The sequence below is a fragment of the Streptomyces sp. CAI-85 genome, assembly GCF_013363615.1.
Classification (GTDB): domain Bacteria; phylum Actinomycetota; class Actinomycetes; order Streptomycetales; family Streptomycetaceae; genus Streptomyces; species Streptomyces antibioticus_B.
On record NZ_JAANNX010000024.1, the window covers coordinates 1 to 56,881 of the forward strand.

Here is a 56,881-nt window from a genome sequence, read left to right on the forward strand (position 1 = left end):
CGAAGTTGACCGAGCCGTCGCGCCAGTTGGTCATGACGACGTCACGGCGCTCCCAGGCGACCTCGTCGTACGGATGCACGCCGGGGGTCGTGTGAATGCGCTCGATACGCAGTCCCTTGGTGGCCTTGGTGCCCTTCGCTCGGGACCCTCGTGCCGGACCGCTCGCCGTCTCTGTCATGCCGCCTCCCTCTACGGGCGAAAACGCCCTGAAATGCCACGCTGTTCCCGTGACACGTTGTTCTGTCGTGTGCTGCGGGCGTCCACGCGCCACCGCCCGCAACAGGTCTGGATCCGCCGCTCCCGGGCCGGCCCCGGACACCCTGGTCCGGTTCCGGCCTGTCGGTCAGTCGGCGGCGTGGGCGGGCACGGGGACCTCGACGGCCCCGCTTCCGCCGTCGTCTTCCCGGCTCCCCGCGACAGCGCCCGCGGCGCCTCCCGCGTGCTCACGGTCGTCATCGTCCGCGGCGGAGCGTCCCGTCTGTTCCCTGAGTTCCGCGATGGCGGACTCGAAGTCCTCCAGCGAGTCGAAGGCCCGGTACACGGAGGCGAACCTCAGGTAGGCGACGAGGTCCAGCTCCTGCAACGGCCCGAGTATGGCCAGGCCCACGTCATGGGTGGTCAACTCGGCGCTCCCGGTGGCCCGCACCGCCTCCTCGACCCGCTGGCCGAGCTGGGCGAGGGCGTCCTCGGTGACAGGCCGTCCCTGACACGCCTTGCGCACACCGTTGATGACCTTGGTGCGGCTGAACGGCTCGGTGACTCCCGACCGCTTCACCACCATGAGCGAACACGTCTCCACGGTCGTGAAACGACGTGAGCAGTCCGGACACTGGCGGCGCCGGCGGATGGACGTGCCGTCGTCCGTCGTACGGCTGTCGACGACACGGCTGTCGGGGTGCCTGCAGAAGGGGCAGTGCATGAACTCCCAACCCTCCTCACAGCAGACTCGATGGCCTCGCCGGACCTCATGGGCCCCTCGAAGCAGCCCCAAGCATAGGCGATCCGCGGGCGTCCAAAGACACGGGGGACACAACTTCTGGGCTGCTGTTGCCATCCAACCACTACATGTAGGGATTGGCCCATGCACGCACCCCTTGCGCGCGTGTCGCGTCCGCGCGGTCACACACCGTACGCCCCGGGCGGCGCGACGCCCCCTCGGAACACCGCATGCGACACCGCACACGCGCGTGCACACCCGTGTTCACGCGAGGGTTACGGCGATACGGTGGGGCCGCACGCGGAGGAGCACGGCTCCCGCGCGGAAGCGGGGCGGCGGTGAAGGCTACAGCAAAAGGCCCTTTTGTCCGCGAGACTCCGCGTCAGCCATACACCCAGAAACATGATCAAGTCACGCTCTCCGCGCTTTTTCACTCGAACGTGTGTTTGGCGCAACCTTTCGAAAGCAACTACCGTTGTCCAGCAGGGAGACAATCGAGAGGGGCCGACGTGACCACCACCGCAGACAGTGCCACCATCACCGCCCAGGACCGCTCCCAGGGCCGACTCGAGCCGGTGCATGCGATGAACGAATCCGTGAACCCGGAGGGGCACAAGCGCTCCCTGCCGGGGCGACCTCCAGGCATCCGGGCGGACAGCTCGGGGCTCACCGACCGCCAGCGCCGGGTGATCGAGGTCATCAGGGACTCGGTCCAGCGGCGCGGCTACCCGCCGTCCATGCGGGAGATCGGCCAGGCGGTCGGCCTGTCCAGCACCTCCTCGGTCGCGCACCAGCTCATGGCCCTGGAGCGCAAGGGCTTCCTGCGCCGCGACCCGCACCGCCCGCGCGCGTACGAGGTCCGCGGCTCCGACCAGGCGGCCAGCGTGCAGCCCACGGACACCGCGGGCAAGCCCGCCGCCTCGTACGTCCCGCTGGTCGGCCGGATCGCCGCCGGCGGCCCGATCCTCGCGGAGGAGTCCGTCGAGGACGTCTTCCCGCTCCCCCGCCAGCTCGTCGGTGACGGCGAACTGTTCGTGCTGAAGGTCGTCGGCGACTCGATGATCGAGGCCGCGATCTGCGACGGCGACTGGGTCACCGTCCGCCGCCAGCCCGTCGCCGAGAACGGCGACATCGTCGCCGCCATGCTGGACGGCGAGGCCACCGTCAAGCGCTTCAAGCGCGAGGACGGCCATGTCTGGCTCCTCCCGCACAACGCCGCCTACGAGCCCATCCCGGGTGACGACGCGACCATCCTCGGCAAGGTGGTGGCCGTACTGCGCCGCGTCTGAGACCGGCGGGCGGACTCACCTCCTCCGCCCCCTCGACTGGGCCCCGGGATCCCTGCGCCGGTTCCGGGGCCCTGTGCTGTGCGGACACGCCCCGCGCGGTTCCTCATGAACGGGTGCCGTGGCTCGACCGCGCGCGGGTGGCTGCCCTCGCCCGACGACGGGGACGACGGGACAGGCCACCCGGCCGACTTCACTCCGTTTCGGTCTGCTTGGCCGCCGCGTCGATCGCCGCGAGCGACCTCCGCACCTGGTTCCGGTCCGTGGTGTACCAGAAGTCCGGCAGGGACGCCTTCAGATAGCTCCCGTAGCGGGCCGTCGCCAACCGCTGGTCCAGTACGGCGACCACGCCCCGGTCCCCCGACGCGCGCACGAGCCGGCCCGCGCCCTGCGCCATCAGCAGCGCCGCGTGCGTGGCGGCGACGGCCATGAAGCCGTTGCCGCCCGCATCCTCCACTGCCTTCTGGCGGGCGCTCATCAAGGGGTCGTCCGGGCGCGGGAACGGGATCTTGTCCATGACGACGAGCTGGCAACTGGCCCCCGGGACGTCCACGCCCTGCCACAGGGACAGCGTGCCGAACAGACACGTCGCCGGGTCCGCCGCGAAGTTCTTGATCAGCTCGCCGAGTGTCTCCTCGCCCTGGAGGAGGATCGGGAACTCGGGGATACGGCCGCGCAGCTCCTCGGCGGCGAGCTGGGCGGCCCGCATGGAGGAGAAGAGGCCGAGGGTCCGGCCGCCGGCCGCCTGGATCAGCTCCGTCAGCTCGTCCAGCATGTCGGTGCGGTCGCCGTCGCGCGCGGGGCGCGCCAGATGTTTGGCGACATAGAGGATGCCCTGCTTGCGGTAGTCGAAGGGCGAGCCGACGTCGATGCCCTTCCACTGCGGCAGGTCGTCCCCCTCCGTGCCCTCGGGGGCGAGCCCCATCGAGGCACCGACGCCGTTGAAGTCACCGCCGAGCTTCAGCGTCGCCGAGGCCAGGGTGACCGAACGGTCGGCGAACAGCTTCTCCCGCAGCAGGCCCGACACCGACATCGGGGCTACCCGAAGGGATGCGCCGAAGCGGTCGTGCCGCTCGTACCAGACGACGTCCCACTCGGAGCCGTTCGTGATCCGCTCCGCCACGTCGTGCACGGACTCCACCGAGGCGAGGGCCTGCTTGCGGACCGCGTCCTCGTCCTGCACGGACTTGTCGCGGGTCGCCCCGATCCCGGAGATCACGGTCCGGGCGGCGTCCCGCAACGCCATCAGCGTGTAGCCGAGATCCTCCGGGATTTCCTCCAGACGGCCGGGCAGCGCCAGCTCCATCAGCCGCTCGAAGCCCTCGGCGGCGGTCTGGAGCTGGTCGGCGGCCTTCTCGTTGACGAGTTTCGCGGCCCGGCGCACCGCACGGTTGACCTGGCCCGGGGTGAGTTCGCCGGTGGCGACGCCGGTGACCCGTGAGACCAGTTCATGGGCCTCGTCGACGATCAGCACCTCGTGCTGCGGCAGGACGGGGGCGCCCTCGATGGCGTCGATGGCCAGCAGGGCGTGGTTGGTGACGACCACCTCGGCCAGCTTGGCGCGCTCGCGGGCCATCTCCGCGAAGCACTCGGCGCCGTACGCGCACTTCGACGCGCCGAGGCACTCCCGTGAGGACACCGACACCTGGGCCCAGGCCCGGTCCGAGACACCGGGGGTGAGGTCGTCCCGGTCGCCGGTCTCGGTCTCGTCCGACCAGTCGCGCAGGCGCAGCAGGTCCTGGCCCATCTTGCTGGTGGGCGCGGCCGCCTCGAACTGGTCGAAGAGGCCCTCCTCCTCGTCCTGCGGGACTCCTTCGTGCAGGCGGTGCAGGCAGAGGTAGTTCGATCTGCCCTTGAGCATCGCGAACTCCGGGCGGCGGCGCAGCAGCGGATGCAGTGCGTCGACCGTACGCGGCAGATCCCGCTCCACGAGCTGGCGCTGGAGGGCCAGGGTGGCCGTAGCCACCACCACCTTCTCCCCGTGCGCGAGCGCGGGCACGAGGTAGCCCAGCGACTTACCGGTGCCGGTGCCGGCCTGGACGAGCAGATGCGATCCGCCGTCGATGGCCTCCGCGACGGCTTCGGCCATGGCCACCTGGCCGGGACGCTCCGCCCCGCCGACAGCGGCGACGGCGGCGTGCAGGAGTTCGGGGAGAGAGGGCTTCGTCATAGCGCGACCACCCTACGGCTCGGCACTGACAATCGGGGGATCGCGCAGGTGGTCGGGGAGGTGGAGGGGGCTGGAGAGGAGACGGAGGGAGGCGGTGGCTGTGACTGTGGCGGAGTCAAGGTGTGGGGTTCTCGGGTTCGGGAGCGGTGGGGTTCGGGAGTGACGGGGCTCGGCGCGACGGGGTTCGGAGAAGTCGGAGGAACAGGGGAAGAGAAGTCGGAGGAAATGGAGGAGCCGGCGGGAACCGATGCGATTCCCGAGGCGTTCCATCTGTGACGGCCCGATTTCGGAGCGTCACGAGACATCACACAGCTTCCGGTCCCTGACCATGAGGGCGGCCCGTTTGGCGGGAAGGTCGACCTCGGCGGAGAACCGGAAGCCCGCACTCAGGAAAGCGGCGACGGAGGGGGTGTTGCGAAGGTCTGGTTCAGCGATGACACGAGTACATGCGAGCCACTCGTTCAGTACGAGATCGACGACGGCTCGGAGCAGCAGACTGCCGAGTCCTCGTCCCCGGTCGGTCTTCGCGCCGACGAGGAGATGGATCCCGATGTCGTGGGGCCGCGCCGGATAGTGGCGGGCCAGCGGATCGAGGTCCGCCCGGTAGATCTCCCAGTAACTCATCGGCGTGTCCGCCAGCACGCCCAGGCACGGAACGCTGTGCCCGCCGTCGGCGAACTGCCGGCGCAGATGCCCCTCGGTCACGGACCTGGGCCCCGCCAGTTCCCAGAACTCCGCGACCTCGGGGTCGTTCATCCAACGCTCGACGCGGGCGAGGTCCCGCTCGATGCGCACGGGCACCAGACGGAACACGCCGGCGGGCGTGACCGCCGAGCGCCAGTCACCGGCAGGGAAGGGGGCTGACGCGGACACGGGCCGGGCTCCTCTCGGCGGTGGTGGGGCAGGGCGGGGGTCGGTTCAGGGCTTGCGGTCGGCTCTGCGATGGGTTCTGCGGTCGGCTCTGCGGTGGGTTCAGGAATGCAGACGATGAAGGGGGTTGGTGATGGTGATGTAGACGGACTGGGTGTCCACGGGGCCGACGAGTTCGTCCAGACCGTGCAGCCGGGTCAGCAGATTGGCCTTGCAGCGCAGTGTGGGTGAGTCGAGCAGTCGGGCGGGCAGGGTGCTGCGCAGCCGGTCGGGGCCGGAGGCGGCGTCCGTGAGGAAGCGGCGGAACGCAGCGAGCAGAAGGCGCTCGTCGGCGAGCTTCTGGGAGCCGAAGGCGCCGATGAGTCCGAGCACGTTGTTGATGCCGAGGTAGTAGGCGAAGCGTTCGTCGGTCACCTCGTCGGAGACGAAGGTGTCGCTGCGCTCGCCGATGCCGGGCAGCCGGGCGTCGAGTTCCGCACGGCGGGATTCGCGGAAGTAGTAGCCCTGGTTGTCGCGGTAGCGGCCGCCCGCCGGCCAGCCGTCGGCGTCCAGCAGAAGCAGCGTGTTCTGCTGGTGCGCCTCCAGGGCGACGCCGGCTTCGCCGTCCAGCCACAGCACCGGGCGGACGACCTGCTCCAGGTACCGCAGGAACCACTCGGCGGCGACCGCCGCGCGCGGACGACCGGTCTTCTCGGCGAGGCGTGCGACAAGCGCGACCAGTCGGGAACTGTGGACTGGCAGGCGGTCCGCGGCCGGCCGCGGGTACGGACGGGGTGCGACGAGTCCGGCGACGCAGGTGACGTCGTCGGTCGGGGCGAACGGGTTGTGGCGGATGACGACGTCCAGGCCCGGCACCGGCTGGCCGTCCGGACCGTCGACCGCGAGCCAGGCCGGGTCACGGACGATGTCGAAGCCGGGGTGGGCCGACTGCCACTGCCTGACCAGGCCGGCGCGGAGCAGTCGGTGGACCTCGACGCCGCGGTGGAGTTCCTTGCGGAGGTTCTCACGACGGGAGTTGGTGATGCGCAGGCCCAGCGACAGCTTGAGCATCGCCGGGGCGCCGGAGCGATGGACGGTCCGGACCGAGGAGGTGGGGTGCCAGGGCGAACCGTGGGCACCGAGGTCGCGGAGCAGGCCGGCGTCGAGGAGGGCGGCGACGTCCGGCCGGTGCCGGGCTTCGCGGAGTTGCCAGGGGTGCATGGGCAGCGCCGCGTAGCCGTCGGGGAGCGGCAGTGCGGCATCGGCCAGCCGCGCCGTCACCCGGGCAGCGGGGATCGTACGGCCGCGGGCCGTCCACGCGGAGTCGGTGGCGAGTACGGAAGGAGCGACAGCGAGCCAATGGAGGAGGAAGGAGCCACGCGACTCGGGTGAGTAGAGACGCGCTTCGGCGTCGGAGAGGCCCTCTCGGCTCTTCGGGGTCGGGTGCAGGGGGTGGCCGAGGACCAGTGCCTGCTCTGCGGAGAGGAACAGGTCGGATCCGTCGGCCGGGTGTTCCCGGCGCTCGCTGATGAAAGCGGCGGTGCGGCGGACGGAGTCGGCGACGCGGGCCACGAGGTCGGGCGCTTCTTGGGCCAGCGCCTTGTGGGCGGGCTCGGTGCCCGGGGTCTCTCGGGACAGCAGGGCCGCGAGTGTGATCGCGTCCACGGGTGGGGCCTGGTCGGGGGTGTCGGCGAGACGCGGGGGGCCGAAGCGGTGGCAGCCGGTCGGGGACCAGTGGAGGACGGGGGTGAGCAGTGCGGTTCCGCTGGCGGGGAGCGGAATGCGCAGGGTCCCGTCAGCGGGTGCGGGGAGGTCCGTCTCGCGGACCCAGCAGCGCAGCAGGTTCTCGACGGCCGCGGCCTGGGCGGCCGTGTGCGGGTCGGGGTGGTCAAGGACGTCGGGGAGGTCGTTCGAGGTGGGTGTCGAAGCCGAGGGCGAGGCGGGACTTGGAGGGCTTGTCGAAAGGGCGGTGGTGGGCAGCGATGTTTCGATGTGCAGGGTCTCGGCCTGGCGGCGCGGGGCCGGGAAGGAGGCAGGCGGTGTGGAGGTGGGGACCGCGGGCTGTGGGGAGGTGGTCAAGGTCGCTCCTCGTGACGTGGGGCCGGGGCCGGCCGGCTCTGCCGGATGAGGGGGTGATCCGTGGGGGCGGCGCCGACGGCGTGGGCGTGGGCCACCGCAGTCATCGCGTCGGCCAGGCGGTCGAGCACGGCCGCCGCCTGTTCGTCGGTGATCGTCAGCGGCGGGAGCAGCCGGACGACGCTGGCGTGGCGGCCGCCGAGTTCGACGATCAGACCGCGGCGCAGACACTCCTGCTGAAGGGCGGCGGCGAGGCCGGGGGCCGCCGGGTGCGGGCCCTGAGCAGGGGGCGAGATGGGGTCCATGCGGAGGGCGTCCGTCATGCTCGCGCGTTCCCCCGCCGGGTCGACCAGTTCGAGGCCGATCATGAGGCCGCGTCCGCGGACGTCACCGATGCAGGGGAAGTCCGCGGCCAGGCCGCAGAGTTGGTCGAGGAGGCGGGAGCCCAGGGTGGCCGCGCGGTGGGCGAGGTCGTTCTCGCGCACGTAGGCGAGGGTGGCCGTGCCGGCGGCCATGGCGAGTTGGTTGCCGCGGAAGGTGCCGGCGTGGGAGCCCGGTTCCCAGACGTCGAGGTCGTCGCGGTAGACGACGACGGCCAGGGGCAGGCTGCCGCCGATGGCCTTGGAGAGGACCATGACGTCGGGGGTGACCCCGCTGTGTTCCACCGCCCAGAAGGCGCCGGTGCGGCCGACGCCCGTCTGGACCTCGTCGGCGATGAGCGGGATCGAGCGGTCGGCGGTGAGCTGCCGCATGCGGCGCATCCAGGCGTCGGGGGCGGGGATGACGCCGCCCTCGCCCTGGACGGGTTCGAGGATCATCCCGGCGGGTGGGCGGACCCCGGACTTGGGGTCGTCGAGGAGGGATTCGGTCCAGCGGGCGGCGAGTTCGGCACCGGTCTCGCCGCCGACGCCGAACGGGCAGCGGTAGTCCTGGGGATAGGGCAGGCGTGTCACCCGCACGTCGGAGGCGCCTCCGGAGGCTTCGAGGGATCCGGCGGTCATGCCGTGGTAGGCGCCGGTGAAGGCCAGGACGCCGGTACGGCCGGTGGCGGCGCGGACCAGTTTGAGCGCGGCCTCGACGGCGTCCGTGCCGGCCGGGCCGCAGAACTGCACGCGCGCGTGATCGGCAAGCCCGGGCGGCAGGGTGCGGAACAGCTCGGTGATGAACGCGTCCTTGACGGGGGTAGCGAGGTCGAGGACGTGCAGGGGCGCGCCCGAGTCGAGGACCTTGCGGATGGCCTCCAGCACAACGGGGTGGTTGTGGCCGAGCGCGAGAGTTCCGGCGCCGGACAGGCAGTCGAGGTAGCGGCGGCCGTCGGCACCCTCGATGGTCAGTCCGCGGGCACGGACGGGCACGATCGGCAGGGCACGTGCGTAGGTGCGCGCCGCGGACTCGCGCGCCGACTGGCGCCGCAGGATCCCCTCGTGCGCGCGGCGTGCGCCCCCCAATCCGGACACCGGTCCCGACACCGGTCCCGATACGGGCCCCGACACAGGTCCAGATACAAGTCCCGACACCAGGCCCGACGCGACACCGCCCCCGCCGGCATCCGCCTCACCGAGGGTCCCCGCTCCCGCTGGATCCCTCTCCGCGGTGTCTCCACCTGCCAGGGCTCTGCCTGCCGTGTCCCTCCCCGCCGCATCTCCCTCCGCCAAAGATTCGGTCACCGTCAAGGCTTCCCCGCCCTCCCCGTCGTCCAGAGGCACGTCGGTGCGTCACGCAGAAGGCCGGGATGCCGAGACATCGAGAGGTCGAGATGCCGGAATCGCGAACGTGAGGCCGGGCACCGACGGCCGGCCTCATCGCTACCAACCGCGGAGTGCGCAACGGGTTACGGGTTGCTTCAAGATCCTTGCCGTGACGGAACCGTTGCCGTTCCGTGGGGAGTACCGCACAGCGAACGCATATCGTGTGGTGCCGTCGCACCTGGCCGTGAGCCCGCGCGAACTCGCCCTGAGCCGAGGACGAGTTCACGCGAGGAATCGGACCGGCGGCTCCAAGTTCGTTGACAGCAGGGGGAGTTAAGACCATGCGATCCATACGGCCGTCGTTCACCGTTCGCCGAGGGGGGACCGCGCGCCGCAGGACCTCCCCCGTGCTGGGCGCCCTCGCCCTCGTCTCGGTGCTCGCGCTCACCGCGACCGCCTGTGATTCGGGCGACACCGACGTCGACGGTCAGGCCGGTGCCACGGCCACGGCCGGCGGCACCGGAGAGCTCAAGATCCCGGACGACATCAAGGACCGGCTCAAGGAACACGGGATCGATCTCGACAAGTGGAAGAACGGCGCCTGGAAGAAGTGGGACAAGGACGACTGGCTGCGTGAGGCGCAGGACTACATCAACCCCATCATCGAGGGGCTGTGGGACCCGGACCGGATGCGGGACGCCGAGGACCCGGACCGCGGGGTCGACGACAACGACCTCACCGGTGACCAGGGCGTGACCGACCCGACGCCGCAGCCGGTGGACGCGCGCGCGGTGGCGACGAAGTACCATGCCAACGCCCCCGAGGCGGGCAAGGTGTTCTTCGACTCCCCCGAGGGCACGATGGTGTGCTCGGCGACGGTCGTGCAGGACCCGGCCCACCCCGGCAAGTCCAACATGGTGTGGACGGCGGGCCACTGTGTGCACGCGGGCAAGAGCGGCGGCTGGTACCGCAACATCGCCTTCGTGCCGTCGTACAACGACTCCGGCCTGTCGGACCAGGAGCTCCAGACGGCGACCAAGGAGCAGGTGGCTCCGTACGGTGTCTGGTGGGGCGACTGGGCGCGGACCTCGGACCAGTGGATCGCGCAGGGCGGGCAGACCGGCGGTGACGGTGCCTCGTACGACTTCGCGGTCATCCATGTGACGCCGGAGGACGGCTCCGGCAAGTCCCTGGAGGAGACGGTCGGTTCCGCGCTGCCGGTGGACTTCAACGCGCCCGCGGTGCCGAAGGTGAACAGCATCACCGCGACGGGATACCCGGCGGCGAAGCCGTTCGACGGGCAGAAGCTGTACCAGTGCCAGGACAAGCCGGGACGGCTGTCGATCAACGCCTCGGACCCGACGATGTACCGGATCGGCTGCACGATGACCGGTGGTTCCTCCGGCGGCGGCTGGGTGGCCGCGGGAGCGGACGGCAAGCCCGCGCTGGTGTCCAACACCTCGATCGGCCCGGTGACGTCGGGCTGGCTCGCGGGGCCGCGACTGGGTGAGGTGGCCAAGGGTGTGTTCGACTCGGTGAGCGACAAGTTCGCCGGCCAGTAGCAGCAAGGCAGACAGCCCGGAGCCCCGCGCCCTGTGACAGGGTGCGGGGCTCCGGGCTGTCGTACTCGCCTCAGGCGCTCGCCCTCGGGCGCTCGCCGTCGGGCGCTCGCCGTCGGGCCGTCGGTCAGACCGCCGAGGCGGCCGACGCGGCCGAGGCCGCGGACGGCACGTACGGTGCGAGGTCCGCCGCGAGTTCCTCGTGGACCCGGACCTTGAGCAGGGTGCCCTCCGCCGTGTGCTCCTCGGAGATCACCTCGCCCTCGGTGTGGGCGCGGGCGACCAGCTTGCCGTGGGTGTACGGCACGAGGGCCTCGATCTCGACCGAGGGCCGCGGCAGCTCGTTGTCGATGAGCGCGAGCAGCTCCTCGATGCCCTGGCCGGTACGGGCCGAGACCGCGATGGAGCGCTTCTCGATCCGCATCAGCCGCTGGAGGGTCAGCGGGTCCGCCGCGTCCGCCTTGTTGATCACGACGATCTCGGGCACGCCGGTGGCGCCGACGTCCCGGACGACCTCGCGCACGGCGGCGAGCTGTTCCTCCGGGTTGGGGTGCGAGCCGTCCACCACGTGCAGGATGAGATCGGCCTCGCCGACCTCCTCCATGGTGGAGCGGAACGCCTCGACCAGGTGGTGCGGCAGATGCCGGACGAATCCGACCGTGTCCACCAGCGTGTAGAGCCGGCCGCTCGGTGTCTCGGCCCGGCGCACGGTCGGGTCGAGGGTCGCGAACAGGGCGTTCTCGACGAGGACGCCCGCGCCGGTGAGACGGTTGAGCAGGGACGACTTGCCGGCGTTGGTGTAGCCCGCGATGGCGACCGAGGGCACCTTGTGGCGCTTGCGCTCCTGGCGCTTGATCTCGCGGCCGGTCTTCATCTCCGCGATCTCCCGGCGCATCTTCGCCATCTTCTCGCGGATCCGCCGCCGGTCCGTCTCGATCTTGGTCTCACCGGGACCACGGGTGGCCAGGCCGCCGCCCTTGCCGCCGCCCATCTGACGGGACAGGGACTGACCCCAGCCTCGCAGCCGCGGCAGCATGTACTGCATCTGCGCGAGCGCGACCTGCGCCTTGCCCTCTCGGGACTTGGCGTGCTGGGCGAAGATGTCGAGGATCAGGGCCGTACGGTCGATGACCTTGACCTTGACGACGTCTTCGAGGTGGATGAGCTGGCCGGGGCTCAGCTCACCGTCACAGATGACGGTGTCCGCGCCCGTCTCGATCACGATGTCGCGCAGTTCGTCGGCCTTGCCGGAGCCGATGTAGGTGGCCGCGTCGGGCTTGTCGCGGCGCTGGATGACGCCGTCGAGCACCAGCGCGCCCGCGGTCTCCGCGAGGGCGGCCAGCTCCGCGAGGGAGTTGTCCGCGTCCTGCGCGGTCCCCGTGGTCCAGACACCGACGAGGACGACCCGCTCCAGACGGAGCTGGCGGTACTCGACCTCGGTGACGTCCTCGAGTTCGGTGGAGAGGCCCGCTACGCGGCGCAGGGCCGCGCGCTCGGAGCGGTCGAACTGCTCGCCGTCCCGCTCTCCGTCGATCTCGTGGCTCCAGGCGACGTCCTCTTCCATCAGGGCATCGGCCCGAAGACCTTCGGGGTAGGCGTGCGCCAAGCGCTTGGCGTCCTGGGAAGGGGAAGAAGAGGAGGTCATTGGATCCTTACGTCGTTGGGGATGCCGATACGGCGGTCCTTCACGTGGAACAACGCACGAGCGCTCCGGGAGATTCCCGTGACCCGTGCCGCGCCGACCGGACGATGGTCGCACGGGACGCCCCGTCTCGTCACCGTGTTATTCCGGGGCCGGTGCACGGGCCTACTTGGCAGCCGGTGCGGCGGTCTCCCAGTCGGCGTGGCCGGGCATCGGCGGGGTCTTCTCGCCGTACAGCCATGCCTGGAAGAAGGCGTCGAGGTCGCGTCCGGAGATCTTCTCGGCGAGGCGCCTGAAGTCGTCCGTGGTGGCGGTGGAGTCCCGGTGTTCCTGGACCCAGGCGCGTTCGAGCTGCTCGAAGGAGCGGGTGCCGATCTCCTCACGCAGCGCGAACAGGACGAGGGCCGCGCCGTCGTAGATGTTGGGGCGGAAGATGCCGATCTTCTGGCCTGCCTGCGGCGGCTTGGGGAGCGCGGGAGGTCCGCCGGCGGCGCGCCAGCGGTCGGACGCGCCGTACGCCGCCTTCATGCGCGCCTCCAGGGTGCGGCCCGCCTTCTCCTCCGCGTAGAGGGCCTCGTACCAGGTGGCGTGGCCCTCGTTGAGCCAGACGTCGGACCAGGTGCGCGGGCTGACGCTGTCGCCGAACCACTGGTGGGACAGCTCGTGGACCATGATCGACTCGATGTACCACGCGGGGTAGCCGGGCTCGGTGAACAGGTGCTTCTCGAAGAGGGAGAGGGTCTGTGTCTCCAGTTCGAAGCCGGTGGTCGCCTCGGCCATGAGGACGCCGTAGGTCTCGAAGGGGTAGGGGCCGACCTTGCTCTCCATCCAGGCGATCTGGTCGGGGGTCTTCTTCAGCCAGGGTTCGAGCAGCTCGCGGTCCTTGGTGGGGACCACGTCACGGATGGGCAGCGCGTGCGGGCCCTCGCGGTGGACGACGCTGGAGCGGCCGATGGACACCTGGGTGAGTTCGGTGGCCATGGGGTGCTGTGTGCGGTACGTCCAGGTGGTCGAGCCGCCCTCCCGGTCGACACCGGCCGGTAGCCCGTTGGCGACGGCGGTGTAGCCGTCGGGCGCGGTCACCCTGATCGTGAAGAGCGCCTTGTCGGAGGGGTGGTCGTTGCAGGGGAAGACCAGGTGGGCGGCGTCGGCCTGGTTGGCCATGGCGAGGCCGTCCGCGGTGCGCACCCAGCCGCCGTCCCTGCCGTCGGCGCCGACCGGATCGCTGGTGTGCCGCACGGTCACACGCGTCCAACTGCCGGTCGCCAGCGGGTCGCGCGGGGTGACGACGAGGTCGTCGCCGGCGCTGGTGAAGGCGGCGGGTTCGCCGTCGACCTCGACCGATTCCACCGTGCCGTGGGCGAAGTCGAGGTTGATCCGCTCCAGGGCGGTCGTCGTCCAGGCGTCGATGGTGGTGACGGCCTGGAGGGGCTCGGTGTTGCTGCCGGGATAGGTGAAGGAGAGGTCGTACGACGCCACGTCGTACCCGGGGTTGCCCAGGTACGGGTAGAGGCGGTCGCCGACGCCCAGCGGGGCCGCCGGGGCACTCGCGGCGACGAGACAGACGGAGACGGCCGAGGCGAGCAGCGCGGACTTCAGCCGACGGGAGGTCGCCGGACGAGGGCGGACACGGGGACCGTCAAAAGCCCGGGGACCGGCAGAGGAACGGAGACCGGCGAAGGAACGGAGACCGGCGAAGGACAAGGACAGAGGGCGGCGGGACGCGTGGCGGAGGGTGAGCGGCATGCACCACCGCTACCAGCGCGTCCGTACCCCACGGCGGCGGCGCGCGCCCGGCCCACCCGAACGGGTTGCGCACGCGCGTGTGCGGTGACACGGGCGACGGGGCGTGGGCGCCCGACCCGTACGCCGGCGGGGAAGACCGGCTCAGGCCGTTGGCGCGTGGTGCCGGGCGCGGTCGACGTCGTACACGCCGGGGACGTTGCGCATGGCGCGCATCAGGGTGGGGAGGTGGGCCGCGTCGGGGAGTTGGACGGTGTACGTGTGGCGGACGCGTTGCTGGGTCGGCGGTTCGACGGTCGCGGAGACGATCTCGGCGCCCTCCAGGGCCATCGCCTCGGTGAGGTCGGCGAGCAGATGGGGGCGGCCGAACGATTCAGCGACCAGGGTGACCCGGCATCCGGTGGTGTCTCCCCAGCTCACGTCGACCGCCGCGCGCCCCGCGTCCGCCATGCGCGCCACGGCGGCGCACTCGGCGCGGTGCACGGTCACCACGCCGCCGCGCACCGCGAAGCCGGTGACCTCGTCGGGCGGTACGGGGGTGCAGCACCCGGCGAGCCGTACGCTCGCGTCGGGCCGGTCCACGACGGTGATCGCGGCCGCCGGCCGGGACGCCTGGCCCCCGGGGGCGGCGGGGGCGACGGCATCCGGAGCCTGCGCGTCCGTGCCGGACGGCTCGGACACGGCCCCCGCGAGAGCCTCGCCGCCCGCGGAGTCGTCGGCGGGGTCGTCGGCGCGGTCGGTCTCGGCCGGCGCCGGGTGGGTCGCGAGCCAGCGCTGGATGGCGATGCGCGCGGCGGGGGTGTGGGCGTGGTCCAGCCACTCCCGGGAGGGCTCGGAGGCCGGGTCCTGGCCCATCAGGAGCTGCACGGTGTCGCCGTCCCGCAGCACGGTGCTCAGGGTGGCGAGCCGGCCGTTCACACGGGCGCCCATGCACGCGTGCGCGTCCTCGCCGTACTGCGCGTACGCGGCGTCCACGCAGGTGGCGCCGTCGGGCAGGCCGAGGGTGCCGCCGTCGGGGCGGAAGACGGTGATCTCGCGGTCCTGGGCGAGGTCCTCGCGCAGGGTGGACCAGAAGGTGTCGGGGTCGGGCGCGGCCTCCTGCCAGTCGAGGAGGCGGGAGAGCCAGCCGGGCCGGGTGGGGTCGACGCGCTCGTCGACACGCTCCTCGTCGGCCGGGACCGCCTCGCGGGGCTGGTCCTCGGGGGAGGCGACGTAGGGGTTGCCGAGCGCGACGACTCCGGCCTCGGCGACCTTGTGCATCTGGTGGGTGCGGATGAGGACTTCGGCGACCTGGCCGTCCTCGCGGGCGACGGCGGTGTGCAGCGACTGGTAGAGGTTGAACTTGGGGACGGCGATGAAGTCCTTGAACTCCGAGACGACGGGCGTCATACAGGTGTGGAGTTCGCCGAGGACGCCGTAACAGTCCGCGTCCTCGTTGACCAGGACGAGCAGCCGGCCGAAGTCGCAGCCGCGCAGCCGTCCGCGCTTGCGGGAGACGCGGTGGACGGAGACGAAGTGCCGTGGCCGGATGAGGACTTCGGCCGGGATGTCGGCGTCGCGCAGGACCGTGCGCATGGCGTCGGCGAACTCGGCGAGCGGGTCGTCGGCCTGGGAGGCGTTGCCGGCGATGAGTTCGCGGGTGTGCTCGTACTCCTCGGGGTGCAGGATCGCGAAGACGAGGTCTTCCAGTTCCGTCTTGAGGGCCTGGACGCCGAGGCGTTCGGCGAGCGGGATGAGGACGTCACGGGTGACCTTGGCGATGCGGGCCTGCTTCTCGGGGCGCATCACGCCGAGAGTGCGCATGTTGTGCAGCCGGTCGGCGAGTTTGATCGACATCACGCGCACGTCGTTGCCGGTGGCGACGAGCATCTTGCGGAAGGTCTCTGGCTCGGCGGCGGCGCCGTAGTCGACCTTCTCCAGTTTGGTGACGCCGTCGACGATGAACCGCACCTCGGCGCCGAACTGTTCGCCGACCTGATCGAGTGTCACATCGGTGTCCTCGACGGTGTCGTGCAGCAGTGAGGCCGTCAACGTCGTGGTCTCCGCGCCGAGTTCGGCGAGGATCAGGGTCACGGCGAGCGGGTGCGTGATGTAGGGCTCGCCGCTCTTGCGCATCTGGCCGCGGTGCGAGGACTCGGCGAGCACATAGGCGCGGCGCAGGGGTTCGAGGTCGGCGTCGGGGTGGTGGGCGCGGTGGGCCTCGACGACATGGCCGATCGCGTCGGGCAGCCGGCCGCGGGAGGCGGTGCCGAGCAGGGCGGCCCGGCCCAGGCGGCGCAGGTCGATCCTGGGCAGGCTGCGCCTGCGGGACACGGCGGGTACGACCGGGCCTGGGGTCGCAGGGTTCGTGGCCTCCGCACTCATGGGCACCTCCGGCTGCGTGGACCGGCGGACGGGGTGTCCCAGGGCGGACACGGCTCAGGGGACAGGTGATGTCCCCCGTCCGGGCCGGTGCTTGATGCTACCGACCCCATCACGCGCGACAGACCGCCTCTCGCCCAGCGTGAAACGGATCACCCATTCGAGCGACGATCCAGGGGTTTACTGTTTTGCGCCACTCGAACGGGGACGGTCGGCCATTTCGAACCCTTGCCCGAGACCCGAGGATGCCATCCGTGCACCTCGGGACCGCGGGGCCTCCGATGCGAAGCCGAGCCGCCGTCAGCGGACGGCGCTTTCCAGCCACTCCGGGTCGATCTCCCCTGTGGCGACGATCACGGCGGGGCCGGTCATCTCGACCTCGCCGTCCGGCCGTTCGGTGATGACGAGCCGTCCGCCGGGGACGTCCACGGTGTAGGTGACCGGGGTGCCGGTGACGGCCGGGTCGGCGCCGTCCCGCCGGGCGGTGGCGACGGCGACGGCGCACGCGCCGGTGCCGCAGGAGCGGGTCTCGCCGGAGCCGCGCTCGTGCACGCGCAGGGCGACGTGCCGGGGGCCGCGGTCGACGACGAACTCGACGTTGACCCCGTCCGGGTACGCGGCGGCGGGGCTGAACGGCGGCGGGGAGTGCAGGTCGCCCGCGTGCGCGAGGTCGTCGACGAAGGCCACGGCGTGCGGGTTGCCCATGTTCACGTTGCGCGCGGGCCAGCTCCGCTCGCCGACACTGACCGTGACCTCGCCCTCGGGGAGACGGGCGCGGCCCATCCCGACGGTCACGTCCCCGTCCTTGGCGAGGTGGACGCTCTTGATGCCCCCGCGCGTGGCGACGGTGAGATCACCCTCGGTGGCCAGCCCGGCGTGCTGGAGGTAGCGGGCGAAGACGCGTACGCCGTTGCCGCACATCTCGGCGATCGAGCCGTCGCTGTTGCGGTAGTCCATGAACCACTCGGCCTCGGCGGCCATCTCCCGGGCCTCCGGGTGGGCCGCGGACCGCACGACGTGCAGCAGGCCGTCCCCGCCGATGCCGGCGCGGCGGTCGCACAGGGCGGCGACGGCGGCCGGGGGCAGGTCGACGGTGTTCTCGGGGTCCGGGACGATCACGAAGTCGTTCTCGGTGCCGTGCCCCTTGAGGAAGGCGATCCGCGTGCTCATTCCTCGATCGTACGGGCTGCCACCGACAGCCAGGTCACGGGCGGGACGGCGGTCCGGTCACGGGGTGGGACGGCGGCCCGGTCCGGGGCGGGACGCCGGCCGGCGCGCGGGACAGCCCCCGGCGCAGGCCAGGCGGCCCGCACGCGCGCGTGCCGCTCAGCGGAGCCGGGCGACCCGCCAGACGGCGAGCACGGCCACGACGACGACCAGGAGGACGTAGGCCAGCACGACCCGCCAGTCCGGGCGGCGGCCGGAGCCGCGCGGGGGCAGCCCGGGCCACGTGTAACCCACGCGGCGCGCGGCCATCATTCCCCAGCCGGCCGCGCAGGAGCAGATCAGCAGCCCCAGCATGGCGATCACGGCCCCGCTGTCGCCGAAGTCGAAGGCGAGCGGGAAGGCGAACATCAGGGACCCGGTCGCGGAGAGCGCCACGATGGGCGCGAGCTGCCAGATCCGCAGCCGGCCGCGCGGGCGCAGCTCGACCTCGACCTCGGGCCCGCCCGCGAACATCTCCTCGGGCTCGGGACCGTCGTCGGTCACCCCACCGGTCTGGGTGTCGTCCGCCGCGTCCGGGGTCGCGGGGACCGCCCCGGGCTCCACTTCCCCCGGCTCGGGGGTGAGGTGCTCGGTGCCTGGTGCGGTGTCACGAGGGCCGGCCTCCATCGCCACGCGCCCTCCCAACTCGGACTCCACTTGGTCGATCGAAGCTCGATGATGGCACGGCGCCGGAGGCCCGGATGACGGCCTGGGCGTCCCGATGCCATGACGTGATCAGGCTGTAACCGGTCGTTCGACCAACGCCAGCGCAAGCCGCGGAAGTTCCGTGAGGTCCGCCGCCGCCCCACTCAACCAGTGCACCCGCGGATCGCGCCTGAACCACGAATCCTGACGGCGCGCGAAGCGTTTGGTGGCACGGACGGTCTCGGCGCGCGCCTCGTCCTCGGTGCACTCCCCGGCGAGGGCCGCGAGGACCTGCTGGTAGCCGAGCGCGCGGGACGCCGTACGCCCGTCGCGCAGGCCCCGCGCCTCCAGCGCGCGCACCTCGGCCACGAGCCCCTGGTCCCACATCCGGTCCACGCGGCGTGCGATGCGCTCGTCCAGCTCGGGACGCGCCACGTCGACACCGATCTGCACGGTGTCGTAGACCGAGTCGTGGCCCGGCAGATTGGCCGTGAAGGGCTTGCCGGTGATCTCGATCACTTCGAGGGCTCGGACGATACGGCGGCCGTTGCTGGGCAGGATGGCGTGCGCCGCCTCGGGGTCGGCGGCGGCCAGCCGGGCGTGCAGCGCGCCGGAGCCGCGCAGGGTCAGCTCCTCCTCCAGCCGGGCGCGGACCTCGGGGTCGGTGCCGGGGAACTCCAGGTTGTCGACGGCGCCGCGGACGTACAGGCCGGAGCCGCCGACGAGGACCGGCCAGCGGCCGTCGGCGAGCAGGGCGTCGATCCGGGCGCGGGCCAGCCGCTGGTACTCGGCGACGGAGGCGGTGACGGTGACGTCCCAGACGTCCAGCAGATGGTGCGGGACGCCGGCCCGTTCCTCGGGCGTCAGTTTGGCGGTGCCGATGTCCATCCCCCGGTAGAGCTGCATGGAGTCGGCGTTGACGACCTCGCCGCCGAGCCGTTGGGCCAGAAATACGCCCAGATCGGACTTTCCGGCCGCGGTCGGTCCGACGACGGCGATGACGCGGGGGGCGAGGGGTGCGCTGCTCACCGCACCAGTCTCCCAAACCCCGGACACCGCCCTCGAACGAGTTACGTGACGGCGCGTGTGCGGTGTCGTTGCCCGGGGCGGGATCCCGTCACCCGCGCGCGGGCGGTGACCCCGGTGGCGCAAAGAGACGCACCGGGTGACGCGGGATTTCGTCCGCACGAGTACCGTATGGAGTGAATATGGGCGTTTTGGAGCGACTTTTCGCAAGGTCGAAGGCTTCGAAGGCCACGGAGGCGGCCGCACGAGCCACCGGGGACGTCACGGAGGAACCCGTCGAGGAGGCGGTGTCCGCCGGGGCCGGACCGGAGGCGGAGGTGGAGGCGACCGAGGCCGGGGACCGCGCCGGGGCCGACACGGGGACGGAGACCGCGAGGACGGGGACGGAGCCGGAGCCGGGCACGCGCGCGGCGGGCGCCGTCGCGGTCACCGGTGCCGAGCCCGTGGAGATCCCCCGGCAGCAGTCCGCCGACGAGGTGGCCGACAGCGAGTCCGGCGAGAACGCCCGATCCTGACAGCACCCACGAGGGAAGGTGACCCATGGGTCTTTTGGACAATCTCAAGGCCAAGCTGGCGCCGGCCAAGGACAAGGTCTCTGACCTCGCGCACCAGCACGGGGACAAGGTCCATCACGGCATCGACAAGGCCGCCAAGGTCGTCGACGAGAAGACCAAGGGCAAGTACAGCGACAAGATCCACACCGGCACCGACAAGGCGAAGGGTGCCATGGACCGGATCGCGCACAAGGAAGGGCCCGGGGCGGGTGGCGGCGACACGTTCACCCCGCCGAAGTCCCCGCCGCCGGCGTCCTGAGCACGCCCGCCCCTGCATCGGCGACCGCGCCGCATACGGCGGTGCGGTCGCCGTGGCGCGCTACGACCAGGCCGCGACCACGTATCCGACGCCGTACGGAGCGTCCTCGTGGAGCAGGGTGCCGGTCAGGCCGGCGGGCTCGGCGGCGCCCGCGAGCACCTGCCAGGGGGCGCGGCCCGAGACCTGGAGTTCGCGGGCGAGGCCGGTGTCCAGGTCCCGCAGCGCCGCGAGGTCGGCGGCGCCCAGTGCGCGGGCGGCCGCCGCGTCGAAGGGTGCGGCGCGCTCGTCGAGGTAGCCGGGTGCCTTCAGCGTCCGGCAGGCGCTGGCGTCGCCCATCACCAGCAGAGCGACCCGCTCCGCCCGCGCGCCGATCTCCCGTCCGGCCTCGGCGCACGCCTCCGCCGTGAGCGACTCCGGCACACCGAGCGCCTCGATCGGCGCGTCCGCCCACCCGGTCCGCTCCAGCAGCCAGGCGGCGACGGCCAGCGAGGGCGGCAGCGCGGGGTCCGCGGGGGTGTCCGCGTCCGCACGGCCGAGGGTTACGGCGAGGTCGACGCCGAAGCCGCGGAACGAGCCTCTCGTGCCCTCCGCGCGGGCGCCGCTCCCGGCCTCGTCTGCGGGGCCGACGACCACGAGCAGGTCGGGGCGGGAGGCCGCCAGCACGGCCAGTGCGTCGGAGCAGGCGGCGCGCGCCGCGTCCAGTTCGGGTGCGGCGCCCGCGGCGACCTCGGGCACGAGGAGCGGCGGACAGGGGCAGACTGCGGCGGCGACAAGCATGTGCGGCAGGGTAACCCCAGGTGGGCGGCCCGTCGTCACGTCCCGGCCCGGTGGCGCCGCGCCGCCGTCGTACGCGCGCGTGTCAGACCCGGAGCCCGTCACCACGCGCGCGTGTCAGGTGCGGCCGCCCGCCCCACGCGCGTCAGTCGCAGCCGCAGCCGCTCGCCACGGCCGGCAGCGGGGCCGGGGCACCGATCTTCGGCAGGCCGAGCATGACGCCGGCCGGCTGGGCGGCCTTCTCGGCGGTGCGCTTCTCCCAGGCGTCGCCCGCGCGCGTGCGGCGCACACCGAGGACGGCGCCCTCGGCGAGGAGGTGGTGCGGGGCGGCGTAGGTGATCTCGACGGTCACGACGTCACCGGGGCGGACCTCCTGGTCCGGCTTGGTGAAGTGGACCAGGCGGTTGTCGGGGGCGCGGCCGGAGAGGCGGTGCGTGGCGCCGTCCTTGCGGCCCTCGCCCTCGGCGACCATCAGCTCCAGGGTGCGGCCGACCTGCTTCTTGTTCTCCTCCCAGGAGATCTCCTCCTGGAGGGCGACGAGACGCTCGTAGCGCGCCTGGACGACCTCCTTGGGGATCTGGTTCTCCATGGTCGCGGCCGGGGTGCCGGGCCGCTTGGAGTACTGGAAGGTGAACGCCTGCGCGAAGCGGGCCTCCCGGACGACGTGCAGGGTCTGCTCGAAGTCCTCCTCGGTCTCGCCGGGGAAGCCGACGATGATGTCGGTGGTGATCGCGGCGTGCGGGATGGCGGCGCGGACCTTCTCGATGATCCCGAGGTAGCGCTCCTGGCGGTAGGAGCGGCGCATCGCCTTGAGGACCGGGTCGGAGCCGGACTGGAGCGGCATGTGGAGCTGCGGCATCACGTTCGGCGTCTCGGCCATCGCGGCGATGACGTCGTCCGTGAAGTCGCGCGGGTGCGGGGAGGTGAAGCGGACCCGCTCCAGGCCCTCGATCGCCCCGCAGGCGCGCAGCAGCTTGCTGAACGCCTCGCGGTCGCCGATGTCGGAGCCGTACGCGTTGACGTTCTGCCCGAGCAGGGTGATCTCGGAGACGCCCTCGCCGACGAGGGCCTCGATCTCGGCGAGGATGTCGCCGGTGCGGCGGTCCTTCTCCTTGCCGCGCAGCGCCGGGACGATGCAGAAGGTGCAGGTGTTGTTGCAGCCGACGGAGATCGACACCCACGCCGCGTAGGCGCTCTCGCGGCGGGTGGGCAGCGTGGAGGGGAACGCCTCCAGCGACTCGGCGATCTCGACCTGCGCCTCTTCCTGCACGCGCGCGCGTTCCAGCAGCACGGGGAGCTTGCCGATGTTGTGCGTGCCGAAGACGACGTCCACCCAGGGCGCCTTCTTGACGATGGTGTCGCGGTCCTTCTGGGCGAGACAGCCGCCGACCGCGATCTGCATGCCCGGGCGGGACGCCTTGCGGGGGGCGAGGCGGCCGAGGTTGCCGTAGAGGCGGTTGTCGGCGTTCTCGCGCACCGCGCAGGTGTTGAAGACGACGACGTCCGCGTCGCCGTCCGAGCCCTCGGGGGCGCGCACGTATCCGGCGTCCTCAAGCAGTCCGGACAACCGCTCGGAGTCATGGACGTTCATCTGGCACCCATAGGTGCGGATTTCATAGCTCTTGGGTGCTTGAACGTCCACTGCGAGGCTCCGGTCGCTGCTGCTGGTCATGCATCAAGGGTAGGCGCTCGCCACGGGGGTCCCGGCCGGGCGGGTGGGGCGGCCCCGGCCCGGCCTCATTCCTCCGGGGTCTCCGGGTCCTCCGCGTCGTCCGAGATGCGCAGCAGGGCGAGCGTGATGTTGTCGGGGCCGCCCTCGGCCATCGCCGCCTTCCACAGTTCGAAGGCGGCACGCGCGTCGTCGTACTCGCGCAGCACCTCCTCGATCGTGTCCTGCGGGACGGGGTCGGTCAGTCCGTCGCTACAGACGAGGTAGCGGTCGCCGTGGGCCAGCGGGAAGGCGGTCACATGGGCCTGGACGGGACGGAAGTCGGGGCTGCCGCCGAGGCACTGGGTGACCACGGACGTCGTGCGCTGCCCGGGGGCGAGCGGCGGGCTGTCGTCGACGCTGACCTGGCGCAGGCCGTCGTCGTGGACGGCGAGGACCCGGCTGTCGCCGACGTTGAAGACGAGCAGGTCGTCGGCGCGTACGACCACTCCGGCGACCGTGGTCCCCATGCCGGCGAGGTCGCCGCCCGCGTCGCCGCCGGCCGCCTGGTACACGGCACGGTTGCAGGTGTCGAGGGTGTCGCGGACGGTGCCCTCGTCGGTCAGGACGGGGCCGATGGACGCGAGCCGGCGGACCACCAGTCCGCTGGCCACGTCACCGCGGGGGTGCCCGCCGAGCCCGTCGGCGACGGCCACGACCAGGGGTGAGCCGAGGGGGAACACCAGGGTCTGCGGGTTCTCGGTCACCGTCGCGCACAGGGTCCACGGTCCGGCGACGAGGCTGTCCTCGTTCCGGTCCCGGAGCAGTCCGGGGTGGCTCAGCGCTGTCACGGCGACATGCGGCATGACTCAAGGGTAGGTGGAACCGGTGACATCGGGGGCGTCGGCCTTGGCGGTGCGGGTCTCCAGGGCGCGCAGGACGGCGACCATGTCCTCGCCGCCGTGGCCCTGGTCGACGGTCTCGCCGTAGAGGGTGTGGCAGACGTCGAGGAGGGGTGAGGCGAGGCCGGCGGCGCGGGCGGCCTCGGCGATCAGCCGGTTGTTCTTCAGGACGTCCGCGGCCGCCGCTTGGACGGCGAAGTCGCGGGTCAGCAGCTTGGGGGCCTTCACCCGGGAGACGGCACTGGCCATCGGTCCGGCGTCGAGGACGTCCCGGAGCAAGCTCTGGTCGAGTCCGTGCCGGTCGGCGAAGTGGAACGCCTCGGTCAGCCCTGTGACCAGGGTGATCAGGAAGAGGTTCACGGAGAACTTCATCAGCAGCGCGCCCGGTACGGCACCGCAGTCGAACGTCTCGCGGCACATCGGGGCCAGCAGGGGCCGCACCGCCGCGAGGGCGTCGTCGTCGCCCGCCAGCATCGCCACGAGTTCGCCCTGTTCGGCGGGGGTGCGGGACCCGGAGACCGGCGCCTCGACGTACCGTCCGCCGGCCGCCCGGACGTCGTCCCGCAGGCCCGCCGAGTACGCGGGCGAGGTGGTGCCCATGTGGACGACGGTGCGTCCGGTGACCCGCGGGGCGAAGTCGGGGGTGCCGCGTGCGAGCACCGCGTCCACGGCGGTCTCGTCGGCCAGCATCAGGAACACCGTCCCCGCCCGCGCGAACACCTCGGCGGGGCCGGCCGCGACCTCCGCGCCCGCCTCACGCAGGGGTGCGGTGCGGGCCGGGGTGCGGTTCCAGACGACGAGGGGGGTTCCGGCGCGGGCGAGGTTGAGCGCCATGGGCCGGCCCATGACACCGAGGCCGATGAAACCCAGGCGGTCGCACATGACGGACCCTCCGTGCGGGGCGCTCGACTATGACAGTGGTCATAGTAGCCCCTGCTATGACGACGGTCATAGGCTGAGGGGAAGCTGTGGGGCGACGAACCGGGAGGTCGGGATGGCGGTGTCCGAACGGGGCCCACGGGAGCGGATGGTCTTCAGCGCGGCCCAGCTCATCCGGCGCGACGGGGTCGCCTCGACGGGGATGCGGGAGGTCGCCGAGCACGCGGGGGCGCCGCGCGGATCCCTCCAGCACTACTTCCCCGGCGGCAAGGAACAACTGGTCAACGAGGCGGTGGGCTGGGCCGGCCGCTACGCGGGCAACCGCGTCGCCCGCTTCGTGGCGTCGCTCCCTGAGCCGACGCCGAGCGGCCTGTTCGCGGCGATGGTCCGGCAGTGGACCGACGAGTACGAGACGACCGGCTTCGCGGGCGGCTGCCCGGTGGCCGCCGCCACGGTGGACCGCGCGGAGTCGTCCACCTCCACCCGCGAGGCGGCGTCGTCCGCGTTCACGGGCTGGAGCGGAGCGGTGGCCGGGGCCTTGGAGGACATGGGCGTCCCGGCCGATCGCTCCGCCGCGCTGGCCACCCTGATGATCAGCACCTTGGAGGGCGCGATCCTGCTCTCCCGCGCCGAACGGGACGTCCGCCCGCTCACAACGGTGGCCCGGGAACTGGGGCCGCTGCTGGACGGGGCGGTGGGGCGGGGCGGGTGAGGGGGACGCCGAGACTGGGCGACTGAGAGCCCCGAGGAACGGCCGCTGCTACCCGAGCGAGGACACGAACTTGCCCAAGCGGGCGATTCCCTCGCGGAGTTCGTCGGCTGAGGCCGCGTAGGACAGGCGTACGTGGGTCTCGGCGGTGTGGGTGCCGAAGTCGCGGCCCGGGGTGAGGGCCACGTGGGCCTCCTGGAGGGCGCGTTCGCAGAACTGCCAGGACGTGAGGCCGGTGCCGCTGACGTCGAAGTAGACGTAGAACGCGCCGTCGGGCGGGACCGGGACCGGCAGTCCGATGCGCTCCAGGCCGTCGAGGACCAGCGCGCGGCGCTCGCCGAACTCCGCCCGGCGGGACTCGCAGACGGCGAGGGACTCGGGGGTGAAGCAGGCCAGCGCGGCGTGCTGGGCGGGGGCGGAGGCGCAGAGGAAGTAGTTCTGGGCCAGGCGTTCCAGCGCCGGCACGAGGGGTTCGGGGACCACGCACCAGCCGAGCCGCCAGCCGGTCATCCCGAAGTACTTCGAGAAGCTGTTGATGACGACGGCCCCGGGGTCGAGGGACAGCGCGCTGCGCGGCGGGCGGCCCCGCTCGTCGTGGTCGGCGAGGTCGAGGTAGATCTCGTCGACGAGGCGCCAGGCGTCGTGCTCGCGGGCGAGTTCGCAGATCGCGGCGAGTTCGGAGGTGGGGACGGAGGTGCCGGTGGGGTTCGACGGGGTGGCGACCATGACCCCGCGCGTCCGGTCCGTCCAGTGCGCCCGTACGGTCGCCGCGTCCAGTTGGTAGCGGGTCTCGGCCGTCGTCGGAACGAGACCGACGCGCGCGCCGAAGCTCTCGACGATCTGCCGGTTGCAGGGGTACGACGGGTCGGCGATGAGCACCTCGTCACCCGGGTCGACGAGCGCGGCGGTGGCCAGGACGAGCGCCGCCGAGGCACCGGCGGTGACGACGACCCGGGCCGGGTCCACGTCGACGTCGTGCCGGTCCCGGTAGAAGCCCGCGATGGCCTCCCGCAGCGCGGGCAGGCCGAGGGCGGCCGTGTACGCCAGGGACGTGCCGCCGTCCATCACGTCCCGCATCGCGGCCACGACGGCCGGGGGCGCGCCGAAGTCCGGCTCCCCCAGGCTGAGCTTGACGACGTGGTGGCCCTGGGCCTGGAGAGCGGCGGCGTGCTTGCCGAACTCCATGGCGTAGAACGGCGCGACGGCCTGGGCGCGCTGCGAGATCCTCATGCTGCGACCTCCGGGTTCGAGGGCGGACGGATGCCGGGACCTCCCGGTCGTCGACCGGAACGGGCCGACCGGAACAGTATGCGAGGCGCGACCGGCGGCCGGATCCACCGCTGCCCTTTGAGAGAGCGATCTTCAGGGATCGATCAGACCGGCCCGGATCGCATAGCGGGTGAGTTCCAGGCGGTCCCGCATGCCGAGCTTCTGGAGGAGGTTCGCGCGATGGCGTTCGACCGTCTTCGCGCTGATGTGGAGCAGCGCGCCGATCTCGCGGGAGGTGTGCCCCTCGGCGACCAGCTTGAGGATCTCCTCCTCGCGCTCGGTGATGGGCCGCTCGGGCAGACCGTCGAGGCCGTCGCCGCGGTGGAGCCGGTCCAGGTAGGAGCGGACTAGGGCCCGCTCGGCGCCGGGGTAGATGAACGGCTCGTCGCGCACCACCGCCCGGCACGCCTCCACGAGGTCCCGGTCGGCGACCGACTTCAGCACGTATCCGCCGGCGCCCGCCTTGAGAGCCTCGAAGAAGTACTGCTCGTTGTCGTACATGGTGAGGATGAGGATGCGCAGGGCGGGCAGCCGCCGGGAGAGTTCACGGGCCGCCTGGATGCCGGTCATGCGGGGCATGGCCACGTCGAGGACGGCGAGGTCGATGTCCCCGGCGCGGGCCTTCTCGACGGCCTCGGCCCCGTCCCCGGCCTCCGCGACCACCTGGAGGTCGGGTTCGCCGTCCAGGATGAGCCGCACGCCGCGCCGGACGAGCGTGTGGTCGTCGGCGAGCAGCACCCGGATCGGCCGACCGTCGGGGCCGACCCGGCCATCGGGGCCGACCCGACCGTCTCGGCCTTCGCGACCGTCTCGGCCTTCGCGACCGTCTCGGCCGTAGCTCATCGGCCCGCTCCGGACCCGGCCGCGCCCGCCCGTTCGCCGTCCGGGACGCCGGTCACCGGTTCGGCGGGCGGCATCAGGGACGACACCCACAGCCGGATCTCCGTCCCCGCACGCCCGGGGTCGAGACGGTCGGCGGCGCCCTGCCGCCCGGCCTCCCCGACTCCCGCGGCGGGCCCCCGGCCACCACCCGGAGCCGGTCCCGACGTGATCACCAACCGCGCCCCGATCAGCAACGCCCGCTCCCGCATCCCGCGGATTCCGGCGCCCTCGCCGGTCGTCTCGTCCAGCCCGCGCCCGTTGTCGCGTACGAGGAGTTCGACGCCGTCGGCGGCGGGGCGCAGACGGAGTTCGGCGTGGTCGGCGCCGGAGTGCCGGGCGGTGTTGGTGAGGGCTTCCTGGGCGACGCGGTAGAGCACGAGTTCCGTCTCCTGGGGCAGCGGGGGCAGGCCGGGCCGCAGCTCGGGGCGGACGGTCAGGCCGTGGTCGGTGAACTCGGCGGCGAGCGACCGCAGCGCGCTGATCAGCCCGAGTTCGTCGAGGACGCCGGGGCGCAGCCGGCGGGCGATGCGGCGGATCTCGTCGAGCCCGGCGCGGGTGGCCTCCTGGGCCTGGCCGAGTTCCTCGCGCAGTTCGGCCGGGGCCCGGTCGGCGACCCGTTTGAGCTGGAGGAGGACGGCGGTCAGGGTCTGGCCGACCTCGTCGTGGAGTTCGCGCGCGATCCGGTGCCGTTCGCGTTCCTGCGCGGACAGCGCCCGTCCCGCGCTGGCGGCGCGCTCGGCCTCCAGCCGGTCGAGCATGGCGTTGTAGGTGGTGATCAGCCCGGCGGTCTCCACCGGTCCGGAGACCACGGCGCGGGCCCCCGGCCGCAGCAGGTCGGCGGCGGCCATGGCCCGCCCGAGGCGGCCGAGCGGCGCCAGCCCGACCCGCAGCACCAGGACGTTGACGGCGAGGAGCACGGCGAGACCGGCCAGTACGACGAACGCCTCCCCCGGCAGGACCGGAGTGGATACGGTGACCGGACCGAGCAGCAGCGCGGCGGCCACGACGAGGCCGAGGGCGTTGAGGGCGAAGATCCGCCAGAACAGCGACACGTTCCCTTTCCCTCCGCTCAACCCGGCGGCGCCACGCACCCACAGCGCCGCCGTGACCACCCTTTCCGCCGCCCGGCCCCGCTGTCCATCCGTCACAACACCCATGTCGCCACCGTACGGGGGGATGGCAGCATGTCTGCTGCTCGCATCCGGCGGCGGCGCCTCGGTGCGCCGTCGGGGCAGCCGCTACGCAGGAACGATCAGCAAGGGGAAGAAACGTGTCTGCTCCACGCCTCCGGACGACACCGCTGCCAGGTATAGGAGTCCAGTACGACCTCGTGACGCGCGAGCAGCGCCATCTCTCGGTGGTGGCGCACCGCGACGGCACCCGCACCGTCGGCCTCTACCAGGCCGACGACCCGGACTCGTGCTCGCACTCCATCCACCTGACCGGCGCCGAGGCGGGATCGCTGATCGACGCGTTGAAGCCCACCCACCACAGCGCGAGCCTCCTCTACACGACGGACCTCGGACTGGTCGCCGAGCGCATCGAGGTCTCGGCCACCTCCCGCTGGAACGGCAGGCTGCTGGGCGACACCCGGATGCGCACGGAGACGGGCGCGTCGATCGTGGCCGTGCTGCGGCGGGCCGAGGCGATACCTTCCCCCGCGCCGGACTTCCGCCTGGCGGGTGGTGACACCCTCATCGTCATCGGCACCCGCGAAGGCGTGGACGCGGCCGCGGCGATACTCGGTCGGGAGTGAGGGCCGGGTGCATTCTTCCGCCGTTCTGCTGATCGAATTCGGTTCCATCATCCTGGGCCTCGGCCTGCTCGGCCGGTTCGCCGCCCGATTCCAGTTCTCGCCGATCCCGCTGTATCTGCTGGCCGGTCTGGCCTTCGGCGAGGGCGGACTGCTGCCCCTCGGCGCGAGCGAGGAGTTCGTCGCCACCGGCGCCGAGATCGGCGTCATCCTGCTGCTGCTCATGCTCGGCCTGGAGTACTCGGCGAGCGATCTGGTCTCCAACCTCAAGGCGCACTACCCCTCCGGTCTCGTGGACGGCGCCCTCAACGCGCTGCCCGGTGCGGCCGCCGCCCTGCTGCTGGGCTGGGGCCCGGTGGCGGCCGTGGTGCTGGCGGGCGTCACCTGGATCTCGTCGTCCGGTGTGATCGCCAAGGTCCTCGGCGACCTGGGCCGGGTCGGCAACCGCGAGACACCGGTCATCCTCAGCGTCCTCGTCCTCGAGGACCTGGCGATGGCGGTCTACCTGCCCATCATCACGGCGCTGGTGGCCGGGGCCGGACTGGCCGCGGGCAGCGTCACCCTGGCCGTCGCGCTGGGCGTCGCGGGGCTCGTGCTGTTCGCCGCGGTGCGCTACGGCCGGGTCATCTCGCGCTTCGTGTCGAGCGACGACCCGGAGAAGCTGCTGCTCGTGGTGCTCGGCCTGACCATCCTGGTCGCCGGTGTGGCCCAGCAGCTCCAGGTGTCGGCGGCCGTGGGCGCCTTCCTGGTGGGTATCGCGCTGTCGGGTGAGGTCGCCGAGGGCGCGCACACGCTCCTCAGCCCGCTGCGGGATCTGTTCGCCGCGGTGTTCTTCGTGTTCTTCGGACTGCACACCGACCCGGCGAGCATTCCTCCGGTCCTCCTTCCCGCGCTCGCGCTGGCCGTCATCACCGCCGCGACGAAGATCGCCACCGGCTACTGGGCCGCCCGTCGCGCCGGTGTCTCACCGAAGGGACGCTGGCGGGCCGGTGGCGCGCTGGTGGCACGCGGCGAGTTCTCCATCGTCATCGCCGGACTCGCGGTCTCGGCCGGCATCGAGCCGTCCCTCGGCCCGCTCGCCACGGCGTACGTCCTCCTCCTGGTCGTCCTCGGCCCCCTCACCGCCCGCTACACGGAACCGGTCGCCACCTGGTGGACCGGCCGCCGCAAGCCGCCCGCGGGGACGGATACGGCCGCGGGTGCGGGCGCCAAGGGCACGGCCTCCGGCACCGGCGCCCAGGAGCAACTGCCCGAGGCGCAGCGGTAGCGGCAACAGTGGCAGTCAGGGCACCGGCGAGCGCCTGAGCGAGCGCGCGGCCGCGGCCTGTGGAGTGGGGGGAGGGGGGGAAGGGGTCGTCACCCCGGCCTCTCCCCCCACTCACGCGTCACCTGCTTCCCTCACGCGTCCCCTCCCTCACGCCTCACACTCCCCTTCCCTCACGCGCCCCTCGCTTCCCACCCGTGTCTCACGTCACACCCCCCACGTGTCCGATCCGCCGAACGACTCCCCCTACTCATGGCATGCTCATGGCCTGTTACCGGCCAGTAGTACGCATGCACACCCACTGCCCGGCCGGTCCTCCTCAGCTCACCCCCCACCTCCAGGACTGACCTTGCGCAGACGCCTGAGGCACTCCCGTGCCCTCGTGCCCGCCTTAGCCGCATCCGCCCTTCTCCTCGCGGCGGGCTGCTCCTCTCCCCCGTCCCAGGCCGACCCCCCTGCCTCCACCGCCGGCCCACAGGTCGACGCCTCACCCGACTCCACCGACCGCTCCCTCACGGTGGCCGCCGCCCCCGCGGGCACCGCGACCGCCACCGCCCGCCCGGGCTCCGCCGGTGGCCAGGCCCACCGCACGAAGCTGAGCGTCAGCTCCTACGACGGCAAGACCGGACGCGCCGTCATTTCCTCCAACGGTCGGACGGGCAAGCCGAGTTCCGCTCCTCCCGCGAGTTCGCCCACCGCGAACTCCCCCGCTCCCGGGACCTCGCCCAGCACCTCGCCCAGCGCGTCGGAGGCCGGCCCGGGGAACACCCCCGAGACACCCCACCGCACCGCCGTCGGCGACGTCATCGCCAGCGCCCCGGCCCCCGGCGCCCCCGAGGGACTGCTCGCGAAGGTCACCAAGGTGATCGACGAGACCCCCCAGGGCACCGAGGTACAGACCGAGCCTGCCCAGCTCAACGCCCTGCTCGGCGACGACACCGCGAAGGGCAGCGTGCCGGTCGCCCCGGCCGACTTCGACATCGACGAGCTGCTGCCCGACGTCGACGTCTCCTGGTCGCGCACCCGGGACACCCACATCGGCCCCGAGGGCGCGACCGTCCCCCTGGGCAGCCTGCGGCTCGACGTCCGCACCGACCTCCCCACCCTGGGCAACGCCGCCGCCTCGGCGTCCGCGTCCGTCGAGGGCTTCGTCCAGGTCGCCCCGCAGGTCGACTTCCGCTACGGCGGCCAGGGCACCGACAGCGCGCCCGCGTCGGCCTACCTCGGTGTGTCCGGAGACTGGACCTCCGGCTGGGCGCTGAAGGGACGCGCCGGCGCCTCGGCGGCCCCGACGCGCATCCCGTTCGCCACCCTGCGCGCCGATCCGGTGCTCCAGGTCGGGCCCGTGCCCGTCGTGGTCAACCTCGATCTCACCCTCTACCTGCGGATCAGCGGCGACGGCAAGGTCACCGTGGACGTCGAGCAGAATCTCAAGGGCGACTTCAAGGCGGGCGGCACCTTCGGCCTCGGCCAGGGCTGGACGCCGGTCAGCTCCGCCGACATGACGAGCACGCCCGTGAAGACCACCGTCACCAGCGCGGGCAGCGTGCAGGCGGCCCTCGGGGCGGAGGCCACCGTCGGCCTCTACGGCAGCGTCGGGGTCGTCGCCGACCTCGCCCCGTACGTCCGCGGCGAGGCCACCGGCACGGTGACCGGCACCGACGACGTGTTCACGTTCGACGGCTCCTGGGCCGTCCACGGCGGGGTCGACCTCAACGGCACCCTGCGGTTGCAGCTCGCCGTCTTCGGCACGCCCGTGCTCCAGCGGAACATCCCCCTCGGCAGCGTCCACCGCGAGTGGAAGCTGGCCGGCGGGGAGACCTCCTAGCGCAAGCCGGCCGCGTGACCTCGTAGCGCGGTAGGCGCAGGCCCTCTAGGACGCGCCGCCAGGTATCCACCCCTGGCGGCGCAGGACCGCCGACACGTCCGGTGCCTCGTAGTGCTCGCCTTTGAGGACCTTGCCGTCCTCCCGGCGGGCCACCTGGCCGTCGGGGCCCAGCTTCGTCATGTTGGACCGGTGGATCTCGGCGAGCACCGCGTCGAGGTCGATGCCGTGCACCAGGGCCGTGCCGTAGGCGACGTAGACGACGTCCGCCAGTTCGTGCGCGAGCCGGTCCAGCGGGCCCTCGACCGCCACCTCGGCCACCTCCGCCGCCTCCTCGGCGAGCAGCTCACCGCGGTGCGCGGCGAGGCTCGGCGCCACCTCGGTCGGGGTGGTGCGGGCGTCGAGCCCGAAGGCGCGGTGGAACTCACGGACCAGTTCGACAGGCGAAGAACTCATGCACAGACTGTAACGACCACCACTGACAACCCGCCCCGCCCACAGCCCGATCACAGCCCGCCGACAGCCCGGCCGAGCCCCCGCTGTGGACCCCGGCCTGGTCAGCACCGCGTCCAGGCTGGCAGGATCACCGCATGTCCAAGGTGTTCCCCCGGATCGGCCGACGTCGGGCGCTGCAAGGTGCGGCGGCCGGTGTCGTCACGCTCGGTCTGCTGCTGTGGTGGCTGCTGCCCCTGGGCGAGGCCCCGCCGAGCGGCTCGATCACCTTCAGCACGGGCACGACCCGCGGTGTCTACCAGGAGTACGGCTCCCTGCTGCGCGACGAGCTGGCGAAGGACATGCCGAACCTGAAGGTGACGCTGCGGACGAGCAACGGCTCGCAGGAGAACGTCGCGCGCGTGGCGAACGGCGAGGCCGACTTCACCATCGCCGCCGCCGACGCGGTGCAGGCATACGAGGCACAGCACCCGAAGGCGTCGGCCCGGCTGCGCGGTGTGGCCCGGCTGTACGACGACTATGTGCAGCTCGTCGTGGCACGCGACTCGAAGGTGCGGTCCCTGGCCGATCTGAAGGGCCTGACCGTGGCGACCGGGCTGCCGGGATCGGGCGTACGGCTGATAGCGGAACGGGTGCTCAAGGCGGCCGGAGTGGACCCGGCCGCGGACATCACGGCGGTGTCGGAGGGCATCGACACCGGTCCCCAGAAGCTCCAGCGGGGTGACATCGACGCGTTCTTCTGGTCGGGCGGGGTGCCGACGGGCGGTCTGCGCGACCTGGCCGGGAGCTTCGAGTTCCGGTTCGTGCCGATCGACGCCACGCTGGTCGCCAAGATGCACGACGCGGACCGCTCCACCGGCTACTACCGCGCGACGAACATGCCCGAGTCGGCGTACCCGACCATTCAGAACGGCGAGACGGTACCGACGATCGCGGTGTCCAACCTGCTGATGACCCGCACGGACCTGGACCCCCGGCTCACCGAGTGGCTGACCCGGACCGTGATCAAGAGCCGGGACGACATCGGCTCACGCGTGCACTCCGCCCAGCTCGTGGACCTGCGCACGGCGATCTACACCGACCCCCTCCGCCTGCACGACGGCGCCCGCCGCTACTACCGCTCGGTCAAGCCGTAGAACCCCGCACCACGGCGACCGTAGAACACCTCACACCGTCGGCCCCGACCTCGGCACCGACACCGTCACCCGCAGCCCCGTCGGCTCGTGACGGTCGTACGAGAGGGAGCCGCCGCCCGCCGCGAGCAGGGTCCGGGAGATGGACAGGCCGAGGCCGGAGCCCTTGATGTTCTGGTGCCGGTTGCTGCGCCAGAAGCGGTCGCCCACGCGCGTGAGCTCCTCGTCGGTGAGACCGGGGCCGTGGTCGGTCACGACGACGGTGGTGGTCTCGCCGTCCGCCGCGACCGTCACCTCGACGCTCTCGCCCTCCGGGGTGAACTTCACGGCGTTGTCGATCACCGCGTCCAACGCGCTGGACAGCGTGACCGGGTCGGCCCAGGCCGTGGTGGCCGGGCAGTCGCCGACCAGCCGGACGCCCTTGGCCTCGGCGGTGGGCGCCCACGCGGCGACGCGCTCGGCGGCCAGCGCGCCGATGTCGGTGACCCGGAGATCGGCCTCGGTGTGCTCGGCCAGGGCCAGGTCGAGCAGGTCGTCCAGGACCTGGGCCAGGCGGCGGCCCTCGCTCTGGACGGAGGCGATCTCCTCGTTGCCCTCGGGGAGTTCGTAGGCGAGCAGTTCGATGCGGAGCAGCAGTGCGGCGAGGGGGTTGCGCAACTGGTGGGAGGCGTCGGCGACGAAGGCGCGCTGCTGCTCCAGCACGTCCTCGACGTTGTCGGCCATCTCGTTGAACGACCGGGCCAGCCGTCTGAGTTCCGGCGGACCGCCGGAGACCGCGACCCGGGACTTCAGCCGGCCGCTGGCGATCGCGTGCGTGACGACGTCCAGGACGCGCACGGGCTTGAGGACCCAGCCGGTCAGGCGGAGCGCGGCACCGATGGCCAGCAGCATCGCGGCGGCCTCCCCGGCGGCGATGAGCACCCAGCCCTGCTGGATCCGCGACCGCATCGGCCCGGTGGGCGAGTCGGTGACGACGACGGCGACGACGTCACCGTCCCGGATGACCGGTGACGCGACGACCAGTCGATGACGCTGCCATGGCCATACCTGCTGCGGATCATGGCTGCGGCGGCTGAGCAATGCCTCTTGGAAGGCGTCCCGTACCTCACCCTCCTGGGGGAGCGTCCAGTCGCCCGGAGACGCGGCCAGGGGGGTACGGGTGGGGTAGAAGACACCGGTACGGATGCCGTAGACGTCGTAGTAGCTGTCCAGTTCGCGTTCGAGCGTCTCCAGCCGCTCGTCCGTGGAGGAGGGCACCGAGGCGTCCGCCGCCGACGGGACGGTCACGAACTGGGCGAGCGCGGCGAAACGCGCGGTGTCGTCGATCCGGTCGACGACGACCTTCTGCTGCTGGGCACCGGCCACACTGACGGCCAGCGGCACGCCGAGGGCGAGCAGAACGGCCGCCATCAGCACGATGAGCAGCGGCAGCAGACGCGTGCGCAAGGTGCCCCGCTACGCGCCGGGGGCGACGAGCCGGTAGCCGACGCCCCGTACGGTCTCGATCAGGGCGGGCATACGCAGCTTGGCGCGCAGGGAGGCGACATGGACCTCCAGGGTGCGCCCGGTCCCCTCCCAACTGGTGCGCCAGACCTCGCTGATGATCTGCTCGCGCCGGAAGACCACTCCCGGGCGCTGGGCGAGCAGGGCGAGGAGGTCGAACTCCTTGCGGGTCAGTTGGACGACCGAACCGTCCACGGTGACCCGGCGGGTGGGCAGCTCGATCTGGACGGAGCCGAGGCGCAGCGCGTCGTCGGAGCCGGTCACGGCCGGGTCCTCGTGGACGGTGCGCCGGCTGACGGCGTGGATCCGGGCGAGCAGCTCTCCGGTGTCGTACGGCTTCACCACGTAGTCGTCGGCGCCCAGGTTGAGGCCGTGGATGCGGGAGCGTACGTCGGAGCGGGCGGTGACCATGATGACCGGGGTGGCGGTGCGTTTTCGGATCTTGCCGCAGACCTCGTAGCCGTCCTGGTCGGGCAGGCCGAGGTCGAGCAGGACGACCCCGAAGCCGGGTCCCTCCGGGACCAGCGCCTGGAGGGCCTCCTCGCCGTTGCGCGCGTGCGTGACGTCGAAGCCGTGCCGTCTGAGGACCGCGGACAGTGCGGCTGCGACGTGGTTGTCGTCCTCGACGAGGAGCAGTCTCATCCGGGCCCCCTTCGGTTCATCGTCCGTTTGGTCTTGTTCTGTACAAAAAAGCCTGCACACGTGCGCGTGCACCATGGCAGTCACGCTGATGGACGACGACGGCGTCAAGTAGGTTCCGGTTGCGGGCGACTTCCGTTATCCGGCCGATACGCGCGCAGGTCTACGGGCTACGACACGTGTCCGATTGCTATCGGATCGTGATGCTCAGATTCCCCTCAGATGTAATGACGCTGGTCGCGACCGGTTACTACTGTCCTCCGAAACCGAGGAGGACGGAGCCTGAGAGCGATGACCGATGTATCGGTGACCAAGGAAGACACGGTCCCGCCCGGCGATCTCGTCGTCCTGAAGGATGTCAACAAGCACTTCGGCGCGTTGCACGTACTCCAGGACATCGATCTGACGATCACCCGTGGTGAGGTCGTCGTGGTCATCGGGCCCTCCGGGTCCGGGAAGTCGACCCTGTGCCGCACGATCAACCGTTTGGAGACGATCGACGCGGGCACGATCACGATCGACGGGAAGCCGCTGCCCCAGGAGGGCAAGGCGCTGGCCCGGCTGCGAGCCGACGTCGGCATGGTCTTCCAGTCGTTCAACCTGTTCGCGCACAAGACCGTGCTCGAGAACGTGATGCTGGGCCAGATCAAGGTCCGCAGGACGGACAAGAAGCAGGCCGAGGAGAAGGCCCGCGCCCTCCTCGACCGCGTCGGCGTGGGCACCCAGGCCGACAAGTACCCGGCGCAGCTCTCCGGCGGCCAGCAGCAGCGGGTGGCCATCGCACGAGCCCTGGCGATGGATCCGAAGGTCATGCTCTTCGACGAGCCGACCTCCGCCCTCGACCCCGAGATGATCAACGAGGTGCTCGAGGTGATGCAGCAGCTCGCCCGGGACGGCATGACCATGATCGTCGTCACCCATGAGATGGGCTTCGCGCGATCGGCGGCGAACCGGGTGGTCTTCATGGCCGACGGCCGCATCGTCGAGGAGGCCACGCCCGACCAGTTCTTCAGCAACCCGCGCAGCGACCGTGCCAAGGACTTCCTGTCGAAGATCCTGCACCACTGACCGCGCCCCAGGACCGGACCGCTCGTCCGACGGACCCGCACCGCTCTCAGCCCTTTCATCACCGTAAGGAAGTAGTCATGAAGCTTCGCAAGGTCACCGCCGCCTCGGCCGCCGTACTCGCCCTCGCCCTCGCCGCCACCGCGTGCGGCGGCGACAGCGACGACGACGCGGGCAGCGGCTCCACCGGCGGCACCGGTGGCGGCGGCAAGATCAAGGTCGGCATCAAGTACGACCAGCCCGGTCTCGGTCTGAAGAAGCCCGACGGATCCTTCGCCGGCTTCGACGTGGACGTGGCGACCTACGTGGCCAAGCAGCTCGGCTACGAGCCCGACCAGATCGAGTTCGTCGAGACCAAGAGCGCCGACCGCGAGAACGCGCTCGCGCGCGGTGACGTCAAGTTCATCGCCGCCACCTACTCGATCAACGACGAGCGCAAGCAGAAGGTCGACTTCGCCGGACCGTACCTGCTCGCCCACCAGGACCTGCTGGTCAAGTCCGACTCGGACATCTCCAAGGGCACGGACCTCAACGGCAAGAAGCTGTGTTCAGTGGTCGGTTCGACGTCGGCGCAGAACGTCCAGAAGTCGATCGCTCCGGACGCGAAGCTCAAGGAGGTGAGCTCCTACTCGGAGTGCATCGCCGCCCTCCAGAACGGTGCCGTGGACGCGGTGACCACCGACGACTCGATCCTCGCCGGCTTCGCCTCCCAGGACCAGTACAAGGGCAAGTTCAAGCTTGCCGGTCTGAAGCTCAGCAATGAGAACTACGGCATCGGTGTCAAGAAGGGCGACACCGCGACCGTCGACAAGATCAACAAGGCGCTGGAGCAGATGGTCAGCGACGGCGCCTGGGACAAGGCGGTCGCCGCCAACTTCGGCCCGGCGAACTACGAGAACGAGCAGGCTCCGAAGATCGGCGTGATCGTCAAGTAGTGCGGGGCCGCGGCCCAGCCATCCGGGGTTCTTGAGGCGCGCCGCCGTCCGTCGCGATCACGGCGGCGGCGCGCCCTGCCCTCCCCCTATGCCACCCACCCGGAAGCGCGGGAGATCGTGTTCGACTTTCTAGAAGGTTACGACGTCCTCGGGGCGTTCTGGATGACGGTGAAACTCACCGCCCTATCCGCCGTGGGCTCCTTGATCTGGGGCACCCTGCTGGCCGCGATGCGGGTCAGCCCGGTCCCCCTCATGCGCGGGTTCGGCACCGCCTACGTCAACATTGTCCGGAACATCCCTCTGACGGTCATCATCCTGTTCTGCTCGGCCGGCCTCGCCGATGTCTTTGGCGTGACCCTGGGCGGCAAAGACTTCGACGTTCAGGGATTCCGGCTCGCCGTGCTCGGCCTCGTCGCCTACACAGCGGTCTTCGTCTGCGAGGCGCTGCGCTCCGGCATGAACACGGTGCCGCTGGGCCAGGCGGAGGCGGCCCGCGCCATCGGCTTGAGCTTCACCCAGACCCTGCGGCTCGTCGTCCTCCCACAGGCATTCCGCTCGGTGATCGGCCCACTGGCCAACGTCCTGATCGCGCTGACCAAGAACACCACTGTGGCGGCCGCCATCGGCGTCGCTGAGGCCGCCTACCTGATGAAGACGATGATCGAGAACGAGGCGCAGACACTGCTCATCGGCGCGGTCTTCGCGTTCGGGTTCGTGGTGCTGACCCTGCCGACCGGCCTGCTCCTGGGCTGGCTGAGCAAGCGACTGGCGGTGAAACGATGAGTTCGGTCCTCTACGACACTCCGGGCCCCCGCGCCAAGCGGCGCAACGTCCTCTTCACGGTGGTCTTCGCCTTCCTGGTCCTACTGCTCCTGTGGTGGGTGTGGCTGAAGATGGACGAGAAGGACCTGTGGGCCTCCGCCCAGTGGAAGCCTTTCATCGAGTCGCAGGCATGGACGACGTACCTGCTGCCCGGCCTGGCGAACACTCTGAAGGCCGCGGCGCTCGCCATGGTGATCGCCCTCCCGTTGGGCGCCGCTTTCGGTATCGCGCGCCTGTCCGATCACCGGTGGGTGCGGGGCGCGTCCGGCACGGTGGTGGAGTTCTTCCGGGCGATCCCGGTGCTGCTGCTGATGCTGTTCGCCAATGAGATCTACGCCCGCTCCACGGACATCAGCAGCGAGGACCGGCCGCTCTACGCGGTCGTCACCGGCCTGGTGCTCTACAACGCCGCCGTCCTCGCCGAGGTCGTCAAGGCGGGCATCCTGGCCCTCCCCAAGGGCCAGACGGAGGCGGCCTACGCCATCGGCATGCGCAAGGGCCAGACGATGGGCAGCATTCTGCTTCCGCAGGCGGTCACGGCGATGCTGCCGGCGATCGTCAGCCAGTTGGTGGTCATCGTGAAGGACACCGCGCTCGGCGGTGTGATGATCGGATTCACCGAGCTGCTCAACACACGCGGCACCTTGGCGGCCAACTACGCCAACCCGATCGCCAGCTTCATCGTCATCGCGATCCTCTTCATCGTGCTGAACTTCATCCTGACCAGCTTCGCGAGCTGGCTGGAGCAGCGGCTGCGGCGCAGCAAGCGCAGCACGGGCGCGGTGCTCGGCGCGGAGGACATCGACGATCTGAACGCGGCCGAGGTCGGCGGCGCCCACGGCACCGGCGCGGTGGGCAAGACCTGACGCGCACTCAACCGATGTGACCTGTACGGAGGCAGTGGCCCGCGCGCCGCTGCCTCCGTCGCTTGACGCAAACAACGTCAATGGGTTGCATTCATTCTGTGATCGTGCACCCTGCTCCACCCTGTTGTTCACTCACGCCCGCGAGACCGTCGTCGAAGGCAGGGAGTGTCGCGCCGTGGACCCGGTGATCATCGTCGGTGCGGGGCCCGTGGGGCTCTCGCTCGCCCTGGCGCTGGCGCGTCAGGAAGTGCCGTCGGTCGTCCTCGACGAGGGCCCCGGCAAGGACGAACCCCGCCTCGCGCGCACCGTCGTGCTGCGCGCCGACACCGCCGCCCTGATGGAGCGGCTCATCGGTGAGCCGCTGGACGAGACGGGCATGCGCTGGGCCGGATGGCGGGCGATGCGGCGCAGGCAGGTGACGCGCGAGATCACGTTCGGCGGCGACGAGCCGGCCCCGCTGCACATCGCCCAGCACGAGCTGACCGGCGCCCTGCGCGCCGCCGCGGCGGCCGAGCGGCTGGTGAGGATCTCGGCCGACAGCCGGCTCGACACGATCGAGCAGGAACCTTCCGGTGTCACCGCCCACACCCGCGGTTCGAAGGGCACCTGGTGGCGCGGCAGCTATCTGGTGGGCTGCGACGGACCGCGCTCCACGGTCCGCAAACTCCTCGACATCCGCTTCCCCGGCCGTACGGCGGTGGAACGACACGCCGTTGCCGCGCTCCGGGCGGAACTTCCGTGGCCCCGTCAGGCGTTGCTCCATCGGACACCGCCGTGGCGGACGTCCGGTCCCTCCGCCGGGGAGATCACCGGACGCCCGCTGCCGGACGGCGTCTGGCGTCTGGACTGGCTGCTCCCGCCCGGCAAGGACCTCGTCACACCCGAGCTGCTGGTCGCGCGCGTCCGGGAGACCCTCCAGGGCTGGAGCGAGGGTTCGGTTCCCGCGTACGAGCTGCTCGACACCGGTGTGCACACCGTGCACCACCGGCTGGCCCGCCGGTGGCGCGTGGGCCGGGTGCTGCTCGCCGGGGACGCCGCGCATCTGCTCGGCGCGTTCGGCACCCAGGGGCTCGACGAGGGGCTGCGGGACGCCGACAACCTCGCCTGGAAGCTGTCCCTCGCCTGGCACCACGGGCCGCACGACGCACTGCTCGACAGCTACCAGGCCGAGCGCCGCGCCGCCGTCTCCGCCCGGCTGCGCGCCGCCGACCAGGCCCTGCCCCTGCTGCGCGCCGGTGGCGGCATAAGGACCTACGTCCCCGGCGCGGCCCGCGGCCATGACGTGCTGCTCTCGGACGGCCACCTGGGGCACGGCCCGCTCGGCGCGCCGGGCACCTACGCGCACTCCCCGCTCGCGCCCCGGCACCTGGAGGCGGAGGTCCCGGTGGGCACGCCCCCCGGCGAACCGGTCGCGGACGTCCGGGTGACCGCGGAGGACGGCTCCTTCGTACGGCTGCGGGACCGGCTCGGCCGGGCCGCGCTGCTCGTCGTCCTGATCGCCCCGGGCACGGGCGTGTGGGAGCGCCGGCACTGGGTGTCGGCCGGGATCATGCCCCGGCTGGCCGCCGCGGTGACGGCACTGCCGTGCCCGGCCGAGCTGCTGGTGGCCGAGAGCTATCCGGGCGCGGCCGCCCACACCGTCCTGCTGATCCGCCCGGACGGCCATCTGGTCACCGCGCTCAACGGCGTCCGCCCCGCCGACCTGTACGCGGCGGCGGAGGCCGCGGTGGGCGGCCGACGGACGCGGGAGAACGCGGACGGCATGGAGAACGCGGAGGCGACGGCCGGGTCCGCGGCGACATGAGCGTCGTGCGCGTCATGGGGTGGTCTGGGGGGCTGTCGCCGGCCGGAGGCAGCCCTCAAGTGCGCCCGCGCATCCGGTACGACCGTCACATGACCGTACGCTCCGTTCCCGCTCCGTCCGCATGGCGACAGTGAGTTGACCGGCCCACACCGGCATGGTGTACTCCGGATCGTGACCGACACCGATGTGCGCCTGTGGCGGAGGGTCCATATGGACCTCGTCCGCTATGCGGGCTGCGTGTGTCGTCCCTCCTGCTGAACTCGCACCCTTTCCTCCACCGGCACGCGCCCCCGCGACCCGAGTCGCTCCTGTGCGCCGCCGCACCCGCGAACGTTCTCAGGACGGTACCCGTGTCTGTCTCTCCCGCTGTCCCAGCCGCCGCCGTCGCCGCGCCGACCCAGGCGGACCTTCTCGACTTCGTCCGGCGCACCGCCGCCGACACCGAGCTGATCGCCTCGCTCCCCCTCGACCCCGAGGGCCGTACCTGGGTGCACCTGGAGGGGCCCGGCGGCAGCGAGGCATGGCTGATCGGCTGGCCGCCCGGCTCGGGCACCGGCTGGCACGACCACGCCGACTCGGTGGGCGCCTTCCTCACCGCGCGGGGCGCGCTCAAGGAGTACTCGCTGGCCGCGCGGCTGCCCACCGACGGCTGGAAGACCCTGGAACTGACGGAGGGCGTCGACCGGGAGCGCACGCTGCCGGCCGGCCGGGGCCGCTCCTTCGGACGCCACCACGTCCACGAGGTGCTCAACGAGTCCACGGAGGAACACGCGATCTCCGTCCACGCCTACTACCCGCCGCTGCCCCGCATCCGCCGCTACAGCCGCTCGGGACAGGTGCTGCGCCTGGAGCAGGTCGAGCGTCCGGAGGACTGGCAGTGAGCGGCGCCGGACAGCGGGCGGGCACGGGCACAGAACGACCGGCGGGCGCCGGCGCAGAGCAGCCGGTGGGCATAGACGAGCTGCTCGAACGGGTCCGCGCCGGGTACACGCGCGTGGAGGCGCGTGAGGCGTACGAGGCGGCCGGTGTGGGCGAGGCGCTGCTCGTGGACATCCGGTACGCCGCCCTGCGTGAGCGGGACGGTCTGATCCCCGGTGCCCTGGTCGTCGAGCGCAACGAGCTGGAGTGGCGGCTCGACCCGCAGGGCAGTCACCGTGTCCCCGAGGCGACGGGCCACGATCTGCGGATCGTCGTCATCTGCAACGAGGGCTACGCGTCCAGCCTGGCCGCCGCCTCCCTGCACGGCCTGGGGCTCCACCGGGCGACGGATCTGGTGGGCGGCTTCCAGGCGTGGAAGGCGGCCGGGCTGCCGGTGACGCCGTAGCGGGCCGTTCGTCCATAACGGCGGGCCTCGGCAGCGGGCGCGTGCGGGACGGGGCCGCGTGCGGGAGGGGGCTCAGTACTCGCCGTCCCCCAGGAACTCCGTGTCCTCGCCCTCCTCCTCCAGCGCCCGCCGGACCACTCTCAGGGCCATGCCCTCGGAGTAGCCCTTGCGCGCGAGCATGCCCGCGAGACGGCGGAGCCGCTTGTCGCGGTCGAGGCCGCGCGTCGAGCGCAGCTTGCGGGCGACGAGTTCGCGGGCGGTCGCCTCCTCCTGCTCGGAGTCGAGCTGCCCGACGGCCTCGTCGATCAGCTCGGAGTCGACGCCCTTGGTGCGCAGCTCTCTCGCCAGGGCCCGCCGGGCCAGGCCCCGGCCGTGATGCCGGGACTCCACCCAGGCGTCCGCGAAGGCGCTGTCGTTGATCAGCCCGACCTCCTCGAACCGCGAGAGCACCTCCTCCGCCACGTCGTCCGGGATCTCCCGCTTGCGCAGGGCGTCCGCGAGCTGTTTGCGGGTGCGCGGGGTCCCGGTGAGCAGGCGCAGGCAGATCGCCCGTGCCCGCTCAGCCGGGTCCCCTGAAGACTCCCCCTCCTCGGCCCTCGACGAGGAGGAAGTGCCTCCGTCCTGTGCGGACGGCTCTCCGAAGCCGCGCCGGCGGCGCCCACGCCGGCCCCGGGGAGCGCCCTCGCCGTCCGCCGCGCGGTCCGGGGGGAGGCCGCCGTCCTCCCGGCTCCCCGGCTCCCGTGGGGTGCCGGGGTGCGCGTGCTCGGCCCAGTCCGTTCGTCGTGTCACGGATCAGCTCTTGGCGGCCGCGGCCTTCTTGGCGGTCTTGGCGGCGGGAGCCGGGACCGTCTTGGCGTCGTCCGCGGGCGTGCCCGGGGTGGCCGTGGCATCCGCGCCGGGCTCCGCCGAGGCGTCCGCCGGACGGACTCCGACGCCCAGCTTCTCCTTGATCTTCCTCTCGATCTCGTTGGCGAGATCGGGGTTGTCCTTGAGGAAGTTGCGGGCGTTCTCCTTGCCCTGGCCGAGCTGGTCGCCCTCGTACGTGTACCAGGCGCCGGCCTTGCGGACGAAGCCGTGCTCCACGCCCATGTCGATCAGACCGCCCTCGCGGCTGATGCCGTGGCCGTAGAGGATGTCGAACTCGGCCTGCTTGAAGGGCGGCGCGACCTTGTTCTTGACGACCTTGCAGCGGGTGCGGTTGCCGACCGCCTCCGTGCCGTCCTTCAGGGTCTCGATACGGCGGATGTCGATCCGCACCGAGGCGTAGAACTTCAGCGCGCGGCCACCGGTCGTGGTCTCCGGGGAGCCGAACATCACGCCGATCTTCTCGCGGAGCTGGTTGATGAAGATCGCGGTGGTCTTGGACTGGTTGAGCGCGCTGGTGATCTTCCGCAGCGCCTGGCTCATCAGACGGGCCTGGAGACCGACGTGGCTGTCGCCCATCTCGCCCTCGATCTCCGCACGCGGCACGAGCGCGGCGACGGAGTCGATGACGATCAGGTCGAGGGCACCGGAGCGGACCAGCATGTCCACGATCTCCAGGGCCTGCTCGCCGTTGTCCGGCTGGGAGAGGATCAGGTTGTCGATGTCGACGCCGAGCTTCTTCGCGTACTCGGGGTCGAGGGCGTGCTCCGCGTCCACGAAGGCGACCTGGCCGCCGGCCTTCTGGGCGTTGGCCACGGCGTGCAGGGTCAGCGTGGTCTTACCGGAGGACTCCGGTCCGTAGATCTCGACGACGCGGCCGCGCGGCAGACCGCCGACGCCGAGGGCCACGTCGAGTGCGGTCGACCCGGTCGGGATGACCTCGATGGGCTCCATCGACCGCTCGCCCATGCGCATGACCGCGCCCTTGCCGAATTGCCGTTCAATCTGTGCGAGAGCGGCATCCAGGGCCTTCTCGCGGTCGGTTCCTGCCATGGGTTCCACCCGATTTGCTTGAGTCGATCGCTTCACGTCAAAGACGCTAACGCCTGCCACTGACAATGCGCCTCGACGCCGGTCCGGCCTGTGGATAACTCGGGGACTCACCCGACCAAACCGGGATGTAACACCCGTCGAGAACCTCGCCGGAGCCTCCATAAGAATGGATGTTCGATTTTCGTGTCAAGCGCACCACGCGACACCACCACTACTTCACGGGGTGTACGCCGGATGCCTTCGACCGGAGGACGACGGCACGCCTCGGCGACGGGAGGCTCGGTGCATGCCCGACCGGACGACCACCCTGACCTCCCTGACCTCCCCGACCTCCCCGACCTCCCCTTCTCCGGACCGCGTCTACGAGGCGACCGCCGTCCTCCTGATCCTCTCCGGCCTCCTCCATCTCGTCGTCTTCGCCGTCGACGGCGGCCCCTGGGACGGGCCGGTGTCCTGGCGCAAGCCGGTGACCTTCGGGCTCTCCTTCGGCGTGACCCTCTTCGCGGTCGTCCGGGTCACCTCGTGTCTGCGTCTAAACGCACGGCTGCGCACCCTGCTGCTCGGGGTGTTCGCCGCCGACTGCGTGGTGGAGGTCGGCGGCATCACGCTTCAGGCATGGCGGCGCGTGCCCTCGCACCTGGACATGGAGACGCCCTTCGACACCGCCGTGTCCATGACTCTCGCGGTCGGCGGCGGTGTCCTCGTGGTGCTGCTGACCGTCTTCGCCGTGGTGTCCTTCCGGCATCCGCCGACGGGACCCGCCGGGATGGCGCTCGCGGTGCGCTCGGGCTTCGCGGTCCTGCTGGTCGCGCTCGCCTCGGGAGCGGCGATGATCGCGCGCGGAGTCGTCCTGACCCGCACCGGCCACCAGGAGGCGGCCTACCGCTCGACGGCCCCGCTCAAGCCGCTGCACGGGGTGAGCCTGCACGCCGTCCTCGTGCTGCCCGCGCTGGCCTGGCTGCTGTCGCGCACCCCGTGGAGCGCGCCCGTGCGACGGCGGATCGTGGTCGCGGCGGTGGGCTGCTACTGGGCGGCGGTCGCCGCGGCGGGCGTACGGGCCGTGCTCACGTACTGAGCCGTGCCTTCAGGGAGCTTGCTCCCTCGGGAACGGCGGTTCAGCCGGCGTACGACTCGGAGCCGGGGCCGCTGCCGGTCTCGGCCCCGGGCGCGCCTTCCCGGTTCTGAGCCCGGTCCCGCGCCTGGCCCGGGACCCGTGTCCGCCGCCCCCACAGCCCCCGCGCGCGGGACAGCGGGCTCGGCCCCTCGCCGCGGCGCCGGTGGCCATGGACGCGGGGGTCGTCCGTGACGTCGTACCGCTTCACATAGGCGCCCAGGAACGCCTGGAGCGTGGCGACCGCCGGGATGGAGATCAGCGCGCCGACCGCGCCGAGGAGGGCGGTGCCCGCGATGACCGAGCCGAAGGCGACCGCCGGGTGGATGTCCACGGTCCTGGCGGTCAGCTTGGGCTGGAGCATGTAGTTCTCGAACTGCTGGTAGACCACGACGAAGACCAGCACCCACAGCGCGTACAGCGGGGTGACCGTGAACGCGATCAGCATGGGCAGGGCGCCCGCGAGATACGTGCCGATGGTGGGGATGAACTGCGAGACCACGCCCACCCACACGGCGAGCACCGGCGCGTACGGGATGCCGAGGGCCTCCAGCAGGATGTAGTGCGCGATGCCCGAGATCAGCGCCATCAGCCCGCGTGAGTACAGATAGCCGCCGGTCTTGTCGACGGCGATCTCCCAGGCGCGCAGCACCTCGGCCTGCTTGGCGGGCGGCAGGACGGAGCACAGGGCGCGGCGCAGTCGCGGTCCGTCGGCGGCGAAGTAGAACGAGAACAGCGCGATCGTCAGCATCCGGAACAGGCCGCCCAGGACCTGGGTGGAGACGTCCAGGACGCCGGCGGCGCTGTTCTGGGCGTACTTCCGCAGCCAGTCGGAGTGGAGCAGTCCCTCCTGGATGTCGACCCGGCGCAGCTCGGTGTGGAACGTGGTGTTGACCCAGTTGATCACGGAGTCGAGGTACTCGGGGAAGCCTTCGATCATCTTGATGATCTGGCCCGCGAGCATCGATCCGAGGAGGGTGAAGAACCCGGCGACCACGATCAGCAGGCCGAAGAAGACCAGGAAGGTGGCGAACCCCCGGCGCATGCCGCGGGCGGCCAGCCTGCTCACCGCGGGTTCCACGGCGAGGGCCAGGAAGAAGGCTATGAGGACGTTCAGCAGCAGACCTATGAGCTGGTGGAAAGCCCAGGTGCCGAGCTGGAACACCCCGACGAGGGCGAGCGCCAGGACCATGGCGCGCGGCAGCCAGCGGGGCATGCGCGCGGCCTGCCCGACGGCGCCGCCCGCCGGGGTGTCGGAGGGCGGCGTCGCGCCGGGCCGGGATGTCTGCCGGGCGGTCGGCCCGGGCTCGTCAGTGGGTGCCACGGGGCAAGTCTCGCCTACGCCACCGACAATCGGGGAGGCGCCTGTGATCTACGCGACGGATCGGCGCGGGGATCAGCGCTTCTCGTGGGGAACGTTCATCACCGTGCACACCACGCGCCATACGTCCTTGGCGTCCCAGCCGCCCGCCAGCGCCTCGTCCACGGTGTGCCCGCCCAGCTCCGTCATCACGTGATCGCGCGCGAACGTCTCGGCGTAGCCCGCGCCGAAATGTTCGTCCATCCGCTGCCAGAAGACCGTCAACCGCATGACACCAGTATCCCGCGCCCGGGGGTGGCCCCCGCCGGTCCCGCCTGCCGAGACCGCTTTCCGTCCTACGGTCTGACCCATGGCCGCAATCGGAGCATCCCCACTCCCCCAGAAACCCCCGTCACACCCGTCACCGCAGGCGACCCCGACACCCTCGGCGCGCTCCCCGCTCTTCCGCGCCGAGCACTTCGTCTGGCTCACCGCGCGCGTGCTGGAGCAGCGCCTGTTCGCGTACCACTTCCTGCGCGGCGGAGCCGACCCGGTCGAGACCGCCCTCGACGCCCATCTGAACGACGACGGGGGGTACGGCCACGCGCTGGAGCCCGATCTGCGCGGCCCCGTCAGCCAGCCGCTGCACACCGCGCACGCGCTGCGCGTCCTGGACTCCATCGGCCGCTGCGGCGGACAGCGCGTGGAGCGCGTGTGCCGCTATCTGACCTCCGTGTCGACCGCCGACGGGGCGCTCCCCGCCGTCCTCCCCACGCAGCGCGGGTACCCGGTGGCGCCGTTCGTCCCGATCGTGGACGACCCGCCCAGCGAGCTGCTGGCGACCGGTCCGGTGGTCGGTCTGCTGCACCGCAACGAGGTGTGGCACGCCTGGCTGTTCCGGGCCACGGAGTTCTGCTGGCGGGCGGTGGACTCCCTGGAGCGGTCCCATCCGTACGAGGTCGAGGCGGCCGTGGCCTTCCTGGACGCCGTACCCGACCGCCCGCGCGCGGAGGCGGCCGCCGACCGTCTGGGCCGGCTGGTGCGCGAGCACCGGCTGGCCGCGCTGGACCCGGACCGCCTGGACGCCTTCCCGGTCGCGCCCGGGTACGCCCCCGGAGAGCACCACTTCCCGCACGACTTCGCGCGGACACCGCACTCGCTGGCGCGCACGTGGTTCACGGACGACGAGATGGCCCGCTCCCTGGACTTCCTCGCCGGCGAGCAGCGGGAGGACGGCGGCTGGCCGGTGCGGTGGCGTCACTGGGCACCTGCTCCCGCCCTGGAGGCGCGCCCCATGGTGACGATCGAGGCGTTGCGCACCCTGCGGGCGCACGGCCGGGCGGTCGGCTGACCTCGTCCGGCGCCGGTCGGGTCCCGGGCGGTCTGTCAGCCGACCGGTACCCGTCAGCCGCCCAGTGCCCGCACCCCCGCGGTCACCACCACCGCCGCGGCGACGACCAGCAGGAAGGGCGCCCGCAGGACCAGTGCCACGGCCGCCGCGGCCAGTCCGGCCGCCCGCGCGTCCAGCACCAGGGCGTGCCCGTCGGCGAACGTCTGCTGGGCCGTGAGCGCGGCCAGCAGGGCGACGGGGAGCAGCGCGGCGAGCCGCCGGACGAGGGGCCGTTCCAGCGCCCCCGCGGGCACGAGGAGCCCGGCGAGCTTGACGGCGTAACAGCCGAGGGCGGTCGCCCCGATCGCGATCCAGACGTTCACCGCTGCTCTCCTCGCCGCTCGTCGTCGCGGTCCTGCTTGTCTTCCGGCGCCTGTGGTGACGCACCGCCGGTCCGGTCCTCCGGCGCCTGTCGTGACGCGGCGCCGGTCCGGCTCGCCCCGCGCCGCCCCTGGGCGTACAGCACGACCGGCGCGGCGAGCGCGGCCGCCAGGACGGGCACCCCGGCGGGCAGGACGGGCAGCAGCCCGAGGCCCAGCAGGACCGCGAGGGCCGCGACGGTCCGCTCGGTGGTGGTCCGGAGCATGGGCGCGAGCAGCGCCAGGAAGACGGCGGGACCGGCCGCGTCGAGCCCCCACGCGTCCGTGTCCCCGATGGCCTCGGCGCCCAGGGCACCGAGCAGGGTGGTGAGGTTCCACAGCAGGTACAGGCTCAGCCCGGTGACCGTGAACCCGATGCGGGCGGCACGCCTCCCGGGCTGCGCCAGCGACACGGCCGCGGTCTCGTCGATCACCCACTGCGCGGCGAAGGGCCGCACTGCGCGCGGGAGGGCCAGCAACTGCGACAGACGCAGCCCGTAGAACGCGTTGCGCACCCCGAGGAAGAAGGCACCGGCGGCCGCCGTCAGCGGGTTGCCGCCCGCGGCGAGCGCGCCGACCAGCGCGAACTGGGAGGCGCCGGTGAACACCAGGAGGCTCAGCGCGCAGGTCTGCCACACCGTGAGCCCGCTGCCGGCCGAGGTCACCCCGAAGGCGAACCCGGACAGTCCTACGGCGATTCCGACGCCGAGGGCGTCCCGTACGACGGCGGAGTCCGGCTTTCCCGCGCCGTCAGCGCGTATGTCTGCGAGAGCTGTCTGTTCTGCCACACCGAGGACGGTAGGAGCAGCTCCCCGCGCGCGTCTTGTACGTTCTTGCGCTCCCGCTGGTAGGCGCCCGGCGGGACGCCCACGATCCGCGCGAAGTGCCGGTTGAGGTGCGGCTGGTCGGTGAACCCCACCGCCAGGGCGGCCTCGGCGGGTGCCGTCCCCGCGTCCAGCAGCCGCCGTGCCCGCCGCACGCGCGCGTCCGTCAGCCAGGTGTGCGGGGGCATGCCGTACGCGTCGCGGAAGGCCCGCAGCAGGGCGAAGGGGCTGGTGCCGAGGTCCGCGGCGAGCTGCTCCAGGGTCGGCGGGTCGGTCATGCGCTGTTCCAGCACGGCACGCGCGCGGGCAGCGATCCGCGCCCCGGCCGTGCGCACCTCGCGCTGCGGGAGCGGTCCGCCGTTGAGCCTCAGCAACCGGGTGACGGCCACCCGCAGCAGGGTGTCGGCGGCCAGCGCGTTGCCCTCGTCGGCGGCGCGGAGCACCTGGTGGACCAGGCCGACGGCGTAGGGGTCGTCGAGGACGGGGCGGACGAATCCCGGGGTGCCGCGCAGGGTCGTCGTCTCGGCGGCGATCTGTGCGACGACGTCGGGCGCCGGGTACACCGCCCCGTACTTCCAGCCCTCCGGGACACCGGCCCGCCCGGTGTGCGGGGTGTCCGGGTTGACCAGCGCGAGCGCGCCGGCACCCGCGTACTGGTCGGCGCCGCCGTGGTGGAAGACCTCGACGCCGTCGGCGATGGCCGCGATGACGAAGTGCTCGTGGGTGTGCCGGACGAAGGTCTTGCGGATGTAGCGGGCGCGCAGCAGATCGACCCCGGGCAGGTCGGCGTACCGCCAGTGCCGCGCCAACTCGTCCGAACCCGCCATGGCCCCATTCTCCGCGACCCCGGCCGGGACACGCACCCCGCCCCTCCCCAGGTCCGCCGCATCCGCGCAGCTCAGGGCCATTGTCAGTGGCGGGGTGCAGGATGGACGCATGGTCAGCTCCGCACACCGAGCCCTCGACGGTTTCTCCCCCGCGACCCGCGGCTGGTTCACGGGGGCGTTCTCCGCGCCCACCGCGGCCCAGGCGGGCGCGTGGCAGGCCATCGGCGCGGGGTCGGACGTGCTGGTGGTGGCCCCGACCGGTTCCGGCAAGACCCTGGCCGCCTTCCTCGCCGCCCTGGACCAGCTCGCCTCGACGCCGCCGCCCGCCGACCCCAAGAAGCGGTGCCGGGTGCTGTACGTGTCTCCGCTCAAGGCCCTCGCGGTCGACGTCGAGCGCAACCTCCGCAGCCCCCTGACCGGGATCCGTCAGGAATCCGTCCGCCTGGGCCTGCCCGAGCCCGAGGTCAGGGTCGGTATCCGCTCCGGCGACACCCCGCCCGCCGAGCGCCGTGCGCTGGCCACCCGCCCGCCGGACATCCTGATCACCACCCCGGAGTCCCTGTTCCTGATGCTGACGTCGGCCACACGCGAGGCGCTGGCCGGGGTCGAGACGGTGATCCTGGACGAGGTGCACGCGGTCGCCGGTACCAAGCGCGGCGCGCATCTCGCGCTGACCCTGGAGCGGCTGGACGAACTGCTGCCGAGGCCCGCCCGCCGGATCGGTCTGTCGGCGACCGTCCGCCCGGTCGACGAAGTCGCCCGGTATCTCTCGCCGCGCCGCAAGGTGGAGATCGTCCAGCCCAAGTCCGGCAAGGAGTTCGACCTCTCGGTGGTCGTCCCCGTGCAGGACCTGGCCGAGCTGGGCGCCTCCCCGGTCGCCGACGGTTCGGAGGGGGCCGAGCGTCCGTCGATCTGGCCGCATGTCGAGGAGCGGATCACCGACCTGGTCCAGGCCCATCGCTCCACGATCGTCTTCGCCAACTCCCGCCGGCTCGCCGAGCGCCTGTGCAACCGGCTCAACGAGATCGCCTACGAGCGGGCCACCGGCGAGCCCCTCGACGAGCATCACGCTCCCGCCCAGTTGATGGGCGGCTCGGGTGCGGCCCAGGGCGCCCCGGCGGTCATCGCGCGGGCCCACCACGGCTCGGTCTCCAAGGAGCAGCGCGCCCTGGTCGAGGAGGACCTGAAGGCGGGCCGGCTGCCCGCCGTGGTCGCGACCTCCAGCCTGGAGCTGGGCATCGACATGGGCGCCGTCGACCTGGTGATCCAGGTCGAGTCACCGCCGTCCGTCGCCTCGGGGCTCCAGCGCGTCGGCCGCGCGGGGCACCAGGTGGGCGCGGTCTCCACCGGCGTCGTGTTCCCCAAGTACCGCGGCGACCTCGTCCAGGCGGCGGTGGTCACCGAGCGGATGCGCACCGGCTCGATCGAGTCCCTGCGCGTGCCCGCCAACCCGCTGGACGTCCTGGCCCAGCAGTTGGTGGCCATGACGGCCCTGGACACCTGGCAGGTCGACGACCTGCTGGCCACGGTCCGCAGGGCCGCGCCCTTCGCCTCGCTGCCGGAGTCGGCGTTCACGGCCGTCCTGGACATGCTCGCCGGCCGCTACCCGTCCGACGCGTTCGCGGAGCTGCGCCCGCGCGTGGTGTGGGACCGCGTGGCCGGCACGGTCACCGGCCGCCCCGGCGCCCAGCGTCTCGCCGTCACCTCCGGCGGGACGATCCCGGACCGCGGCCTGTTCGGCGTCTTCCTGGCGGGCTCCGACCCCAAGAAGGGCGGCGGCCGCGTCGGCGAGCTGGACGAGGAGATGGTCTACGAGTCCCGGGTGGGCGACGTCTTCACGCTCGGTACGAGCTCCTGGCGCATCGAGGACATCACGCGTGACCGTGTCCTGGTCTCCCCGGCCCCCGGGGTGCCGGGCCGCCTGCCGTTCTGGAAGGGTGACCAGCTCGGCCGCCCGCTGGAGCTGGGCCGCGCGGTGGGCGCCTTCCTCCGCGAGGTCGGCTCCCTGTCCAAGGAGGACGCGCGGCTCCGGCTGCTCACCGCGGGCCTGGACGCCTGGGCGGCCGACAACGTGCTCGCCTACCTCGACGAACAGCGCGAGGCGTGCGGCCATGTCCCGGACGACCGCACGATCGTCGTGGAGCGCTTCCGTGACGAACTGGGCGACTGGCGGGTCGTCGTCCACTCCCCCTTCGGCGCCCAGGTCCACGCCCCCTGGGCCCTCGCCCTCGGCGCCAAGCTCTCCGAGCGGTACGGCATGGACGCCCAGGTCATGCACGCCGACGACGGCATCGTGCTGCGGCTGCCGGACGCCGACCTCATGGGCCTGGACCTGCTGGACCGGGAACCCCGCAAGGCAGGAACGGAGTACGACGCCGAGCAGGCCCCGGTCGGAGCAGCCGACGTCGTCTTCGACAAGGGCGAGGTCGACCGGATCGTCACCGACCAGGTCGGCGGCTCGGCACTGTTCGCGGCCCGCTTCCGCGAGTGCGCCGCCCGCGCGCTGCTGCTCCCGCGCCGCAACCCCGGCCGGCGCACCCCGCTGTGGCAGCAACGCCAGCGCGCGGCGCAACTGCTGGAGGTGGCGAGCGAGTTCGGCTCCTTCCCGATCGTCCTGGAGGCGGTCCGCGAGTGCCTCCAGGACGTCTTCGACGTCCCCGGGCTCGTGGAGCTGATGGGCGACCTGGAGTCCCGCAAGGTCCGCCTGGTCGAGGTCACCACCCCGGAACCCTCCCCGTTCGCCCGCTCCCTCCTCTTCGGCTACGTCGCCCAGTTCCTCTACGAGGGCGACTCACCGCTCGCCGAACGCCGCGCCGCCGCGCTCTCCCTTGACTCGCGGCTGCTGGCCGAGCTGCTTGGCCAGGCGGAGCTGCGCGAACTGCTCGACGCCGACGTCCTCACCGAGCTGGAGCGTGAACTCCAGTGGCTCACCGAGGACCGGCGGGTGAAGGACACCGAGGGTGTCGCGGACCTGCTGCGCCTCCTGGGCCCGCTCACCGACGCCGAACTCGCCGAGCGCGGCGCCGAACCGGGATGGGCGCCTGAACTGGCCCGGGCCCGGCGCACGATCAAGGTCCGGATCACCGGCGCCGACCACTGGGCCGCGATCGAGGACGCGGGCCGGCTGCGCGACGCGCTCGGCACCGCCCTTCCGGTGGGGGTGCCGGAAGCCTTCACCGAGCCCGTGAAGGACCCCCTCGGCGATCTCCTGGCCCGGCACGCGCGCACCCATGGCCCGTTCACCTCCACGAGCGCGGCGGCCCGCTTCGGTCTGGGCGTCGCGGTCACCGACGGCGCCCTCCAGCGGCTCGCGGCCGCCGGACGCGTCGTCCAGGGCGAGTTCCATCCGGCGGGCATCGGCCAGGAGTGGTGCGACGCGACCGTGCTGCGCCGGCTGCGACGCCGCTCGCTGGCCGCCCTCCGCCACGAACTCGAACCGGTGCCGCCGCCCGCCCTCGCCCAGTTCCTGCCCCAGTGGCAGCACATCGGCAAGGGCCACTCCCTGCGCGGCATCGACGGGCTGGTGCGGGCCGTCGAGCAGCTCCAGGGCGCGTCGGTGCCCGCCTCGGCCCTGGAGAAGCTGGTCCTGCCGTCCCGCGTACGCGACTACACCCCGGCGATGCTCGACGAACTCACCTCGGCCGGCGAGGTCGTCTGGGCCGGCGCGGGCGCCCTCCCCGGCAAGGACGGCTGGGTCTCCCTCTACCTGGCCGACGCCGCGCCCCTCCTCCTGCCGCCGCCGCATCCCCTGGAACTGACGGCACTTCACCAGTCCGTGCTGGACACCCTGTCCGGCGGCTACGGCCTGTTCTTCCGTCAGATCGCCGACCAGATCCGGGCCACCACCCACCCGGACGTCACCGAGCCCCAGCTCGCCGACGCCGTCTGGGACCTGGCCTGGTCCGGCCGCCTCACCAACGACACGCTCGCCCCGATGCGTTCCCTGCTGGGCTCGGGCCGCACGGCCGGTGCCACGGCCCACCGCGCCAAACGCACGATCCCGCGCGGGCGGTACGGCTCCCTCGCGTCCGGCGCCCGCACGGCCTCCCGCACCGGCCCTCCCACCGTCGCGGGCCGCTGGTCCCTGCTCCCGGCACTGGAACCCGACCCCACCGTCCGCGCCCACGCCGTCGCGCGCACGCTCCTCGACCGGCACGGCGTGGTGACCAGGGGCGCGGTCGCCGCCGAGGGCATCGAGGGCGGCTTCTCGGCGACGTACCGGGTGCTGTCCGTGTTCGAGGAGAGCGGCCAGGCCCGGCGCGGCTATGTCGTCGAGGGCCTGGGCGCGGCCCAGTTCGCGATGGACGGCGCCGTGGACCGTCTGCGCGCGGTGGCCAACGCGCGCGACCGGGGCGAGCCCCTTCCCGGTGCGGCACCCGCCGCTGACGGCTCCCCCGACGACCACTTCCCAAGCGGCTTCCCCGCCGAGGACCTCACCTGGAACACGGCAGGTCTCGACGACCCCTTCGCCTCCCCCGGCGCGGGCGGCCCCCGTGGCGGCGGCCCGGCATCCCCGTACGACCCGGGCCCCGCCCTCTCGCCGTACGACCCGGGCCCCGCGCCGCCCTCGCCGTACTCCTCCGCCTACGCGCCCCCCGCCGACCGCCGCCGCCGTACCCGCGAAGACTCCGCCGCTTCCCGGGCGCTCGTGCTCGCCGCCGCCGACCCGGCCAACGCGTACGGCGCGGCCCTGTCCTGGCCCGAGCCCCCGACCGGTGCCGGGCACAAGCCGGGCCGCAAGGCGGGCTCCCTGGTGGTCCTCGTCGACGGCGAGCTGACGCTCTACATGGAGCGCGGCGGCAAGACCCTGCTGGCCTGGCCCTCCGCCCCCGGCGGCGAGGAGTCCCCGCCCGACGATCCCCGGCTGCACAGCGCGGCCGAGGCCCTCGCCGCGGCCGCCCGCGCGGGTTCGCTCGGCACGATCACCGTGGAGCGGGTCAACGGCGCCTCGGCCCTGACCTCCCCCCTCGGCACCCTCCTGGAAGGAGCCGGCTTCATCGCCACCCCCAGAGGACTGCGCCTCCGCCCATGACCGCCACCGACCGCACTCCCCCTTTGCCGACCCGCCCTCACCCCTTCTCGCCGTGCCGCCCTTCCTCACCGTGCCACCCTTGACGCATGCCCGAAGGTGACACGGTCTGGCAGGCGGCGGCGCGGCTGCACAGCGCGCTCGCGGGCAAGGTGCTGACCCGCTCCGACCTGCGCGTGCCGAAGTACGCCACAGCCGACCTCACCGGCCGCGCCGTCCTGGACGTCACCCCGCGCGGCAAGCACCTCCTCACCCGCGTCGAGGGCGGCCTCACGCTCCACTCGCATCTGCGGATGGACGGCTCCTGGAAGATCTACGCCCACGACCAGCGCTGGACCGGCGGCCCCGGTCACCAGATCCGGGCGATCCTCGGCACCCACGACCGCACGGCCGTCGGCTACCGCCTCCCCGTCCTCGAACTGCTGCGCACCAGCGAGGAGCAGCGGGCCGTCGGCCACCTCGGCCCCGATCTCCTGGGCCCCGACTGGGACCCCGACCAGGCCCTCGCCAACCTGCTCGCCGACCCCGCCCGCCCGCTCGGCGAGGCCCTGCTCGACCAGCGCAATCTCGCCGGCATCGGCAACGTCTACAAGAGCGAACTCTGCTTCCTGCTCGGCGTCACCCCCTGGCTCCCGATCGGCGCGCTCCCCGCCGACCGTGCCGCGAAGCCGGCCGCGCTCGCCAAACGGCTCCTGGAGGCCAACCGCGACCACCCGGTCCGCAACACCACCGGCCGCCGCGGCCAGGACCTGTTCGTCTACGGCCGTGCCCGCCGCCCCTGTCTGCGCTGCGGCACCCCCGTGCGCGTCGCCGACCAGGGCGACGGCTCCCGCGAACGCCCCACCTACTGGTGCCCGCACTGCCAGCAGGGCCCGGCCCCGGCACCGGGCTCCCCACAGGCCCGCCGCGTCCGACCGTCACCGACTGATTGACGATCCGTCAGAAACACTCGTACCGTCCCTTCATGGCCGTGAAGGCGTACGACCTCACTGGGCGCACCGCGTTCGTCACCGGCGCGGCGAGCGGGATCGGCCGCGCCTGCGCCGTACTGCTCGCCGAGGCGGGCGCCACCGTGCACGGCGCGGACCTCGACGCGGCGGGCCTGCACGAGACGGCGACCCTCATCAAGGCCCAGGGCGGGATCGCCCGCACGCACCACCTCGACGTCACCGACCGGGTCCAGGTCCGGCAGGCCGTCGGATCCTGTGAGCGGGTGGACGTGATGGTCGCTGTCGCCGGGATCATGCACAGCAGTCCGGTCCTGGAGACCCGCGACGAGGATCTCGACCGGGTCCTGGCCGTCAATTTCAAGGGCGTGCTGTACGCCTGCCAGGAGGCGGCCCGCCTGATGATCGCGCACGACAGCGGAGGCAGCATCGTGACCATGGCCTCCGGCGCCGTGGACACCGGCGGGCCCGGCCTGCTCTGCTACGGGGCCGCGAAGGCGGCCGTGGTCCAGCTCACCAAGACCCTCGCGAACGAGGTCGGCCGGTACGGCATCCGGGTCAACGCGGTCGCGCCGGGCTGGATCCGCACCCCGATGACCGACCGCCACGACGCCGGCGCACAGCAGCACACCGAGGCGCTCATGTCCCGCATGTCACCCCTGGGCCGCGTGGGCGCCCCCGAGGAGGTGGCGCACGCCGTCCTGCATCTGGCGTCGGACGCGTCGGC

At 72.2% G+C, this 56,881-nt stretch carries 49 protein-coding genes and 1 pseudogene (1 of these 50 cut by a window edge); 22 read left to right on the forward strand and 28 right to left on the reverse strand.

What is annotated here, in order from left to right; all coding sequences use genetic code 11:
• Positions 1 to 343: 343 nt before the first annotated feature.
• Positions 344 to 919: a transcriptional regulator NrdR gene (gene nrdR, locus G6W55_RS23525; protein WP_030796595.1), complete on the reverse strand. Its 576-nt coding sequence runs from the start codon at positions 917 to 919 to the stop codon at positions 344 to 346.
• A 527-nt stretch (positions 920 to 1,446) separates the two neighbouring features.
• Between nrdR and lexA the strand changes: the two genes are divergently transcribed.
• A complete protein-coding gene (gene lexA, locus G6W55_RS23530; protein ID WP_030796593.1) occupies positions 1,447 to 2,226 on the forward strand; it encodes a transcriptional repressor LexA in 780 nt (259 codons plus the stop codon).
• A gap of 190 nt (positions 2,227 to 2,416) precedes the next feature.
• On the opposite strand, the gene G6W55_RS23535 is transcribed toward lexA, so the two are convergent.
• The 4 genes and pseudogenes from G6W55_RS23535 to G6W55_RS23550 form a co-directional block, all read right to left on the reverse strand.
• Complete coding sequence (locus G6W55_RS23535) at positions 2,417 to 4,393, reverse strand: ATP-dependent DNA helicase (protein ID WP_175522832.1); 1,977 nt, start codon at positions 4,391 to 4,393, stop codon at positions 2,417 to 2,419.
• Between the two features lie 294 nt (positions 4,394 to 4,687).
• A pseudogene (locus tag G6W55_RS23540) lies at positions 4,688 to 5,227 on the reverse strand (GNAT family N-acetyltransferase); the annotation flags it as partial.
• Between the two features lie 138 nt (positions 5,228 to 5,365).
• Positions 5,366 to 7,321, reverse strand: a complete 1,956-nt coding sequence (locus G6W55_RS23545) for an IucA/IucC family siderophore biosynthesis protein (protein ID WP_175522834.1) — start codon at positions 7,319 to 7,321, stop codon at positions 5,366 to 5,368.
• On the reverse strand, positions 7,318 to 8,787 hold the full coding sequence (locus tag G6W55_RS23550; RefSeq protein ID WP_175522835.1) for a diaminobutyrate--2-oxoglutarate transaminase family protein: 1,470 nt from the start codon (positions 8,785 to 8,787) through the stop codon (positions 7,318 to 7,320). Before G6W55_RS23550 ends, G6W55_RS23545 begins: the two co-directional genes overlap by 4 nt.
• 560 nt (positions 8,788 to 9,347) lie before the next feature.
• Here G6W55_RS23550 and G6W55_RS23555 point away from each other — a divergent pair.
• On the forward strand, positions 9,348 to 10,568 hold the full coding sequence (locus tag G6W55_RS23555) for a serine protease (protein WP_175522836.1): 1,221 nt from the start codon (positions 9,348 to 9,350) through the stop codon (positions 10,566 to 10,568).
• Positions 10,569 to 10,692: 124 nt separating this feature from the next.
• Here the strand turns inward: G6W55_RS23555 and hflX are convergent, their stop codons facing one another.
• From hflX to miaA, 6 genes are all read right to left on the reverse strand, one after another.
• Positions 10,693 to 12,210: a GTPase HflX gene (gene hflX / locus G6W55_RS23560; protein WP_175522837.1), complete on the reverse strand. Its 1,518-nt coding sequence runs from the start codon at positions 12,208 to 12,210 to the stop codon at positions 10,693 to 10,695.
• A 162-nt stretch (positions 12,211 to 12,372) separates the two neighbouring features.
• Positions 12,373 to 13,953, reverse strand: coding sequence for a M1 family metallopeptidase (locus G6W55_RS23565; protein WP_175522838.1), 1,581 nt, complete (start codon positions 13,951 to 13,953; stop codon positions 12,373 to 12,375).
• A 141-nt stretch (positions 13,954 to 14,094) separates the two neighbouring features.
• Positions 14,095 to 16,314 carry a bifunctional (p)ppGpp synthetase/guanosine-3',5'-bis(diphosphate) 3'-pyrophosphohydrolase gene (locus G6W55_RS23570; protein WP_175522839.1) on the reverse strand — a complete coding sequence of 740 codons (2,220 nt, stop codon included), beginning with the start codon at positions 16,312 to 16,314 and terminating at the stop codon, positions 14,095 to 14,097.
• 297 nt (positions 16,315 to 16,611) lie between these two features.
• On the reverse strand, positions 16,612 to 17,481 hold the full coding sequence (gene dapF, locus G6W55_RS23575; protein ID WP_175522840.1) for a diaminopimelate epimerase: 870 nt from the start codon (positions 17,479 to 17,481) through the stop codon (positions 16,612 to 16,614).
• Positions 17,482 to 17,637: 156 nt separating this feature from the next.
• Positions 17,638 to 18,144, reverse strand: a complete 507-nt coding sequence (locus G6W55_RS23580; protein ID WP_175522873.1) for a hypothetical protein — start codon at positions 18,142 to 18,144, stop codon at positions 17,638 to 17,640.
• Between the two features lie 108 nt (positions 18,145 to 18,252).
• On the reverse strand, positions 18,253 to 19,191 hold the full coding sequence (gene miaA, locus G6W55_RS23585; protein WP_175522841.1) for a tRNA (adenosine(37)-N6)-dimethylallyltransferase MiaA: 939 nt from the start codon (positions 19,189 to 19,191) through the stop codon (positions 18,253 to 18,255).
• A gap of 179 nt (positions 19,192 to 19,370) precedes the next feature.
• Here miaA and G6W55_RS23590 point away from each other — a divergent pair, with 179 nt between their 5' ends.
• Together G6W55_RS23590 and G6W55_RS23595 are read left to right on the forward strand one after the other, a co-directional pair.
• The gene (locus G6W55_RS23590) at positions 19,371 to 19,703 is read left to right on the forward strand and encodes a hypothetical protein (RefSeq protein WP_175522842.1); all 333 of its coding nucleotides are present in this window, start codon (positions 19,371 to 19,373) and stop codon (positions 19,701 to 19,703) included.
• 25 nt (positions 19,704 to 19,728) lie between these two features.
• On the forward strand, positions 19,729 to 20,001 hold the full coding sequence (locus G6W55_RS23595; RefSeq protein ID WP_085212805.1) for an antitoxin: 273 nt from the start codon (positions 19,729 to 19,731) through the stop codon (positions 19,999 to 20,001).
• 60 nt (positions 20,002 to 20,061) lie between these two features.
• Here the strand turns inward: G6W55_RS23595 and G6W55_RS23600 are convergent, their stop codons facing one another.
• The 4 genes from G6W55_RS23600 to G6W55_RS23615 form a co-directional block, all read right to left on the reverse strand.
• Entirely contained in the window at positions 20,062 to 20,778 is a 717-nt protein-coding gene (locus G6W55_RS23600) for a class III extradiol dioxygenase subunit B-like domain-containing protein (RefSeq protein WP_175522843.1), read from the reverse strand.
• A 142-nt stretch (positions 20,779 to 20,920) separates the two neighbouring features.
• On the reverse strand, positions 20,921 to 22,447 hold the full coding sequence (gene miaB, locus G6W55_RS23605; protein WP_175522844.1) for a tRNA (N6-isopentenyl adenosine(37)-C2)-methylthiotransferase MiaB: 1,527 nt from the start codon (positions 22,445 to 22,447) through the stop codon (positions 20,921 to 20,923).
• Between the two features lie 65 nt (positions 22,448 to 22,512).
• Positions 22,513 to 23,289, reverse strand: a complete 777-nt coding sequence (locus G6W55_RS23610; RefSeq protein WP_175522845.1) for a PP2C family serine/threonine-protein phosphatase — start codon at positions 23,287 to 23,289, stop codon at positions 22,513 to 22,515.
• A 3-nt stretch (positions 23,290 to 23,292) separates the two neighbouring features.
• A complete protein-coding gene (locus tag G6W55_RS23615; RefSeq protein WP_175522846.1) occupies positions 23,293 to 24,207 on the reverse strand; it encodes an NAD(P)-dependent oxidoreductase in 915 nt (304 codons plus the stop codon).
• 112 nt (positions 24,208 to 24,319) lie between these two features.
• Here G6W55_RS23615 and G6W55_RS23620 point away from each other — a divergent pair, with 112 nt between their 5' ends.
• Positions 24,320 to 24,916, forward strand: a complete 597-nt coding sequence (locus G6W55_RS23620) for a TetR/AcrR family transcriptional regulator (protein ID WP_175522847.1) — start codon at positions 24,320 to 24,322, stop codon at positions 24,914 to 24,916.
• Positions 24,917 to 24,964: 48 nt separating this feature from the next.
• Here G6W55_RS23620 and G6W55_RS23625 read toward each other — a convergent pair whose 3' ends face one another.
• From G6W55_RS23625 to G6W55_RS23635, 3 genes are all read right to left on the reverse strand, one after another.
• On the reverse strand, positions 24,965 to 26,143 hold the full coding sequence (locus G6W55_RS23625; RefSeq protein WP_175522848.1) for a pyridoxal phosphate-dependent aminotransferase: 1,179 nt from the start codon (positions 26,141 to 26,143) through the stop codon (positions 24,965 to 24,967).
• Between the two features lie 132 nt (positions 26,144 to 26,275).
• Positions 26,276 to 26,920, reverse strand: a complete 645-nt coding sequence (locus G6W55_RS23630) for a response regulator transcription factor (protein WP_309243801.1) — start codon at positions 26,918 to 26,920, stop codon at positions 26,276 to 26,278.
• Positions 26,921 to 27,021: 101 nt separating this feature from the next.
• Positions 27,022 to 28,116 (reverse strand): sensor histidine kinase, encoded by a 1,095-nt coding sequence (locus tag G6W55_RS23635; protein WP_309243802.1) that lies wholly within the window; start codon positions 28,114 to 28,116, stop codon positions 27,022 to 27,024.
• A 218-nt stretch (positions 28,117 to 28,334) separates the two neighbouring features.
• Here G6W55_RS23635 and G6W55_RS23640 point away from each other — a divergent pair, with 218 nt between their 5' ends.
• The 3 genes from G6W55_RS23640 (at position 28,335) to G6W55_RS23650 (ending at position 31,909) form a co-directional block, all read left to right on the forward strand.
• A complete protein-coding gene (locus G6W55_RS23640; protein ID WP_030796542.1) occupies positions 28,335 to 28,820 on the forward strand; it encodes a cation:proton antiporter regulatory subunit in 486 nt (161 codons plus the stop codon).
• 7 nt (positions 28,821 to 28,827) lie between these two features.
• Positions 28,828 to 30,084 carry a cation:proton antiporter gene (locus G6W55_RS23645; protein ID WP_175522849.1) on the forward strand — a complete coding sequence of 419 codons (1,257 nt, stop codon included), beginning with the start codon at positions 28,828 to 28,830 and terminating at the stop codon, positions 30,082 to 30,084.
• A 379-nt stretch (positions 30,085 to 30,463) separates the two neighbouring features.
• Positions 30,464 to 31,909, forward strand: coding sequence for a hypothetical protein (locus tag G6W55_RS23650; RefSeq protein ID WP_175522850.1), 1,446 nt, complete (start codon positions 30,464 to 30,466; stop codon positions 31,907 to 31,909).
• Positions 31,910 to 31,954: 45 nt separating this feature from the next.
• Here G6W55_RS23650 and G6W55_RS23655 read toward each other — a convergent pair whose 3' ends face one another.
• Complete coding sequence (locus tag G6W55_RS23655) at positions 31,955 to 32,362, reverse strand: MazG nucleotide pyrophosphohydrolase domain-containing protein (protein ID WP_175522851.1); 408 nt, start codon at positions 32,360 to 32,362, stop codon at positions 31,955 to 31,957.
• 134 nt (positions 32,363 to 32,496) lie between these two features.
• On the opposite strand from G6W55_RS23655, the gene G6W55_RS23660 reads away from it, so the two are divergent.
• Positions 32,497 to 33,495, forward strand: coding sequence for a TAXI family TRAP transporter solute-binding subunit (locus G6W55_RS23660; RefSeq protein WP_175522852.1), 999 nt, complete (start codon positions 32,497 to 32,499; stop codon positions 33,493 to 33,495).
• 30 nt (positions 33,496 to 33,525) lie between these two features.
• Here the strand turns inward: G6W55_RS23660 and G6W55_RS23665 are convergent, their stop codons facing one another.
• Complete coding sequence (locus tag G6W55_RS23665) at positions 33,526 to 34,938, reverse strand: HAMP domain-containing sensor histidine kinase (protein ID WP_175522853.1); 1,413 nt, start codon at positions 34,936 to 34,938, stop codon at positions 33,526 to 33,528.
• A 9-nt stretch (positions 34,939 to 34,947) separates the two neighbouring features.
• Complete coding sequence (locus tag G6W55_RS23670) at positions 34,948 to 35,637, reverse strand: response regulator transcription factor (protein ID WP_175522854.1); 690 nt, start codon at positions 35,635 to 35,637, stop codon at positions 34,948 to 34,950.
• Between the two features lie 288 nt (positions 35,638 to 35,925).
• On the opposite strand from G6W55_RS23670, the gene G6W55_RS23675 reads away from it, so the two are divergent.
• The 8 genes from G6W55_RS23675 to G6W55_RS23705 all read left to right on the forward strand — a co-directional run bounded on the left by G6W55_RS23675 (position 35,926) and on the right by G6W55_RS23705 (position 42,450).
• Positions 35,926 to 36,702, forward strand: a complete 777-nt coding sequence (locus tag G6W55_RS23675; RefSeq protein ID WP_030796528.1) for an amino acid ABC transporter ATP-binding protein — start codon at positions 35,926 to 35,928, stop codon at positions 36,700 to 36,702.
• Positions 36,703 to 36,779: 77 nt separating this feature from the next.
• Positions 36,780 to 37,634 (forward strand): glutamate ABC transporter substrate-binding protein, encoded by an 855-nt coding sequence (locus tag G6W55_RS23680; RefSeq protein WP_175522855.1) that lies wholly within the window; start codon positions 36,780 to 36,782, stop codon positions 37,632 to 37,634.
• Positions 37,635 to 37,751: 117 nt separating this feature from the next.
• Positions 37,752 to 38,417: an amino acid ABC transporter permease gene (locus G6W55_RS23685; RefSeq protein WP_175522856.1), complete on the forward strand. Its 666-nt coding sequence runs from the start codon at positions 37,752 to 37,754 to the stop codon at positions 38,415 to 38,417.
• Positions 38,414 to 39,322 carry an amino acid ABC transporter permease gene (locus G6W55_RS23690; protein WP_175522857.1) on the forward strand — a complete coding sequence of 303 codons (909 nt, stop codon included), beginning with the start codon at positions 38,414 to 38,416 and terminating at the stop codon, positions 39,320 to 39,322. Before G6W55_RS23685 ends, G6W55_RS23690 begins: the two co-directional genes overlap by 4 nt.
• 175 nt (positions 39,323 to 39,497) lie before the next feature.
• Positions 39,498 to 41,126, forward strand: coding sequence for an FAD-dependent monooxygenase (locus G6W55_RS23695; protein WP_175522858.1), 1,629 nt, complete (start codon positions 39,498 to 39,500; stop codon positions 41,124 to 41,126).
• A gap of 186 nt (positions 41,127 to 41,312) precedes the next feature.
• Positions 41,313 to 41,384, forward strand: coding sequence for a putative leader peptide (locus G6W55_RS39615; RefSeq protein WP_309544753.1), 72 nt, complete (start codon positions 41,313 to 41,315; stop codon positions 41,382 to 41,384).
• Between the two features lie 92 nt (positions 41,385 to 41,476).
• Positions 41,477 to 42,007 (forward strand): cysteine dioxygenase, encoded by a 531-nt coding sequence (locus G6W55_RS23700; protein ID WP_085212768.1) that lies wholly within the window; start codon positions 41,477 to 41,479, stop codon positions 42,005 to 42,007.
• Positions 42,004 to 42,450, forward strand: a complete 447-nt coding sequence (locus G6W55_RS23705) for a rhodanese-like domain-containing protein (RefSeq protein WP_375372464.1) — start codon at positions 42,004 to 42,006, stop codon at positions 42,448 to 42,450. Before G6W55_RS23700 ends, G6W55_RS23705 begins: the two co-directional genes overlap by 4 nt.
• Before the next feature lie 72 nt (positions 42,451 to 42,522).
• On the opposite strand, the gene recX is transcribed toward G6W55_RS23705, so the two are convergent.
• A complete protein-coding gene (gene recX, locus G6W55_RS23710; RefSeq protein ID WP_175522859.1) occupies positions 42,523 to 43,239 on the reverse strand; it encodes a recombination regulator RecX in 717 nt (238 codons plus the stop codon).
• A gap of 3 nt (positions 43,240 to 43,242) precedes the next feature.
• Positions 43,243 to 44,367, reverse strand: coding sequence for a recombinase RecA (gene recA / locus G6W55_RS23715; RefSeq protein ID WP_175522860.1), 1,125 nt, complete (start codon positions 44,365 to 44,367; stop codon positions 43,243 to 43,245).
• A gap of 286 nt (positions 44,368 to 44,653) precedes the next feature.
• On the opposite strand from recA, the gene G6W55_RS23720 reads away from it, so the two are divergent.
• Positions 44,654 to 45,442: a hypothetical protein gene (locus tag G6W55_RS23720; RefSeq protein ID WP_254876409.1), complete on the forward strand. Its 789-nt coding sequence runs from the start codon at positions 44,654 to 44,656 to the stop codon at positions 45,440 to 45,442.
• Between the two features lie 40 nt (positions 45,443 to 45,482).
• Here the strand turns inward: G6W55_RS23720 and G6W55_RS23725 are convergent, their stop codons facing one another.
• Positions 45,483 to 46,802, reverse strand: coding sequence for an AI-2E family transporter (locus G6W55_RS23725; protein WP_309243803.1), 1,320 nt, complete (start codon positions 46,800 to 46,802; stop codon positions 45,483 to 45,485).
• 72 nt (positions 46,803 to 46,874) lie between these two features.
• The gene (locus G6W55_RS23730; RefSeq protein WP_030796505.1) at positions 46,875 to 47,069 is read right to left on the reverse strand and encodes a DUF3046 domain-containing protein; all 195 of its coding nucleotides are present in this window, start codon (positions 47,067 to 47,069) and stop codon (positions 46,875 to 46,877) included.
• A gap of 79 nt (positions 47,070 to 47,148) precedes the next feature.
• Here G6W55_RS23730 and G6W55_RS23735 point away from each other — a divergent pair, with 79 nt between their 5' ends.
• A complete protein-coding gene (locus G6W55_RS23735; protein ID WP_217687273.1) occupies positions 47,149 to 48,129 on the forward strand; it encodes a hypothetical protein in 981 nt (326 codons plus the stop codon).
• Positions 48,130 to 48,182: 53 nt separating this feature from the next.
• On the opposite strand, the gene G6W55_RS23740 is transcribed toward G6W55_RS23735, so the two are convergent.
• From G6W55_RS23740 to G6W55_RS23750, 3 genes are read right to left on the reverse strand one after another with little or no spacing between them, the layout of a single operon-like run.
• Positions 48,183 to 48,491 (reverse strand): AzlD domain-containing protein, encoded by a 309-nt coding sequence (locus G6W55_RS23740; RefSeq protein ID WP_175522861.1) that lies wholly within the window; start codon positions 48,489 to 48,491, stop codon positions 48,183 to 48,185.
• The gene (locus tag G6W55_RS23745; protein WP_175522862.1) at positions 48,488 to 49,315 is read right to left on the reverse strand and encodes an AzlC family ABC transporter permease; all 828 of its coding nucleotides are present in this window, start codon (positions 49,313 to 49,315) and stop codon (positions 48,488 to 48,490) included. Before G6W55_RS23745 ends, G6W55_RS23740 begins: the two co-directional genes overlap by 4 nt.
• A complete protein-coding gene (locus tag G6W55_RS23750; protein ID WP_175522863.1) occupies positions 49,216 to 50,178 on the reverse strand; it encodes an AraC family transcriptional regulator in 963 nt (320 codons plus the stop codon). Before G6W55_RS23750 ends, G6W55_RS23745 begins: the two co-directional genes overlap by 100 nt.
• Before the next feature lie 109 nt (positions 50,179 to 50,287).
• Here G6W55_RS23750 and G6W55_RS23755 point away from each other — a divergent pair, with 109 nt between their 5' ends.
• The 3 genes from G6W55_RS23755 to G6W55_RS23765 form a co-directional block, all read left to right on the forward strand.
• Complete coding sequence (locus G6W55_RS23755) at positions 50,288 to 55,210, forward strand: ATP-dependent helicase (RefSeq protein ID WP_175522864.1); 4,923 nt, start codon at positions 50,288 to 50,290, stop codon at positions 55,208 to 55,210.
• A gap of 86 nt (positions 55,211 to 55,296) precedes the next feature.
• Entirely contained in the window at positions 55,297 to 56,139 is an 843-nt protein-coding gene (locus tag G6W55_RS23760) for an Fpg/Nei family DNA glycosylase (RefSeq protein ID WP_175522865.1), read from the forward strand.
• Positions 56,140 to 56,171: 32 nt separating this feature from the next.
• Positions 56,172 to 56,881, forward strand: the 5' portion of a protein-coding gene (locus tag G6W55_RS23765; protein WP_175522866.1) for an SDR family NAD(P)-dependent oxidoreductase. The gene runs 55 nt beyond the window's last position; only the first 710 of its 765 coding nucleotides appear in the window; it begins with the start codon at positions 56,172 to 56,174; its stop codon lies beyond the right edge, outside the window.

Excerpts from the sequence above, each read along its gene's own strand:
- nrdR (WP_030796595.1), bottom strand. The coding sequence starts at position 919 with ATGCACTGCCCCTTCTGCAGGCACCCCGACAGCCGTGTCGTCGACAGC.
- G6W55_RS23535 (WP_175522832.1), bottom strand. The coding sequence starts at position 4,393 with ATGACGAAGCCCTCTCTCCCCGAACTCCTGCACGCCGCCGTCGCCGCT.
- G6W55_RS23555 (WP_175522836.1), top strand. The coding sequence starts at position 9,348 with ATGCGATCCATACGGCCGTCGTTCACCGTTCGCCGAGGGGGGACCGCG.
- hflX (WP_175522837.1), bottom strand. The coding sequence starts at position 12,210 with ATGACCTCCTCTTCTTCCCCTTCCCAGGACGCCAAGCGCTTGGCGCAC.
- G6W55_RS23565 (WP_175522838.1), bottom strand. The coding sequence starts at position 13,953 with ATGCCGCTCACCCTCCGCCACGCGTCCCGCCGCCCTCTGTCCTTGTCC.
- G6W55_RS23570 (WP_175522839.1), bottom strand. The coding sequence starts at position 16,314 with ATGAGTGCGGAGGCCACGAACCCTGCGACCCCAGGCCCGGTCGTACCC.
- dapF (WP_175522840.1), bottom strand. The coding sequence starts at position 17,481 with ATGAGCACGCGGATCGCCTTCCTCAAGGGGCACGGCACCGAGAACGAC.
- G6W55_RS23580 (WP_175522873.1), bottom strand. The coding sequence starts at position 18,144 with ATGGAGGCCGGCCCTCGTGACACCGCACCAGGCACCGAGCACCTCACC.
- G6W55_RS23590 (WP_175522842.1), top strand. The coding sequence starts at position 19,371 with ATGGGCGTTTTGGAGCGACTTTTCGCAAGGTCGAAGGCTTCGAAGGCC.
- G6W55_RS23595 (WP_085212805.1), top strand. The coding sequence starts at position 19,729 with ATGGGTCTTTTGGACAATCTCAAGGCCAAGCTGGCGCCGGCCAAGGAC.
- G6W55_RS23600 (WP_175522843.1), bottom strand. The coding sequence starts at position 20,778 with ATGCTTGTCGCCGCCGCAGTCTGCCCCTGTCCGCCGCTCCTCGTGCCC.
- miaB (WP_175522844.1), bottom strand. The coding sequence starts at position 22,447 with ATGACCAGCAGCAGCGACCGGAGCCTCGCAGTGGACGTTCAAGCACCC.
- G6W55_RS23610 (WP_175522845.1), bottom strand. The coding sequence starts at position 23,289 with ATGCCGCATGTCGCCGTGACAGCGCTGAGCCACCCCGGACTGCTCCGG.
- G6W55_RS23615 (WP_175522846.1), bottom strand. The coding sequence starts at position 24,207 with ATGTGCGACCGCCTGGGTTTCATCGGCCTCGGTGTCATGGGCCGGCCC.
- G6W55_RS23620 (WP_175522847.1), top strand. The coding sequence starts at position 24,320 with ATGGCGGTGTCCGAACGGGGCCCACGGGAGCGGATGGTCTTCAGCGCG.
- G6W55_RS23625 (WP_175522848.1), bottom strand. The coding sequence starts at position 26,143 with ATGAGGATCTCGCAGCGCGCCCAGGCCGTCGCGCCGTTCTACGCCATG.
- G6W55_RS23655 (WP_175522851.1), bottom strand. The coding sequence starts at position 32,362 with ATGAGTTCTTCGCCTGTCGAACTGGTCCGTGAGTTCCACCGCGCCTTC.
- G6W55_RS23660 (WP_175522852.1), top strand. The coding sequence starts at position 32,497 with ATGTCCAAGGTGTTCCCCCGGATCGGCCGACGTCGGGCGCTGCAAGGT.
- G6W55_RS23670 (WP_175522854.1), bottom strand. The coding sequence starts at position 35,637 with ATGAGACTGCTCCTCGTCGAGGACGACAACCACGTCGCAGCCGCACTG.
- G6W55_RS23675 (WP_030796528.1), top strand. The coding sequence starts at position 35,926 with ATGACCGATGTATCGGTGACCAAGGAAGACACGGTCCCGCCCGGCGAT.
- G6W55_RS23680 (WP_175522855.1), top strand. The coding sequence starts at position 36,780 with ATGAAGCTTCGCAAGGTCACCGCCGCCTCGGCCGCCGTACTCGCCCTC.
- G6W55_RS23690 (WP_175522857.1), top strand. The coding sequence starts at position 38,414 with ATGAGTTCGGTCCTCTACGACACTCCGGGCCCCCGCGCCAAGCGGCGC.
- recA (WP_175522860.1), bottom strand. The coding sequence starts at position 44,367 with ATGGCAGGAACCGACCGCGAGAAGGCCCTGGATGCCGCTCTCGCACAG.
- G6W55_RS23720 (WP_254876409.1), top strand. The coding sequence starts at position 44,654 with ATGCCCGACCGGACGACCACCCTGACCTCCCTGACCTCCCCGACCTCC.
- G6W55_RS23730 (WP_030796505.1), bottom strand. The coding sequence starts at position 47,069 with ATGCGGTTGACGGTCTTCTGGCAGCGGATGGACGAACATTTCGGCGCG.
- G6W55_RS23735 (WP_217687273.1), top strand. The coding sequence starts at position 47,149 with ATGGCCGCAATCGGAGCATCCCCACTCCCCCAGAAACCCCCGTCACAC.
- G6W55_RS23750 (WP_175522863.1), bottom strand. The coding sequence starts at position 50,178 with ATGGCGGGTTCGGACGAGTTGGCGCGGCACTGGCGGTACGCCGACCTG.
- G6W55_RS23755 (WP_175522864.1), top strand. The coding sequence starts at position 50,288 with ATGGTCAGCTCCGCACACCGAGCCCTCGACGGTTTCTCCCCCGCGACC.
- G6W55_RS23760 (WP_175522865.1), top strand. The coding sequence starts at position 55,297 with ATGCCCGAAGGTGACACGGTCTGGCAGGCGGCGGCGCGGCTGCACAGC.